Raw genomic sequence first — 57,546 nt, 5'->3', positions numbered from 1 at the left:
CGCGGCGACGGAAGAAGCGGCGCGGCGCGAGCTCACGGACCCGGCCGTCGCGGATGAGCGGGAGGGTGAGGCAGAAGCCGGAGAGGACGATGAAGATGTCGACGCCCGCGCCGCCGAAGCCCATGGCTCGCACGAGCACCCCGTCGCCCGACAGCTTGGGCGGGCGCACGTTGTCGAGCCAGTAGCCGTGGACGTGGAGCAGGAAGACCCAGAGGGCGGCGAAGCCGCGCAGGGTGTCGACGTAGGCGAGGCGGCGCGTCACGACGGGAGCGGCCGGTGCTGCCGCATGCGGTGTCGTCGGTGTCGCCGTCGGTGCCGCCGTCTGCGGCGCCGTCGCTGGCGTCGACGCGCTCGTGTCGTCCATGGTCCCCCTCGGGTGTGGCGGACCTCGGACCACGCCCCCGTGTCCTCGCCCCGGCGTCATTCTAGGAAGCGGTCGACCTCCGCGCGGATGCGTTCGCGGAAATGCGCCTCGGAGAAGTGCTCCGCGTGCGTCCGGATCGCCGCGGCGTCCCACGCGCGGTCGCGCCCGGCGACGACGGCGGCACGGACGGCCGCCGGCGTCGGCTCCTCGAAGAAGGTCCCGTTGACTTTCTCGTCGACGGTGTCGAGGTAGCCGCCGGCGTGCAGGGCCAGGGTGGGCACCCCGAAGGCCGCCGCCTCGAGCGGCGTGAGCCCGAAGTCCTCGAGGCTCGGGGCGAGCAGGGTGCGGGCGTGCGCGTAGGTCCACCGCAGCTCCGCGTCGGTCAGGTCGGTGACGATGCGGACGTTGTCGGGGGCCTGCGACCGCAGCCGGGCCTCGAGGGGCCCGGAGCCGACGACGACGAGCCGCTCGGGCAGGCCGCGCACGGCCTCCACCGCGACGTCGACGTTCTTGTAGGGCAGCAGCCGCGACACGAGCAGGAGGTAGCCGTCGTCGGCCCAGTCCTCGAGCGCGGCCAGTGGCCGCCGCGGGTCGGCCGGGTCGATGCCGTAGGGCGGGGGCAGCACGTCCGCCTCGATGCCGTAGGCCGCCGCGATGCGCTCCCGGACCACCGTCGAGTTCGCGAGGTACCGGTCGGCGGACGCCGCGGCGCGACGGTCCCAGCGGCGCAGCCATCCGCCGAGGAGTCCCAGCGCCCGCGCCTTGACGGTGCGGCCGGCGTCGTCGCCGAGGTAGGCGTCGGCCTGGTAGAGCCAGCGGGCCGGCGCGTGGCAGTAGACGAGCTTGTGGCCTGTCGTCGGCACACCGTGGGCCCAGCCCGAGCTCGACGCGACGACGACGTCGGCGTCCACGCGAAGGCGCGAGACGGCATACGGGAGCAGGGGGAGCGCCGAGCGATGGTCGCGGCGCAGCGGGCCGAGGCGGTCGATGGGGGAGACGACGACGTCGGCGTCGCGGAACTCCGGGTAGGTGCCGTCGGGGTCGTAGAGCGTCGTGTGGATCGTCGCGTCCGGGAAGGCCCGGTGCAGGGCGAGGACGACCCGCTCGGCGCCGCCGCGCTGCGTCAGGTAGTCGTGCGCGATGGCGACGCGCGGTCGATCCGTCATGGTGTCCGATCAGTTCGCGATGGGCGGCTACATTCGGGCAGGTGCCGAGAGTCAGTGTGGGCCATCGCCCCGGTCGCCGCGGGGAGATCGAGGGCCGCGGCCTCGCCGTCGACGGGCGGTTCCTGTCCCAGGCGACCACGGGGACGCAGCGCTACGCCCTCGAGCTGACGACGCGCCTCGTCACCCGGAACCCGGGGCGGGTCGTCGTCCACGTGCCGAAGGGAACCGTGGTGCCCGACGCCGTCGCCGGCGCCGCGCGGGTGCGCGAGTCGCGGGCGAGCGGGCAGGTCTTCGAGCAGCTCGTCCTGCCCTGGCTCGCCCGCCGGGACCTGCTGCTCAGTCTCGGCGGCCCGGCTCCGGTCGGGGCGCGACGGCAGGTGGCCACGCTCCACGACGTCTCGGTCTTCCGCCACCCCGAGACCTACAGCCGTGCGTTCCGCGCGTGGTACCGCTCGATGTACCGCGTCCTGGCCCGTCGGGCCACCCGGGTCCTCACGGTGTCGCACTTCAGCGCGGCGGAGCTGCGTGCCGTGCTCGGCACCGACCCCTCCCGCGTCAGCGTCGTGCCCAACGGCTGCGACCACGTCGACCGCCTCTCGGCCGAGCGCCCGCGTCTCGACCGGCCGGTCCCGGCGGACGAGCCCTGGGTGCTCTGCGTCGGCACGTTCGCCCGGCACAAGAACCTCGGGCCGGCGCTCGACGCGCTCGAGGCCGCCGGCATCCGCTCCGTCGTCGTCGGCGCCCGCGGGGACGTCCGCGTCTTCGCCGACGCGGGCACGGCCCGCTGGTCCCGGGCGACGTTCGCCGGCCGCCTCACCGACGAGGAGCTCGCCTGGCTCTACGGCCGGGCCACCGCCCTCGTCTTCCCGTCCGTCTACGAGGGCTTCGGCATCCCCGTCGTCGAGGCGCAGCGGCTCGGGTGCCCGGTCGTCGCGCTGCGCACCGGGCCGCTGCCGGAGGTGGCCGGCGACGGCGCCGTGCTGTGCGACCCTGACCGCCCGGCCGAGCTCGTCGACGCCGTCCGCGCGCTCGTCGCCGACCCGGCCCGGCGCGCGGCCCTCGTCGAGGCCGGTCGGCGCAACGCCTCCCGCTACACGTGGGACGCGTCCGCGGACCTGCTCGGGTCGGCGCTCCGCGACGCGGGCTGGAACGGCTGACGCACCCCGACGAGCGGTGCAAACAGGAGGGAACCGGGATTTCCCGGTCTCCCACGCCCGTTCCGATCCGATGCGATACTCCTGCCATGCCAGACGCCCCGTCCCCGTCGGTCGACGTCGTCGTCGCGACCTTCAACCGCCCGGACAACGTGCGGATCTGCCTCGAGCACCTCGGTCGCCAGACGCTCACGCCGGACGAGGTGGTCGTCGTCGACTCGTCGCCGCACCGCCTGACCGCTGACGTCGTCGCCGACTTCCCGGGCGTGCGCTACATCCGCAACGACGCCGGCCCGGGCACCTTGGCCACCTCGCGCGCCATCGGTGTCGCCGAGACGCGGTCCGACATCATCGCCTTCGTCGACGACGACGCCTATGCCGAGCCCGACTGGCTCGAGAACATCGTGGCCCGCTATGCCGACCCGGCCGTCGGCGCCGTGGGCGGTCGCGCGAGCAACGGCCGCCCCGGCGAGGAGCACGAGGGGCTCGACGCCGTCGGACGCCTCCTTCCCGACGGCACGCTGACCGGCAACTTCGCCGCCGACACCGGCCGCGACCTCGACGTCGACCACGTCCTCGGCGCCAACATGTCGGTGCGCCGCTCCGCGCTCGACCAGATCGGCGGCATCGTCGACCTCTTCCCCGGCACCTGCCTGCGCGAGGAGAGCGACATCATGCTGCGCCTCGGGCGGGCCGGTCATCGCATCGTCTACACGCCGACGGCCCTCGTCGAGCACGTGGCGGCGCCCTACACCCGAGGGCGCCGCTTCGACGTGCGCTACACCTTCTACGGCCACCGCAACCACGTCGTGCTCCTGTCGCACACGTTCGGCATGGGTGCCCCGATCCTGCGCCGCTTCTACGGCACCGCCCTCAAGGAGGTCGGGGGCAACGCCGTCGACGCCGCGAAGGCCGCGGTCGACGCGGACCGCACCCCGCGCGAGCGCGTCCGCACCATCGGTGGCCGCGCGCTCCACGCCTCGGCCGCCCTCGGTGGCCTCGCCGCCGGCACGACCGCGGCCGTCCGCACCCGCTTCGGCGACCGGCATACGGCCCGGGCCTGAGCGGTGCCCACGGCATACGTCGTCCTCAGCCACACCGAGGCCGACCAGGTCACCCGGCTCGTGCACGCCATCCTGCGGTCGAGCCCCGAGGCCTCGGTGTTCGTCACGCACGACGCACGACGCACGCCGGCGCCCGTCATCGACGACGATCGGGTCCACGTCCGCAGCCACGGCCGGCCCACCGACTGGGGGTCGTGGGACCTCGTCGAGGTGACGCTGGAGGCGATGCGGGAGGCCCGGGACACGGTCGACCCCGACCTGCTCGTGCTCGTCTCGGGCCAGTGCTACCCGGTGCGGCCGCTCGCGGCCTGGGAGGACGAGCTGGTCGCTGCGGGAGGGTGGCAGGGCACGGCTCGCGAGCTCGCGTACGCCCCGGCCTGGGGGAGCCGCCACGGCGCCGGTGACGACGAGCGCACCCGCTACACCCACCGGTGGTACCCCGTGGGCGCACTCGACGGCACGCTGCGCTCGGGACGTCTGCCCGGGCGGGCGCTGTGGGCCCTCGCCCACCGCACCGAGCCCCTCCTGTCCCTGCGCCTCGTCGCTCGGGGGCGCGGGGCCCACGTCGGCATCCGCGGTCGTATGCCGTCCGGTCCCTCCGCGATCCACCTCGGCTCCCAGTGGCTCGCCGTCGACCGGGAGCACCTCGACCTCGTGCTCCGCGAGCTCGAGGACGGCACCCCGCTGCGCCGTCTCTACGAGCGATCGGTCATCCCCGACGAGTCGGCGCTGCAGACGGTGCTGGCGCGGCACCGGCCGCCGACGGTCGCGAGCCCGGTGTCCTACTCCGTGTGGGTGCCGGAGGACGACGCGACGCGGACCTTCGAGCTGGGGGACCTCGACGCGATCCGGGCCTCCGGCTCACCCTTCTGCCGTAAGGTCCACACGGTGCGCAGCGCAGAGCTGATGGACGCCCTCGACCGGGTCAACGGGGTCGACCGTGGCGAGTGACCGACCCGACGAGGGCGGTGCCGACCGCCGCCCCGACGCGCGTCCCGACGGCATGTCGGCGGCCGCCGACGTGGAGGCCGACCTGCTCCTGCCCGACCGGCAGGTCGACGACCTCGAGGCTCAGCCCGCCGGGCAGATGAGCCGTGAGGGGCTGCAGGAGAGCGCCGTGCGCGGCGCCGTCTGGACCGTCATCCACACCTTCATCGCCATTCCCGTCGCCTTCCTCGTCAACCTCCTCATGGCTCGGGTGCTCGGCGCCGCCGACTACGGTCGGCTCGCCTTCCTCACCGCGCTCATGGAGGTCGTCTCGCGGATGCTGACGGCCGGGTTCGGTTCTGCCGTCATCCAGTTCGGCGCCAAGGCCCACGCGGCTGGGCGCACCGCCGCGGTGTCCAGGCTGCTGTCGCAGTCACAGGGCTTCCGGCTCCTCGTCGTCATGCCGGTGCTCTCGGTCGTCGTCCTGCTCTTCGCCGACGTGCCCCCGACCGCCATGGTCATCGCGATCGTCTTCGGCATCGTCGTCCCGGCGGCGCTCGACGGGGCGGTCGCCTGCCTGACGATCGAGAACAAGACGGCGGAGGGTGCCAAGATCGCGCTCGTCACGTCGCTGGCCACCCAGGTCGCGGTCGTCGCCGTCGTGCTCGCGGCCCGGACGCCCGACGCGGTCTGGACCGTGCGTCTCATCGTCAGTGGGGTGGCCGTGGCGCTCTGCCTCGTCCCGATCTCGGCCGTCTACCGCCGTGCGGTGCTCCGACCCGTGCTGCCCACCGGGATGCCGGTCGGCTTCTGGCGGTATGCCGTGCCCGTGGGCCTCGCCAGCGTCATCGGCGGCCTCGTCATGTCGCGCAGCGAGATCTTCTTCATGAACTGGCTCGCGGCCCCCGCCGCGGTCGGCGTCTTCGCCCTGGCCTTCGGCCTGGCCGGTCACGTCTTCGCGCCGGCCCAGGCCTTCGTCGGCCCGCTCGTGCCGGCCATCTCGGGTCTCATGGAGGTCGACGCGCACGCCGTACGGCCGGCCTTCCGGCGCGTGCTGCGCGCCGGGGCCACGGTCGTGGGGCTCGTCGAGGCGGTGGCCGTCGTGCCCCTCGCGGTCCTCGTGCCCGTGCTCTACGGGCCGGAGTTCGCCGAGGCCGGTCCGGTCGTCGTCGCGCTCGGCGTGGCCGCGGGCTTCGTCACCGTCGCCAGCCCGGTCGTAGCCTTCGTGTCGGCTCGACTGTCGGCCGGCGAGATGCTCAGGGCGACGTCGGTGGCGCTCGTCGTCGACGTCGTGCTCGCCCTCGCCCTCATCCCACCCCTCGGGGTGTGGGGCGCCGTCATCGCCAACGTCGGCGGCTCGATGACGAGCCTGCTGCTGCTCACCCGCTCGGAGCTGCGCGGTCTCGGCATCACCGTCTCGCTCGCGATGCGAGACGCCCTGCCGTGCTTCGTCGGGGCGGCGCTGGCGGGTGGGCTCATGGTCGCCGGCGACGTGGCACCCGGCAACGAGTGGCTCCGGGCCGTCGGTGTCGCCGTCGTCGGCGGGGCGCTCTACGTCGGCGTCCTCCGGGTGACCCGATCGGGCCTGACGGTGCCCGACGCCGACGCCATCATCCGGGCCCTGCCCCGCCCGGCACGGCGGGTCGGACCGTGGGTGCTGGGACTGCTCACCGGCCGCGCCGTCGACGCGCCCGCCGCTCCCTGACGGTCGATCGGGTCAGCCCCTCGCGCGGTCCGATCCGCTCGACCGGGCTTGGTGGGACGGCGCGTCCGCCGACCCCAGGACCTGCGCGTGGACCGACGCATACGCATCGGCCACCACGGGCCACGTGTAGCGGCGCGCGGAGGCCTGTCCCGCGGCGCCGAGGGCCGCCCGACGCTGCGGGTCGCGCAGCAGCGACTCGACCGCACGGGCCAAGGCCCCGGTGTTGACCGGGTCGACGACGACCCCGTCGACCCCGTCGGTGACGAACGAGGCAGGCCCTCCGAGGCTCGTCGCGACGAGTGGCGTCCCGGAGCGCCACGCCTCGAGGGCGACGATGCCGAAGGCCTCGCGGCGGCTCGGCATGACGACGACGTCGGCCCGGCGCATCCACGTGTCGACCGCGGACTCGTCGAGCGGGCCGACGAGCCGGAGCCGGTCGCCGAGCCCGACGCGGGCGCCGAGCGCCCGCAGGGCCTCGCGCTGGGACCCGTCGCCGCCGATGACGAGGGTCGGCGACAGCTCGGGACCGATGGCCGCGACCGCCTCGACGAGCAGGTCGAAGCCCTTCGTCGACTCGAGCCGACCGACCCCCAGGACGACCGGACCCGCGGGGAGGTCGAGCGCGTCGGGCAGGGCGCCGGACGCGGGCGTCGTCGGAACGGGGCCGACCCCGTTGGGCACGACCTCTCCGCCGACGAGGCCGAACCGGTCCCGCAGGTCGTCGAGCACCTGCTCGGAGCATCCCGTCGTCACGGCGGCGGCCCCGACGGTCCGGCGCAGTCCCTCGCGCATCAGCGCCGAGGTGCCGAAGGCGTCGTGGTCGTCCATGAAGGTCTCGCCGTGGCTCGAGAGCACGAGAGGGGTGCCGGTGCGACGGCCGAGCGCGGCGGCATACACCCCGTTGGGTCCGAAGCACTGGACGTGGAGCAGGTCCGGGCGGAAGGCGCGGAAGGCCGAGCGCCACGCGTACCAGGCGCGCGGAGCGGCGAGCCCGAAGCTCGCGAGGGCGCGCGCCGAGCGGGCCGGCAGGGGAGTCGGCAGGTGGCGCACGAGGGTGCCGTCGAGCTCGGTGACGCCCAGGTGCTCGCCGCGGTCGACGGTCCACACCTCGACGTCGGTGCCCCGGCTGCGGAGCTCGCGTGCGACGTGGCGCACGTGCGCCTCCACCCCACCGAGGTGCGGGTGGTACGACGAGGTGACGAGCGCGACGCGCGGCCGACCGGCACCCTCCATCGCGGCTCCTCTCGGTCGGTCCCGCGAGGTCACCGGCTCGCGTGCGGTCTCACCCTACGATGCGAGGGCGGACCCGTCCCGCAGTTGACCACCGCCCGAACAGTGAGGATGCCGCGTGCCCCGGCTCACGATCGCCACGACCGCGACCGCGGTGCCGATGGGTGCACAGGCCTACGAGCGGCACGTCGTGTCGCGCGCACCCACGGCCCTCGCCGCGCTGGCAGCGCCGGGCGAGGTCTGGCAGGTCCGGCACGTCGTGGCGCGCTCGCTGAGGTCTCCGCTCCCGGGGACACGGCGCCTGCCGATGGGCTGGCTCGGTGGCGCGACGCCGCGCGCGCGGGCGGCGGCCGGCCGTCTCGCGTACGCCGGTGGTGGGCTCGTGCACCGGATGAACCTCGAGCTGCCGCCGGCGCCCCGTGAGGTCGTGACGCTGCACGACGTCGTGGCCTGGCGCTACGCCGACGAGTCCGCGCCCGTGGCTGCCGCCGCGGAGGAGCTGCGTCGGGCGGCTGCCGTCGTCTGCGTGTCGGCCTTCACGGCGTCCGAGGCGGTCGACCTCCTCGGGCTCGTCGACCCCGTCGTCGTCCCGAACGGGGTCGAGGAGCGCTACTTCGACGCGGAGCCGCTCGGCGCCGACGGACTGTCCGCGCTCGGGGTCGACGGACCGTACGTCCTCACCGCCGGTGGCGCGTCCGAGCGCAAGAACCTCGCGGCGCTGGCCGACGCGTGGTCACGGATCCGTGCCGCGCGGCCCGACGTGACGCTGGTGCTGGCCGGGCCACCCCATCCCCGTCGGACCGAGCTCTTCGGTTCGCTGCCTGGCGTGCGACTCGTCGGCAGGGTCTCCGACGACGTGCTGCCGAGGCTGTATGCCGCCGCCTCCGTCGTCGTCGTGCCCTCCCTCGTCGAGGGCTTCGGCCTTCCGGCGCTCGAGGGCATGGCCACGGGCGTGCCCGTCGTCGCCGCCGACCGGTCGTCCCTTCCCGAGGTCGTCGGCGACGGCGGACTCCTTGTCGATCCCATCGGCGCCGGGATCGCTGCCGGTGTCCTCGACGTCCTCGCGGGCGGTGACGAGGTCGAGGCGATGGCACGCCGCGGTCTCGAGCGGTCCCGCCGGTTCACCTGGGAGGCCAGCGCCGAGGGGCACGCGCGGGTCTGGCGCTCGGTGGTCGACTGACTCAGCCGACGGGCCCCGCTGTCGCACCGGCCGTGCGGCGCGAGACCCGGACCTCCGCGGCGAGGTTGGGAGAGTCGCCCCCGACGACGGCGAAGGTCGCCGCGGCAACCGCGACGACGAGCAGCGCGCTGCCGAGGACGTCACGGGGTTGGTGCGCGTACCACGTGACGTTGCCGAGCGCGGTGCAGAACGCCGCGACGCCGAGCGCGACGAGCCCTCGCCGCGTCACGGGCCGGGGCCACACGACCGCGACCCCGACGAGCAACCCGAGACCGGCGGCGGCGTGGTTGGACGGGAAGGCGTCTCCGCCGATGCCGAAGACGTCGCGGGTGCGCAGCTCCAGGGCGACGACCGTGCTCACCGCGGGGATGACGACGCCCGCGAAGGCGCGCCGCCAGCCCCGACGGACGAGGGCGAGCAGCGCGAGGATGAGCACCGTCGGGGCGAGCACGACGATGACGAGGGGGCGCGCGAGCCGGTCCAGGCCTTGGCGCAGCGGTCCGGGCAGCTCGTTGAGCACCCAGTTGCGCACGGCCTCGTCGAGCGAGACCCCGACGCCGGTGCGGGTCGAGACGAGGGCCACGAGCACGAAGGCTGCCGCCGCGATCACGGCCGCACCGGCCCAGCGGAGCCGATCGCGATGCGACACGTGCGCCTCCTACGGGGCTGTTAGGGTGCGATCGACCAGTCCGCTTGCAGTCTATGGGGGTTCGCGCGATGGCAACCCACGAGGCGACGGCGCCCCCCGAGGTGGGGGCGACGGTGCCTCTCGAGGTTCGGATCGGGTTCGCGCACGCCTGCCTCCAGTGGGTCGCCGACCGGTGCGGCGCCGACCTGCTGCACGTCAAGGGCGCGGCCCTCGACCCGACGCTCGTGCCCGGCCGGGGCTTCTCGGACGCCGACGTGCTCGCGCGACCGGAGCACGTGCGGATGCTCCTCGACGAGCTGCGCCACCACGGCTGGGAGCTCATCAACTCGTTCGCGTACGGCTCGTCCTTCGAGCACTCGGCGACGTTGCGCCACAGCGACTTCGGCCTGCTCGACCTCCACCGGATCTATCCGGGCACCGGGCCGACGCCCGAGCTGGCCTTCGACACGCTGTGGTCGGAGCACACGACGACGGTGCTGGGCGGGGTGGAGTGCGCCGTCCCGGCGCGCGACGCCCAGGCCGCGCTCCTGCTGCTCCATGCCGCCCGTGGGGGCAGCGACCCCAAGGCCGCCCACGACGTCGAGTGGGTGTGGACCTCGGCCGACGAGACCCGGCGGGCCCGCATCCTCGAGTGGGTCGACCGGCTCGACGCCGGGCTCGGTTTCTCCGTCATCACCGGCACCCTCGACGACCACCGGGACGACCCGGCCTACGACCTCTGGCGCGTCGCGTCGCGCGGTGGCACGCGGATGGAGGAGTGGCGCGCCCGGGTGCGGGCGGCCCGGGGCCTGCGCGCGAAGCTGACCGTCGCGTCGCGCTCGGTGCTCGTCAACGTCGAGCACCTGACGATCGTGCGTGGACGCCCCGTGTCGCGCGCCGAGATCGTGGCCGAGTTCTTCGGCCGTCCGGCGCGGGGCCTGAGGGAGCAGGTCTCCCGCCGCGCCCGTGGGAGACGGAGGTGAGTGCGGCCTACCGTCCCGGACCCGACGCCGGGGTGACCGTGAGCGACGACGGGATGTCCGTCTACGTCGCACGCCTGCCCGGCGGCCCGCTCGTCGTCCTCGACGGTGCGGCCGCCCTCATCTGGGCCGAGGCCACGACGGCTCCCGCGACGGGATGGGTCGCCCGCGTCGCCGAGCTCGTCGGACAGCCCGAGGAGGCGATCGCGGCCGATGTCACCGCCTTCGTCGCCGACCTCAGCGCGCGCGAGCTGCTCGTGCCCCTGGGTGCCGACTCCGACGCGCGGCCCGGGGCCTGAGCCCTCACCGGACCGAGCGGCCGGGTGGCCGGGCGGCCGGTCCGCCCGGTGCGGCCGGTCAGGCGTGGTGCTTGGCCTGCGAGCGCCGCTCCCGACGGCTCGGCTTGGCGTCGGCGTCGCGGTTGTAGCCGTAGTAGCCGTAGCGGTGCGCGGTCGACGAGCCGGACGACACCATGTTGAGGGCGAAGCCGGCGACGGGGGCGTCGACGGTCTCGAGCGACTGGACCGCGCTCGCGAGGTCGCGCTTCTTCGTCCGCTCCGCGCCGACGACCATGATCAGCCCGTGTGTCAGCTTGTTGATGAGCACGGCGTCGATGACCGGGACGACGGGCGGGCTGTCGACGAGGATGAAGTCGTAGTCGTGGCTCAGCTTGCCGAAGAGGACCTCCATCGGCTCCGAACCGAGCAGCTCGCTGGGATTCGGCGGCACGGGGCCGGCCGGAAGCACGTGGAGGGTCGTCTCGCGCCAGCGCTGGACGACGTCCTCCGGGTCCGCCTGCCCGAGCAGCAGGGTGGTCAGACCGAAGGAGCCGTCGAGGCCCATCGTGCTGGCGACGGAGGGGTTGCGCAGGTCGCCGTCGATGAGCAGCACCTTCGAGCCGGCGTCGGCCATCGCCATCGCGAGGTTGACCGTGGTCGTCGTCTTGCCCTCGCCCGGCACCGAGGAGGTGACGACGAAGGAGTGCCCGGCCGTCGTGACGTCGACGAACAGGATGTTCGTGCGCAGCCGCCGGATCGACTCTGCGTGCCGCCCGTGCGGGTCCGTCTCGAGGGACAGCAGTCCGCTCTTGACCGACTTGACCATCGGGATGTCGCCGAGGATCGGCCGGTCGGACAGCGCCTTGATGTCGTCCTCGGTGCGCACCTTGGTGTCGAGAGTGTGCCGGAGCAGGGCCAGGCCGATGCCGAGGGCGAGGCCGAGGAGGGCACCGAGCGCGAGGTTGCGCTTGGCGTTGGGCGACGTGGGCTCACCCGGCACGTTGGCGGGGGTGATCGTCGTGGCCTCGACGGACTGGCCGTTGGCGGCGAGCAGCGGTGAGAACTTCTTCGTCGCCACCTCGGCGAGCACGGGGCCGGACTCGCTGGCGATCCGCGCGAGCAGCTCGGGATCGCCACCGGTCGCGGTGATCGTCATCATCGGTGAGGTCTGCGAGACCTCACCGGAGACGTTGATGGGCGTCCCCGGTGCGAGACCGAGGCGGTCCCGGAGCGGCTCCATGACCGACGGTGACGTGAGCACCTCGAGATACGTCGCAAGGTCGGAGGCCTGGACGGCGTACGTCGCGACCTGGTTGTTGTTGCTCGCGCTGGCCGGCTGCGTCGCCCGAAGATAGATCTTCGAGCTCGACGAGTAGACGGCAGGCGTCAGCATCGTCTGGACGGCAGCAGCCGCCACCACGGCGAGCAGGCTCACCGCGATGATGCGCCACCGTGCCCCCAGAACGCCCAGGAACTCCCGGAACGTCACTTTGCCCCCCCCGGCCCAACTCGACAGTACGTGCGGCGATCCTCCCATATCATCCAAGGGGTTGTGCCGAGTCGGAGACATCCGGGGGACGGCACGGGGAGAGGGGTGAGTGGTCATGTGGGCACTGCGCGTGTCCCACAGCGCCGTCGTCGACGCATGGCGTGAGCGGGAGCGGGCCCTGCGACGCCTCGGCCACCGCGTCGACGTCGTGTCGGCTGCGGTGTGGTCCGAGGGCGGACGCCGCGTCGCCCTGTCCGTGCGCCCCGGCGAGCCCGTCGAGCCCGCCCGGACCGTCGGCTCCCACCCCGCCCTCTTCCTCTACGACCCCCGCCCGCTGTGGCGGGCCCTCGGCCGACCCGTCGACGTCATCGACGTCCACGAGGAGCCCTTCGCCCTCGCGACCGCCGAGGTGCTGGTGCTGCGGTGGCTTCGTCGCCGACGCGCGCCGTACCTGCTCTACTCCGCCCAGAACATCGACAAGCGCCACCCCGTCCCGTTCCGCTGGATCGAGCGTGCGGCCCTGCGGCACGCGAGCGGCGTCAACGTGTGCAACGAGGCGGCCGGACGCATCGCCGAGCGCAAGGGATTCCCGGGCCGTGCCCGCACCGTCGACCTCGGCACCGACCTGACCGTCTTCACCCCGGTGGCGTATGCCGGCACGCGCCGTGAGGTGCCCGTCGTCGGGTTCGCCGGTCGCCTCGACGCCGCCAAGGGGGCGGACGTGCTGCTCCGCGCCGTCGCTCTCGAGCCCGCCGTGCGCGTACGCCTCGCCGGCGACGGACCTGAGAAGCACGCCCTCCTCGACCTCGCCGGACGGCTCGGCATCGCCGACCGTGTCGAGCTCCTCGGCGCGCTGGCGCCCGAGGGGCTCCCCGACTTCTACCGCTCGCTCGACGTGCTCGTCGTCCCGTCGCTCACGACCCGCTCGTGGGTCGAGCAGTTCGGCCGAGTCGCGCTCGAGGCGATGGCCTGCGGCATCCCGGTCGTCGTCAGCGACAGCGGCGCGCTGCCCGAGGTCGTCGGCGACGCCGCTCTCGTCGTCGCCGAGGGCGACGTCGCCGAGCTCGCCAAGGCGATCAGCGAGGTGGTGCACGACACCGACGTCGCCCGGCGGCTGCGGGCGGCCGGGCGCGAGCGCGCGGCGGCGACCTCGTGGGACCGCATCGCCGCCGAACACGACGCCCTGTACCGCGCCGCGACGAAGCAGTGGGCGCCGGCCGACCCCGAGGGTCGGCCGCTCGAGGTCGTCGTCGTCGCGTACGGCCAGCCCGACCTGCTCGCCGGGGCGCTCGCTCCGTTGCCCGGCATGCGAGTCACCGTCGTCGACAACTCCTCGTCGCCCGCGGTTCGTGCCGTGGCGGACGCTGCCGGTGCCCACTACGTCGACCCGGGTCGCAACGGGGGTTTCGGGGCCGGGGTCAACGAGGCGCTGCGTCGGGTCGACCCGCGCTCCGACGTCCTGCTCGTCAATCCCGACGCGGTGGTCCACCCCGCCGACATCGCGGCCCTGCGCACGGCACTGCTCGCCGAGCCCGATCTCGCGAGCGTCGGACCGTCCCAGGTCGACGCGACCGGCGCGCCCGCGCGGGTCGAGTGGCCCTTCCCGTCCCCGATCGCGACGTGGGTCGAGGCCGCCGGACTCGGCCGCCTGCGCCGCAACCGCTACGTCATCGGGTCGGTCCTGCTGCTGCGCCGCGAGGCCCTCGACCACGTCGGTCCCTTCGACGACGAGCGCTTCTTCCTCTACGCCGAGGAGACGGACTGGGCCCATCGCGCCGTCCTGCTCGGCTGGCGCCATGCGCTCGTGCCCGCAGCCCGGGCGACGCACGTGGGCGCAGCCACGAGCACGGATCCGACCCGGCGGGAGGGGCACTTCCACGCCGCCCAGGAGGTCTACCTCCGCAAGCACTTCGGCACCGTGGGCTGGCAGGTGGGGCGGGCCGGGCAGGTCCTCGGATCGGCCGTGCGGGGCGTCGTGCTGCGCGGTGACCGAGGCCGTGCCGCACGGGCACGGGTGCGGCTCTACGTCGCCGGGCCCGTGCGGTCCGAGATCCGGCCCGCCGACTCGACCGTGAGGGCGGTGACCTCGTGACCACCCTGCTGCCCGAGCGGTTTCGCAGCCCCGGCCGGACCGAGCTGCTCGCCAAGGTCGGGCTCGTGCTCGGCGGTGTCGTGCTCGTCGCCGTCGTCGGCCGTCTCGCCGTCACGATGCCCGAGGCCGCCGTCGTCGTCTCGGCCGCGGTCCTCGCCATCGGTCTGACGGCCGTCCAGCCCGGCCTCATCCCGCTCGCCGTCCTTCCGCTGCTGCTCGTCGTGCTGCGCGTCGGGAGCGGCGGGGTCGACCTGTCGCTGTCGGACTTCGCCCTCGCGGCGGCCGCGGTCCCGGCGCTCCTGCTCGCCCGAAGGCCGTTCTCGCCGGGGCTCCGCTCGGTCCTCTGGGCGTCCGCCGTCTACCAGTTCGCCACGCTGGTCACCGTCGTCAACAACCCGTACACCGCCAACGCCGTCGAGTGGGCCCACGCCTGGATGATGGTGGGCGGCTCCCTCGTCGTCGGCTGGGCGGTCGGGGCCAACGGCCACGGCCGCACCGGGGTCCGCCTCATCGTCGGCACGATCGCGATCCTCGCGCTCATCACCGTCGTCGAGGGAGCCCTGCTCTTCGCGCACGGCGACTTCTCACCGGTCTACCCGTCCTTCCCGTACGGGATGCACAAGAACTTCGCGGGCACCGTCTGCGCGATGGGCGTCGTCATGGTCTACGCCCGGCCCGTGTGGGTCGGCATCAACCGGCGATGGTCGGTCGTCCTCGTCACGCTCATGCTCGCCGCCGTGTTCTTCACCCAGTCACGCCAGGCCCTCGTGGGACTCGCTGCGGCTGTCTTCATCCTCGTCCTGCGCTCCAAGACCGACCGCAAACGGTCCAAGCTCGTCCTGCTCCTCGTCGCACCGCTCGTCCTCTTCGTGACGAACCTCGTGCAGGACCAGGTGAAGTCCGACAACCAGTTCAACTCGGTCTTCCAGCGGCTGACGTGGTTCCAGGACTCCATGACGGTGTGGAGCTCCGACCCGTGGTTCGGGGTCGGGCTGCGCTGGTGGTACACCGACCGGTTCCCGTTCCAGTTCCAGCCACCCAACGCCGAGATCGAGGTGCTCACCTCCGCCGGGGTCGTCGGCCTCGCCGCCTTCGTCCTGCTCATGGTGGTGGCCCTGCGCGTGGCCTGGCGGCTCGACCCGGCCTACGGCTCGCTCGCCGTCGCGGTCCTCGTGTCGCGCCTGGTCCAGGGCCAGTTCGACCTCTTTTGGGCGGCGGTCCAGGGGTCGGTGCCGTTCGTCGTCCTGGGCCTGTGCCTCGGAGCGAGCTGGCACGCCGAGCGCGAGGACGCCGAACGGGAGGCCGCGCTCGCCCGGCTCCCGCGCGTGCCGGCGGCGGCCGCATGACGACGATCGTCCAGATCACCCCCGAGATCGGTCCGGGCACGGGGGTGGGGGCCGTCGCCCACCACCTCGAGCAGGAGTGGCAGCGTCTCGGCGTCGACGTCCGACGCTTCACCCTGGCCGAGGCGGGAGGGGCGTGGCTGCCCGCTCCGCGCGGCGGCATCGGAGGACGCCTGGCTCTCATCGGTCGAGTCGTCTGGTTCTCGACCGTGGGGACGCGTCGGGCGAGGAGTCACCTGCGCCGGCACCCCGAGCTGCTCTCGATCTGCCACAACGACGCGCTGGCCGGCGACGTCTACGTCAACCACGGCATCGTCCAGGCCGCCATGAAGGCGCGGGGTCACTACCGGCTCCGGATGGCCCGCAACCCGCTGCACCTCTTCACGACGACGCGTGACCGACTGCGCTACTCGCGTCCCGCGACCCACCGGGTGGTCGTCAACCTCGTCTCTGACGAGGAGCTGCTGCTCCGACGCTTCTACCCCGGCCTCGCCATCCCGACCGTCGTCATCGGCAACGGCGTCGACATCGAGCGCTTCCGTCCGCCGAGCCCGGCGGAGCGCGATGCCGCCCGCGGCCGGCTCGGGCTCGGTACCGACGACCAGATGGTCCTGTTCATCGGCAACGAGTTCGGGCGCAAGGGGCTTCCCCTGCTCGTCGACGCCGTCGCGCGGCTGGGTCCGCAGGTCCATGTGGTCGTCGTCGGTGGCACCCCCGAGATGATCGCGTCGGAGTCGGGCAGCGAGGCGGCCGAGGCGCTCGGTGTCCGTCTGCACTTCGCCGGCGCCCACCCCGACCCGCGGCCCTGGCTCCACGCGGCCGAGGCCGTCGCGATGCCGAGCGCCTACGAGTCCTACGGGCTCGTCGTCCTCGAGGCACTCGCCTGCGGGGTTCCCGTCGTCGCCACCGCGACCGGCTGCGTGCCCGACGTCGTCACCGACGGGGTCAACGGCGCTGTCGTCTCGGCAACCCCCGACGACCTCGCGCGGGGTCTGGCGCAGGTGCTCGCGCTCGACCCGGCCACGACCGCGGCTGCAGCCCGTGAGAGTGCCGAGCAGCACTCCTGGGCGAGCGTCGCGCGGCGATACCTCGACCTGCTGACCGGCCTGAGCCAGGGAGACGCGTCGCCGGCCGGCATCGGTGGGGGAGCCACGTGAGGATCCTGCACGCCATCCGCTCCGACGCGTTCGCCGGTGTCGAGAGCCACGTCGCGCGGTTGGCCCGCGCCCAGCTCGCGGCCGGCGACGAGGTCGTCGTCGTCGGTGGCGATCCCGACCGGATGAAGACCGCCTCCGGGCAGGGCGTCCGCACCCTCCCGGCCGCAACCGTGACCGACGTGTTGACGACCGTGCGCCGCTGGGCCGCTCGAGCCGACGTCGTCCACGCCCACATGACCGCTGCCGAGATCGCCTGTGCCACGGCCCTGGTCGGGGTCGGCACGCCGTTGGTCGTGACGCGTCACTTCGCCCGGGACCGGGGAAGCAACCCGGTGTCGGCCGCTGCCGCCGCCGGGGCCGCGCGTCGCGTCGACGCCCAGATCGCCATCAGTCACTACGTCGCCGAGACGATCGACGGCGCCAGCGTCGTCATCCACCCCGGGGTCGACTCGACCACGACGAGCCGGGCGTCGTGCGACCGCGACCCCGTGGTGCTCGTCGCCCAGCGCCTCGAGCCGGAGAAGGACACCGATGTCGCCCTGCGCGCGTTCGCGGGGTCAGGCCTTGGCTCGCAGGGGTGGCGCCTCGACGTCGCCGGCGACGGAGCCGAGCGTCCGGCGCTGACGGCGCTCGCGGAGCAGCTGGGCATCGCCGACGCGACCCGCTTCCTCGGCCACCGCCGTGACGTGCCGGACCTCATGGACCGAGCCGGGCTGCTGCTCGCGCCGTGCCGCATCGAGGGTCTCGGCCTGACGGTCCTCGAGGCCATGGCGGCGGCCCTGCCGGTGGTCGCCGTGGGGGCCGGAGGCCACCTCGAGACGGTCGGGGCCGTCGAGGGCGCCGCACTGCACCCACCCGGTGACGCGGCCCGTGCAGGCGCGCTGCTCGCGGCCCTTGCGGCTGACCGTGAGCGCCGTGATGCGTACGCCGCTGCGCTGCAGGTCGTCCAGCGCGCCCTCTTCACTCCCGCGCACCAGGCGCAGGAGACCGCGAACGTCTACCGGGAGGTGGTTCGGTGGACCTCGTCGTGACCTCCCTCGAGGCCTGGGACGGCGTGTGGCGGCGCAACCAGCACCTCGTCGCCGGCCTGCTGCGTCGCGACCCCGACCTGCGCGTGCTCTTCGTCGAGCCGGCGACCGATCCGCTCCACGCGGCCCTCGGCGCCAGCCAGCCGAGGCTGGGTCGCGGGCTGCGTGCCGGCCCACCGCTCGACGGCATACGGCCGGAGGCCCTGTGGTTGCTCGAGCCCACCAAGTGGCTGCCGCGTCGGGTCGACCGCCGGGTCGACGAGCGCTGGGCCCGCCAGGTCCTCCGCACCGCCCGGTCTCTCGGCATGGCCGACCCGGTCCTCTGGGTCAACGACCCGGCGGGCTCGCTGCTCGTCGAGGCCACGACGTGGCGCTCGCTCTACGACGTCACCGACGACTGGACGCTGGCCGAGCGGTCGACCGCCGAGACCGAGCGGATCATCGCGCAGGAGCAGGTGCTGCTGGCCCGGTGCGACGAGGTGGTCGTCTGCTCTCCGGCGCTCGCGGCGAGCAAGGGAGCCCTCCGGGAGGTGACGCTCGTGCCCAACGGGGTCGACACGGCGGCCTACCTCGTCGGGCACGACCGACCGGCCGACCTGCCGGACGGCGCTGTGGCGGTCTACGTCGGCACCCTGCACGGCGACCGCCTCGACGTCGACCTCTGCGTGGCCACGGCGCGGGCTCTCCAGGGGGTCGGTCGCCTTGTGCTGGTGGGGCCGAACGCCCTTGCGACGGAGCAGCGTTCGCGTCTCGAAGGCGCGGGAGCCGTCCTGCTCGGGGCGCGCCCGAGCGCCGATGTCCCGGCCTACCTGCAGCACGCCGACGTGCTCGTCGTGCCGCACGTGGTGACGCCGTTCACCGACAGCCTCGACCCGATCAAGCTCTACGAGTACCAGGCGGCGGGCCGACCGGTGGTGGCGACGCCGGTCGCCGGCTTCCGCGACGTCGACGACGACCGTGTCACCGTCGTCGACCAGCAGGCGTTCGTGCCGGCCGTCGTCGCGGCTGCGGGCCGTGCCGGACCCGTCGAGGAGCGGCGCACCGACCCCGAGCGTGCGGCGGACGCCGACTGGTCTCGCCGGGTCGACCAGGTGGCCGAGGTGCTCCACCGGCTGCGCGACGGTGAGGCGGGAGGATGACGGCCCCGGCTGCGGGCGAAGGGCTGCTCCACGTCGAGGCGCTGGGAGCGACGGTCGCCATCGAGGTGGCCGACGACCGCCTGAGGGGACGGGTCGAGCACGCGTGGTCGGCCTGTCGCACCACGGCCGTCGTCGGGTGCCCCGTCGTCGCGGCGCCCGAGCTGTCGCCGGACGCCGGTGACGACGAGGCGGCGGCTGCCCTGCAGTCCCTCACCCAGCTCGTCACCCGGGCAGCGATCCTGGCGCGCGCCGGAGAGCTGATGATGTTCCACGCGTCGGCGCTCTGCGACCAGCGCTCGGGTGCCACGATCGCGATGGTCGCGCCGGGCGGCACGGGCAAGACGACGCTCGTCCGGACCCTCGGTCAGGGGCGGGGCTACGTCACGGACGAGACCGTCGGCATCGCCTCGGACGGCACCGTCTCGGCGTACTCCAAACCGCTGTCGGTCCGGCGCCCTGCCACCGGTCAGCCCAAGGACGAGGTCGCGCCGTCCGATCTCGGGCTCCGCCCGCCGCAGGTGCAGCCATGGCTCGCCGGGATCGTGCTGCTGCGTCGTGACCTCGAGCCCGGCGAGGCCGTCGTCGTCGAGGAGGTCGACGTGCTCGACGCCCTCGTCCTTCTGGCGCCCGAGACGTCCTCCCTCGCCTCCTTCGACCGTCCGCTCCATCGCCTCGCCGAGATCGTGCAGGCCGTCGGGGGGCTGAGGCGCGTCCGCTACCACGACGCCGCCGACGTCGAGCCCGTCGTGACCGAGGTGCTGGGGAGGCCGCGATGAGCCACCCCGTCGAGGTGGTCGCGACGGTCACGTCGTCCACCATGCTGCGGTCGGGCGACCTGCTCGACACCTACTCCACCGCCGTGGGGACCGTCGTGCTCGTCGCGGGGCCGACCGGGCACCGCGTCGTGCGGCTGTCCCCCCTCGGTGACGCCGTCCGGGCCGCCATCGGCCCGGGACGGACCCTCGCCGAGCTCGAGGTCGAGCTGGTGTCCCGGCTCGGTGACCCACCCGCCGGAGGAGTGTCGGAACTCGTCCGGTCGGCGGTGCTCGCGCTCGTCGACGAAAGGGTCATCGTCGCAGGTCAGGGTCCCAAAGGCGACATTTCGGGCGTCATCCGACCGTGATCTGGGCAGCCGGTCGCAAGGTGTGTGATTCCCGGCATCCGGGCCCTGTCGCTCGGGTATGTTGACCAGTGACTCGGGGGGGTCAGTCATCGAGTGGGGGATTCATTCATGTCACACAATCACGGCGCCGACTCGGCGCCTCCGAGCCGTCGCTCGGTCGTCAAGGGCGCGGCGTGGGCCGTGCCCGCCGTTGTGGTCGCGGGGGCTGCGCCCACGGTGGCGGCGTCCGCCGGCTTCCTGACGCTCAACGGCAATGCCTGCAAGCTGCCGGGCAACTCGCAGTCCACCTTCAAGGGCTACGTCTTCGAGGCGATCTCCAACAACGTCACCGGTCCGCTGCCGCGTGACGCGATCGTCGAGATCACGAGCATCACGGTGGCCGGCAGTCCCGACCTCGGGGCGTACAAGGTCGTCCTGCCGGGCGGGAACACGAGCTGCACGTGCTCGTGCCCGTCGCTCAACGCCAGCCACGTCTACTGCTCGCCGGACGGCGCCCTCAACCAGCGGGTGCTCATCTACACGTCGGCGGACGTGACGGGCAACAGCGCCAACTCGACGGTCACCATCTCGTACCGCATCTACGACTGTGCCGGCGGCAGCGCCTGCCCGTCGACGTTCATCTCGCAGACGAGCCAGGCATCGCTCGGCGGCACGCCGCCCGTCCAGGGCCCGTGCACCATCGTCGGTGCCCAGCAGTTCCAGCCCTGACCGACTGGGGCAGCACGACTTGATGCGCGGTCCCTCCGGGGGCCGCGCATCGGCGTCTCACGTCCGGACCTCGGTCGTTCGTGGTGTCAGACCGGCAGCCCCAGCTCGGCCCGGATGTCGCTGACGAAGTCCTTGACGTGGTCCACCCCGACGACGGGTCCCCCCGCGAGCAGCCCGTCGGCGCCGAGCAGCAGGGCGCTCGGGGTGGCGTGCACCCCGAAGCTGTCGACGAGCAGGCCGTCCCTGTCGTGGACCGTCTGTGGCTCGGCGGCCGAGGTGAGCTGCGTCTGGTCAGGGTCGTTGCGCAGCACGAGCCGGACGTCGAGGGCGGTGAGCTCCTCGCTCCAGACGGGGGCTGCCGCGATGATGGCCTCGCAGCTCCCGCACGTGTCCGAGACGTAGAGCAGCAGCTGGGCGCGGGCGCTGCTGAGGGCTCGCAGGTTGGTCGTCGAGCCGTCGCCGAGCGTGACCGGCAGGGCTGGCGTGCGGTAGCGGACGTAGTCGCCCTCGTCCTCGGCGTACGCCGTCGGGTCCTGCCGCGTCTCCGGCGCGGCTGCCCGGCCCCCGACGACGAGCACCGTCGTCACGGCCGCGGCCACCGCGGCCACGAGCCACCACCACGGCAGCCGCTCGTCGGCCACCCGAGCCGCGACCGAGGAGCCTTGTGCCGCAACGATGACGGCCAGGACCGCCAGCAGGACGAGCCACGCGTTGCGCACGACCGTGCGACGGGTGATCCGTCCGGGTGCGAACTCCCCGAAGCACGCGCAGTCGACGTCCTCGTCGAAGCCCACGGCGCGCACCACGAGCACGAGGTATGCCGTGAAGAGCAGGAGCGCTGCCACCGCGGCGACGACGCCCACCTGGCCACCGACGAGGAGCAGGGCGACCGCCAGGAGCAGCTCGCCCCACGGCAGTGCCTCGACGACGAGCCTGCCGGACAGGGGCGCCGGCACGCGGAGGTCCCGGAAGGCCTCGGCGGACGCACTCGGCGAGCGCAGCTTGCCGACCGCGCTCACGACGAGGACGACCGCGAGGATGACGGGCGCGAGGGCGAGGGCGTCGGAGGGCACGTCGCATTCTAGGCAGGGGACGGCATACCACCGGGGGTGATCGGGTGATCCCACGGGGCGGCGGGCCGGGCGCCGGTCCCCTCCTGCACAATCGGCCCATGCGCGTCGTCACGGCCAACGTCAACGGGATCCGAGCAGCCGCGAGGCGGGGCCTGGTGCCGTGGCTGGAGCAGGCCGAGCCGGACGTCCTCTGCCTCCAGGAGGTGCGCGCCGACGACGTCGAGCTCGCCAAGGTGCTCGCCGACGCCGGCCTGGCGCACTGGTCGGTGGCGCACACCGAGGGCTCGGCCAAGGGACGCGCCGGCGTCGCCGTCGTGACGCGCGAGCCCCAGACGGCGGTGCGGGTCGGCATCGACGGCGCGTTCGCCGACGAGGGCCGGTGGGTCGAGGCCGACGTCGCCACTGCCGCAGGACCGCTGACAGTCGTCTCCGCCTACGTCCACACCGGCGAGGCGGGCACCGAGCGACAGGACGTCAAGATGGCCTTCCTCGCGGCCATGACGGAGCGCATGCGACGTGCGGCCGAGGCCGACGAGCTCGTCCTCGTCACCGGTGACCTCAACGTCGCGCACCGCGAGGCCGACCTCAAGAACTGGAAGGGCAACCTCAAGAAGGCGGGCTTCCTGCCCGAGGAGCGCTCCGTGCTCGACGGGTGGTTCGCCGACGGCGGGTGGGTCGACGTCCAGCGCCGCCACGCGGGTGACGTCGCAGGCCCCTATTCGTGGTGGTCCTGGCGCGGCAAGGCCTTCGACAACGACGCCGGCTGGCGCATCGACTACCAGCTGGCGACCCGGAGGCTGGCCGCCACGGTCACCGACGTCTTCGTCGGGCGGGCGCCGACGTATGCCGAGCGCTGGAGCGACCACGCACCAGTCGTCGCCGACTACGCCCTCGAGCCCGTCTGACGACGCGTCGTCGGAGGCGGCTCGAGGCGGACCGGTTTGGGGCCCCCGGTCACCCATGGGCCAGAATGCACCCATGTCCTCGACGCCCTCCCTCCCGACCACGACGCCGCGCAGCCTCTCCGGCATGCAGCCGACGAGCGACTCGCTCCACCTCGGCAACTACATCGGTGCGCTGGTCGAGTGGGTGCGCCTGCAGGAGACGCACGACGCCTTCTACTTCGTCGCCGACCTGCACGCGCTGACGGTCGCTCCCGACCCCGAGGTGCTGCGCGAGCGCACCCGCATCACCGCGGCGCAGTTCATCGCCGGCGGCGTCGACCCCACCCGCTCGACGCTCTTCGTCCAGAGCCACATCGCCCAGCACACCGAGCTCTACTGGGTGCTCGGCACCCTGACCGGCTTCGGCGAGGCGAGCCGGATGACCCAGTTCAAGGACAAGTCGGCCAAGGGCACCAACACCAACGTCGGCCTCTTCGCCTACCCCGTGCTCCAAGCCGCCGACATCCTCATCTACGACGCGAACGTCGTCCCGGTGGGCGAGGACCAGCGTCAGCACCTCGAGCTCTCGCGTGACCTCGCCGGCCGTTTCAACCAGCGCTTCGGCGACACGCTCGTCGTCCCCGAGCCGCACATCATGAAGGCGACGGCCAAGATCCAGGACCTCCAGGAGCCGACGGCCAAGATGAGCAAGTCGGCCGCCTCCGACACCGGGCTCGTCAGCCTGCTCGACGAGCCCGCGCGCATCGCGAAGAAGATCCGCTCGGCCGTCACGGACGCCGAGCGCGAGATCCGCTTCGACGAGGAGAACAAGCCGGGCATCTCCAACCTGCTCTCGATCCACTCGGCCCTGTCGGGCACGCCGGTGGCGATCCTCGAGGAGCAGTACGCCGGCAAGGGCTACGGCGACCTCAAGAAGGACGTCGCTGAGGTCGTCGTCGAGGCGGTGACGCCGTTCCGCACCCGCACCCTCGAGCTCATGGCCGACCGGGCCGAGCTCGACCGCATCCTCGCCGACGGCGCCGAGCGGGCCCGTGCGGTCGCCGAGGCGACGGTCCGCCGCGTCTACGACAAGGTCGGCCTGCTCCCCTCGACGCTGCGCCCCTGAGACGACGGTCCGGGTCTTCACCGATCGCGACCTGGCGCCGGAGCGGCGTCACTAGGGTGGCGAGGTGCCCGAGATCGCCGTGGTCATCCCCGCCTACAACCCGGGACCTCACCTGGCCCGGAGCCTCGGGAGCGTGCTCGCCCAGGACCTGACCGACTGGGAGTGCGTCGTCGTCGACGACGGGTCGGCGCAGCCGGTGGAGCTCGCGGCCGTTCCGGGTCTCGAGGCGGCCGCCGGCGACCCGCGCGTCCGGGTGCACCGACAGGCCAACGGCGGCGTGTCCGTCGCGCGCAACGTCGGGGTGGCCCTGACCGACTCGCGCTGGGTCGCCTTCCTCGACCAGGACGACGCCTGGGAGCCGGCCAAGCTCCGGCGCCAGCTCGACCTGCTCCGCGGCGACGAGAGTGCTGCCTTCGCGCACACCGGCTTCGTCTGGCGGCTGCCGCACGCCGACCTGCCCGCCACGCCGGTGCACGCCGCCTACCGTGACGCTCTGGCCTGCCGGGCCTACGTCCTCATGAGCAGCCTCGTCGTGTCGCGGGACCACTACACCGCGGTGGGCGGCAGCGACCCGTTGCTCGCGCAGCAGCAGGACTGGGCCCTCGTGCTCGACCTGCTCCGCCGCTACGGACCACCCGCGTACCTCCCGGAACAGCTCGTGACCTACCACGTGCACGAGGCCAACGTCTCCCGGAACTACCGTCGCGCGGCGGCCGAGGCGGTGGCGGTCCTCGACGCCCACCTCGTCGCGGCGGAGTTCGACGGCGACCGTGACACGGCCTCCGCCATCCGAACGGGCCTGGCCCAGGTGCGCCGCCTGCACGGGGAGCAGGCCGTCGAGAACGCCCGCGTTGCCAAGGAGTCGGGCGACTGGGGCGCCGTCCTCGACCACCTGGGGGCGGCCGCGCGACTGTCGCCGACGGTGCTGACGCAGGCCTTCAGCCGCTTCGCCCTCGAGCAGGGACGCCAGGTCCGCCGCCGCGTCCGCGCCTGACGCCCCCGGGTGCCAACCGCCGCGGGGGTATGCCGGGTCGTGGTCTCCGCGTGCCCCTGACGTCTGCTGGAGACGACGTCAGCGAGACGCGAGGGCCCGCAGCAGGGCGTCGTGGCTCGCCGCCCACGTGAAGCCGCGGGCGCGTGCGACGGCGTCCTCCCGCCCTTCGGTGACGTCGGAGCGCGTGACACGGGTCAGCGCATCGACCCAGCCGGCCACTGTCGGCGGCACGAGCCGGCCGACCCGTCCGAGCACCTCGGGCAGGGCGCCGGCGTCGTTCGCGAGCACGAGGGCGCCGGAGGCCATGGCCTCGAGCGGCACCATCCCGAAGGGTTCGGCGCGCGAGGGGACCGCGACGACGTCGGCCCACCGGTAGAGGTCGGCCACCTGGTCCTGGGGCAGGTACGGCTCGAACGACACGGGTCCGGCGACGTGGCCGGCGAGGTCGCGCAGGTGGTTCTCGAAGTCGTTCGTGCCTGCGGTGTCGCGCAGCTCCGAGCTGCCGACGACGCGCGTCTCGAAGCGGTCGGCGTGACGCCCCATCGCGGCGAGCGCTTGGAGGAGGAGGTCGACGCCCTTGTGCGGCGCGACCTGGCCGACGTAGAGCAGCCGGAGCCGGCCCTCCGTGCCACGACGTCCGTCCGGGGCGGCCGGGTGGAAGCGCGTCGTGTCGGCGCCGTTGTGCACCCAGGTGACCTTGGCGTCGTCGACCCACGCGCGCCGGCGCACGCCGTCGGCCATGAACGCGCTCACCCCGATGACGGCATCCGCATGGCGGAGCAGGTGGCTCAGCTCGGGACGTCGCACCGAGGCCGAGATGCCGTTGTGGACGTGCAGGGCGATCCGCGTGGCGGACGGCAGCGTGCGCCGCAGCAGCGGGAGGGCGGTGACGGCGTAGTGGCCCTCGTGCAGCAGCACCCAGTCGGGGGCCACCCGGGCCAGCGCCTCGGCGGCGGGCTCGAAGAGCCGGGCGGCGTGGGGACGCTCACGCAGGAGCGCGCCGAGGGCCCAGTCCTGCCGGTACTCCGCGGGCGTGAACCACGTGCGCGGGCAGTGGCGCGTGTAGTCGACGGGCACGGTGTCGGCATCCGGGAAGGTCGCCTCGCGGTTGTCCGACGTGATGACGGTCGATCGCCCCCCGGCGAGCGTGTGCTCACGGGTCAGGGCACGCACGACGTGCGCGACCGAGCTCCCGTCCCCGGCGAGCGGCATCGGGACGTGCGCGAGGTGCGGCGGCGAGGACATCGGCGTCAGCGTAGCCGCGAGCCCGGCCGATGACGCCCGAATCGCCGGTGCACCCCGGACTGCGGGGCGAAGCCGGACGACCCACGGCACTCGCGTGCCGGTCGAGTTCGGTACGGTCGGGTCCGTGAGTGTTGCGCGCCCCACGACGATCGGCGTCTCGATCCCGATCCCGGCTCCGCACGGTGACTATCTCCAGCGTCGCCGGGCGGACTTCGGTGACCCCCAGGCCTGGCAGATCCCCGCGCACATCACCCTGCTGCCGCCCACCGAGGTCGACGCCGAGGTCTATGCCGCCTTCCGGCGCCACTGCGCCGCGGTCGCCGCCGCGCACGCCCCGTTCGACGTCGTCCTGCGTGGCACGGGCACGTTCCGTCCGCTGTCCGACGTCGTCTTCATCCAGGTGGCCCGGGGCGTCTCGAACTGCGAGGCGCTCGAGGTGTCGTTGCGCTCGGGTCCGGTGAGCCGCGACCTCGAGTTCTACTACCACCCGCACGTCACCGTGGCGCACAACGTGCCTGCCGAGTCGCTCGACCTCGCCTTCACCGACCTCGCCGACTACTCCGTCGCGTTCGAGGTCGGCGCGTACCACCTCTACGAGCTGGGCGAGGACGACGTGTGGCGTCCCGTGCACGAGTTCACCCTCACCGGGGGCTGACGGGTGCCGGCGCTGGGGCCCGTCATGGACCGGCTCAAGGCCCTGCCTCCGTACCGGGCGTGGACCCGCTTCAGCAGGTCGAGCGGCAACCTGCTCGCGGCCGGGGTCAGCTACTACGCCTTCTTCTCCATCTTCCCGGCGCTCGCGCTCGCCTTCGCGATCTTCGGCTTCGTCCTGCAGGACCGCCCCGATCTCGTCCTCGCGATCGCCGACTCGCTCAACAACGCCCTCCCCGGCATGGTCAAGACGCCGACCAACCCGGACGGCATCATCAGCATCGAGGCCCCGGCGAGCCTGACACTGACCCTGACCGGCATCATCTCGTTCGTGACGCTGCTGTTCGCCGGCATGGGGTGGGTCCGGGCCCTGCGCACCGGCATCCGGGGCGTCTTCGGCCTGGAGGTCGCGACACACGCCATGGTGCGGACCACGGCCCGTGACCTGCTCGTCCTCGTGACCGTCGGTACGGCCGTCGCGGTCTCGGCGATCCTCACGAGCAGCATCGGGGGTCTGGCCGAGCAGGTCGCCGGGTGGGTCGGTCTCGAGGGCAACGGGCTCCTCGTGGGCCTGGTCGGACTTCTCGTCGGCGTCGTCTTCGACACCTTCATCCTCGTCGTCCTGCTGCGGACCCTCTCGGGGGCACCGCTGCCGCTGCGCGACATCCGTCAGGGAGCGGTGATCGGCGCCGTCATCCTCACGCTGCTCAAGCTTTTCGGCGGCTTCCTCGTCAGCCATGCCACGGCGAACCCGCTGCTCGGGGCGGTCGCCCTGTCGGTGGGACTGCTCTTCTGGCTCGACCTCATGTCCAAGGTCATCCTGCTCTCGGCCGCGTGGGCCGCGAACGACGTCGACCTCGACGCCCTGGGCGACGACACCGGCCGCTCGACGCTGTCCAGGGCCGCTCGCCCCGTCTTCCTCTCCCCGGTCGCCTCCGGTGCCGACACGAGCCTCGTGCCGTATGCCGCAGCCCCCCTCGCGGTGGCGCCCGGGCACGCAGACGTGGCTGTACGGGACGGCGCCGGCTCCCGCGCGGTCGACCGGGTCAGCCTCGCCGCGGGTGCGGTCGTCGGTGCCGCGGTCGCAGCGGCGGTGGCCGGGGCGCGTCGGCTACGGCGCTGACGGTCAGCGGCGGAAGCGGGGCCCGACCCATTGGGGTAGGCGCGCCACGACCGTCGCCTCGAGCGTGAGGAGCGCGCGACGCTCGGCGTCGTCGCGCCACGACCTGCCGTCGCGCTCGACGACGCCCGTCGAGAGGTCGTTCGTCTCGTACCGCACCGTCGTGAGCGTGGCCCGGTGGCGACGGACGGCTCGCTGGTGGGCCTCGACGCGGTACTCGAACGTGTAGGGGTGAGGTGCGTGGCGCACGGCCGCGGCCGGTGCGAAAGCGCGCCAGATGGGCCCGACGAGGTCGGCTCGGCGGAGCAGGAAGAGCTGGTCGCTGAAGCCCCACCCGAGGGCGAAGTCACCGACGTGGTCGACGGCCTCACCGAGCGGTCCGGGCTCGCCGGGCGCCACCGACCAGCCGAGGGAGGTGTGGAAGACGCGCGGGTCGTCGCCCAGCAGCTCGAGCGACGGGGTGAGCCAGTCGGTCGGGACAGGCAGCCGGGTCTCGGCGTCCCAGCCGAGCAGCCAGCGGGTGCCGACGACGTGTGGCATGACGAGGCCGTAGTCGAGCAGGTACGGACGTCGTCGGAGCACCCGCGCCGGGAGCCGGGCGGCGCGCAGGGCCTGCGGGAGGTGGTCGGCGACGAAGGCATAGGCGCTGATCTCCCCGGCAGCACGGAGGGCCTCAGCCCGCTCCTGGGCGTCGGCACGGTCGGCGACGTTGTTGACCAGCGCCACCACCTCGTCGCTCTCGCGGCGGTTCTGGGCGGCGATGGCCGGGAAGAACCCGGGGCTGAGCACGTCGCGGTAGGTCCGCTCGTACGTGTTGACGACGAGCCCGACCGAGTCCGAGCCGCCCCGGCCGACCGGGGCGTGCGACGAGACCCCTGACATGGGGTCAGCGTCTCACGCCGTGCGACGTCGGCGGCGGGCGAACGCGAGGAGCACGACGCCGATGGTCACCACGACACCGGCCGCGGCGAGCACGACGAGCGACCTCGTGCGGTCGGATGCCGTCGTCTCGCTCGCCGGGGCCGCGACCGGCGCCGGGGTCCCGGTCCCTGCCCAGGTGCCCGGCAGGGTCCCGGAGCCGACGCCGGTGCCGGTCGCGCCGTCGCTGGGCAGCACCGGCAGCTCGGGTGCGGCGGCGGGTGCAGCGGCCTCGCCGGGCTCGACGAGGCGCCCGACGGGCGTGACCCGGTCGGCGTTGGCGAAGCCCCAGTCGAGCAGGGCCGCCGTCGGCTTCCACGAGCCGGTGATGCTGCCCATCTGCGCCACGACGAGGGTGCGACCGCCGCGGGTCGCCGCCCCGATGAAGGTGTGCTGCGCGCGGTCGGTGCGACCGGGTTTGATGCCCACGGCGCCGGGGTAGTGCCGCAGCAGCTCGTTGATGTTGTAGACGTGGAAGGCGGGCCACACCTTTCCGTGCTTGTCCTTCCCACCGGGGAAGACGCTGTCGCGCTTGGTGATCGTGGCGCGGAAGGCCGGCAGGCGCATGGCGTCGCGCCCGATGAGCGCCAGGTCGTAGGCGCTCGACCGCTGGGCGCCGTCGTCGAGACCGCTCGGGTCGACGGTGAGGGTGTCGTGGGCCCCGACCTCACGGGCCGTGACGTTCATCAGCTCCACCGTGGCCGCGTAGCCGCCTGCGGCGTCGGCGAGCGCGTAGACGGCGTCGTTGGCCGAGAACATCAGCATGGCGTCGAAGAGGCTCGAGACGGGGTAGCGGTTGCCGGCGAGGATGCCGACGCGTGACCCGGCCGCGTCCTGGGCGTCCTGGCCGGCGACGACGACCCGTCGTGGGTCGAGGCGTGGCATCAGCGTCAGGGCGGTGAGGGTCTTGAGGGTGCTGGCCGGGCGCAGCCACGCGTGCGGCGACTTGGCCGCGAGGACCTCGCCGGTGTCGAGGTCGGCCACGACGTACGAGACGTCGTAGACCTCGGGCGGCGCCGGCACGGAGGCCGGCCGGTCGACGACGACCCCGGACTCGGCCAGGCGCGAGCCGCCGACGACCGTCTCGGGCTTCCACGCGGGGTGGGCGAAGGGGGTGGGTGGTGCGTTGCGGCACACGACGCGGACCTTCGGCGGCTTGGCCGGCGTCGTCGAGCCGGTCGGTCGCGGGACCGGCACCGGAGCCTGCGCCGTCGCGGGGCTCGTCGCAGAGGTCGTCGCAGAGCTCGTCACGGAGGGTCGCGCGGTCGACGCCCGAGCAGCGGGCTCGTCGGTGGGGAAGACCCTCGGCGTCAGCGTGACCCCCACCGGGACGGCCTGACGCGTCTGCCACGGAGCACACGTCGGTGCGGCGACGGGTGCTGCCGCGGGTGCGACGCGGGGGAGGGGCGTCACGGAAGCCGGCGGGACGGCATACGCCGTCGTCAGGGCGAGCCCGAGTCCGAGCGCGCTGAGCGCCGCGCCCGCGACGGGGACCGTCCACGGGCGATGTCGGGCCGGGTCTCTGGGCGTCATCGCCGGGAAAGACTAACCCGCCCCGGATGCTCCGGGGCGGGTCGTCGGGGGTCCTGCGGTGGGCGCGTCGCGCCTCACTCGCCGCGCATCAGGGCGCCGCGCAGGTCCTTGTTGAGCTGGTTGATGACGTCGAGCGGGATCTCCTTGGGGCAGGCCGACGAGCACTCGCCGATGTTCGTGCAGCCGCCGAAGCCCTCGAGGTCGTGCTGGGTCACCATGCTGACGACACGGGCGTCGCGCTCCGGCTGGCCCTGGGGGAGCTCGCCGAGGTGGGTGATCTTGGCGCCCATGAAGAGCATGCCGGACGCGTTCGGGCAGGCCGCGACGCAGGCACCGCAGCCGATGCAGGCCGCCGCCATGAAGGCGCGGTCGGCCTTGGGCTTGGGCACCGGCACCGAGTGGGCCTCGGGGGCCGAGCCGGTGTTGGCGCTGATGAAGCCGCCGGCCTGGATGATGCGGTCGAAGCTGCCGCGGTCGACGACGAGGTCCTTGATGACCGGGAACGCGTCGGCGCGCCACGGCTCGATGGTGATCTCGTCGCCGTCGGAGAAGCTGCGCATGTGCAGCTGGCAGGTCGTCGTGACCTCGGGGCCGTGGGCCTTGCCGGAGATCATGAGGCCGCACATGCCGCAGATGCCCTCGCGGCAGTCGGAGTCGAAGGCGATCGGCTCCTCGCCGCGAGCGTTGAGCTGCTCGTTGAGCACGTCGAGCATCTCGAGGAACGACATGTCCTCGGAGATGTCGGTGACCGGGTAGGTCACCATCTCGCCCTTGGCCTTGGGCCCCGACTGGCGCCAGATCTTGAGAGTCAGATTCACTTGTAGCTCCGCTGCTTCATCTCGACGAATTCGTAGACCAGGTCTTCCTTGTGCAGGACCGGCGCGCCGTCCTGACCGCCCCACTCCCACGCGGCGACGTAGGCGTACTCGTCGTCGTGACGCAGCGCCTCGCCGTCCTCGGTCTGGGACTCGGCGCGGAAGTGGCCACCGCACGACTCGCGACGGTGCAGCGCGTCGATGCACATCAGCTCACCGAGCTCGAGGAAGTCGGCGACGCGGCCGGCCTTCTCGAGGCTCTGGTTGAGCGTGTCGGCGCTGCCGAGCACCTTGACGTTGCGCCAGAACTCGTCGCGCAGGCCGCGGATGAGGTCGATCGCCTTGAGCAGCCCCTCCTCGGAGCGCTCCATGCCGCAGAACTCCCACATGATGTTGCCGAGCTCCTTGTGGAAGGAGTCGACCGAGCGGTCGCCGTTGATCGACAGGAGCTTGGAGACGCGTGCATCGACCGAGGCCCTGGCCTCGACGACGGCCTCGTGGGACTCCTCGAGCTTGGGGAAGGGCCCCTTGGCGAGGTAGTCGCGGATCGTGTTCGGCAGGACGAAGTAGCCGTCGGCGAGGCCCTGCATGAGGGCCGAGGCGCCGAGACGGTTGGCCCCGTGGTCGGAGAAGTTCGCCTCACCGGTGACGAAGAGGCCCGGGATGCTCGACTGGAGGTCGTAGTCGACCCACAGGCCGCCCATCGTGTAGTGCACCGCCGGGTAGATGCGCATGGGCACCTCGTAGGGGTTCTCACCCGTGATCCGCTGGTACATGTCGAGCAGGTTGCCGTACTTCTCCGCGACGGCCTCGGCGCTCATGCGCTTGAGGGCGTCGGTGAAGTCGAGGTAGACGCCGCGGCGGAAGTCGCCGACCTTCGGGCCGACGCCGCGACCCTCGTCGCAGACGTTCTTGGCCTGGCGGCTCGCGATGTCGCGCGGGACGAGGTTGCCGAAGGAGGGGTAGATCCGCTCGAGGTAGTAGTCGCGGTCCTCCTCGGGGATCTCGCGCGGGTCCTTCTCGCAGTCGGCGGCGTTCTTCGGCACCCAGATGCGGCCGTCGTTGCGCAGCGACTCCGACATGAGGGTCAGCTTGCTCTGGTGCTCGCCGGCCACGGGGATGCACGTCGGGTGGATCTGCGTGTAGCAGGGGTTCGCGAAGTGCGCGCCCTTGCGGTGCGCGCGCCACGTCGCAGTGACGTTGCTGCCCATCGCGTTGGTCGAGAGGAAGAAGACGTTGCCGTAGCCGCCGGAGGCGAGCACGACGGCGTCGGCGAGGTGGGTCTCGATCTCGCCCGTGACGAGGTCGCGGGCGATGATGCCGCGCGCCTTGCCGTCGACGACGACGACCTCGAGCATCTCGTGACGGCTGAACATCTCGACCGTGCCGGCCGCGACCTGGCGCTCGAGCGCCTGGTAGGCGCCGATGAGCAGCTGCTGGCCGGTCTGGCCGCGCGCGTAGAACGTGCGCGAGACCTGCACGCCGCCGAACGAGCGGTTGTCGAGCAGGCCGCCGTACTCGCGGGCGAACGGCACGCCCTGCGCGACGCACTGGTCGATGATGTTGGCGCTGACCTCGGCCAGGCGGTAGACGTTCGACTCGCGGGAGCGGTAGTCGCCGCCCTTGACCGTGTCGTAGAAGAGACGGAACGTCGAGTCGCCGTCCTCCTTGTAGTTCTTGGCGGCGTTGATGCCACCCTGCGCGGCGATGGAGTGCGCGCGGCGCGGGGAGTCCTGGTAGCAGAAGGACTTCACGTTGTAGCCGGCCTCGCCGAGCGTGGCCGCGGCGGCGCCACCGGCCAGGCCGGTGCCGACGATGATGACGGTGAGCTTGCGACGGTTGGCCGGGTTGACGAGCGCGGCGTCGAACTTGCGCTTGTTCCAGCGGGCCTCGATGGGTCCCTGGGGGGCCTTCGTGTCGGCGATCGGCTCGCCCTCGGTGTAGAGGCCGTGCACGACGCCGGGCGCCGCCTCGCGGGCGGGAGCCGCGGGGGCTTCGGGCGCGACGGTGCTGGCTGTCTGGGTGTCGGTCATGGATCAGTTCCCCTTGACGATTCCGAACAGGATGGCGAGCGGCGGGAGCGCGAAGCCCACGGCGGTCACGAGCGCGATGACGGTGGCGGTCGCCTTGGCGGTCCGGCGCGACTTCGCGTTGTTGGTCCAGCCGAGGGTCTGCGACGCGCTCCACACGCCGTGCCACAGGTGCATGCCCAGCGCGACGAGCGCGAGCAGGTAGATGACGACGACCCACCAGACCTGGAAGCTCGAGATGACGAGCTTGCCGGCGCTGTCGCCGGCGGCGTCGGGACCGACGTTGAACTTGAGGATCGTGAACTGGAGCAGGTGCCAGACGAGGAAGAGGAGCAGCGCCACCCCACCCCAGCGCATCATCTTGCTCTTGACGGTCGCCTTCGCGGCCGCCTTGGCCACGTAGCGGTTCGTGCGGGCGCCGCGGGCCCTGCTCCACAGGTAGAACGCGGAGTACGCGTGCGCGACGAGCGCGACGACGAGCAGGGCGCGGAAGAGCCAGAGGAACCCGCCGAACGGCAGGATCGGCGTCAGCAGCGTGCGCAGGTGCAAGGCGTACTCGTCGAACGCCTCGACACCGCCGAAGATCTTGAGGTTGCCGTACATGTGCACCAGCACGTAGAACACGAAGAGCGCGCCCGAGAGGGCCATGAGCAGCTTCATGAACACGGTGGTGCGGCGTGCCGACGCAGGTCGAGGAGTTCCCGTCGCTGGGAGAGTGTTGGTGGCCACGTCCCGCACCCTATCGCCGCGGTTTCCGCACCCGAATTCCTACCCGCTGGTAAACGGCTCGGTGTGACAATCACGACAAGAACCCTCGACAGCGAGGGCGTATGCCGTCCGCTCAGGCCGCGCGCCCGGCGCGACGGTCCCGGACGACCTGGCCGTAGTGTCCGGCGAGGCTCGCGACGAGGGCGGACCACGACCGGGCCCGGACCCGCGTCCGTCCACGCCGTCCCAGGTCGGCGGCGTGGCCGGGGGAGTCGAGCACCCGACTCGCCTGCGCGCGTAGGTCGCCCGTCCGGTCCGGGTCGAAGAGGTAGCCGTTGTCGCCGTCCGTGACGAGGTCGACCGGGCCGCCCCGGCGCGGCGCGACGACGGGCAGGCCGGTCGCGCAGGCCTCCTGGATCGTCTGCCCGAACGTCTCGGCGGTCCCGGTGTGGACGAAGAGGTCGAGGCAGGCATAGGCCCGGGCGAGGTCGTCACCGTGGCGGGGCCCGAGAAGGACGGGCGTCCGGTTCGGCCGGCCCGACGAGGCGGCCACGGCCTCCGCGAGGAGGGCGCCCAGCGCGCGTCGCGAGGGACCGTCGCCCACGACGACGAGACGGGTCCTCGGGAGGTCGGCGAGCTCGGCGAGGCGCTCGACCTCCTTCTCGGGGGCGAGGCGCCCGACGTAGCCGACGAGCTGCTCGCCGGCCGGGGCGAGCTCCCGGCGCAGGGCCCGGGTCAGGGCGTCGAGTCGCCACGTGGGGTTGAAGAGGCTGGCGTCGACGCCGCGTCCCCACAAGGCGGTCCGTGGCACGGCCTGGGCCCGGAGGTCGGTCAGCGCCGCCGACGAAGGAGCGAGGGTGAGGTCGGCCCAGCCGTGGATGCGGCGGATCCAGCGCCACGTCGTCGCGGCGGCTGCCGCCCCGGCCGGCCCGGGGCTGTGCTGTCGGACGTACGCGGCCACGTCGGTCTGGAAGACGGCGACCGTCGGCAGGTCGAGCCGGCGGGCCGAGGCGAGCCCGCGCGCACCGAGGACGAACGGGCTGGCGACGTGGACGACGTCGGGCGCGAAGCCCTCGAGCACCCGTTCGATCTCCGGCGTCGGCAGACCGACGTCGAACTGGCGCACCGGGACGGAGGCGACCCGGTGGACGGGCGTCCCGCAGAAGACGTCCGGCCAGTCCTCACGGGTCCGCGGCGCGATGACGACGACGTCGTCGCCGCGGCGGCGCAGCTCCTCGACGACGCGACAGACGCTCGTCGTGACGCCGTTGACGGTCGGGAGGAAGGACTCGGTGACGATGGCGACGCGCACGGTTCCACGGTCCCGAGTGCGCGCCGGTCGCGGGCGACCTCCCGGGGTGTGTGCGGTGACACCTCGGTGACGACCTCGTGCGCGCACCTAGGGTGGGGCCATGGTGCTCCACGCAGCGGCCGCGGCCCTCGACTGGGCCATGGACAAGTCCCTGGTCCTCGGCTACACGAAGATCGGGCCCGCCGTGCGCCGTGCCTGGTGGCCCCACGACCCGGTGCCCGGGGCGCTCGTCGGGCGGCACGTCCTCGTGACCGGCGCCAGCGGTGGCCTCGGCCTGGCGACGGCCCGAGGTCTCGCGCACCTGGGCGCCGTCGTGCACATCACCGGCCGCGACGCCTCCCGTCTCGACGACGCCCGCTCGCGGCTGCTCGACGAGCAGCCCCTCGCCGAGGTGACGGCCCACGTCGCCGACGTCAGCGACCTCGCCGCCACTGCGGAGTTCGCGCGCCGCTTCGTCGCAGAGGTGCCCCGGCTGCACGCCGTCGTCCACAACGCCGGCGTCATGCCGCCGGCGCGCACCGTCACGCCGGAGGGCCACGAGCTGACCCTCGCCACCCACGTGCTCGGCCCGCACGTGCTCACCTACGGTCTCCGAGAGGCGCTCTCCGGCGGGAGGGTCGTGCTCGTGACGTCCGGTGGCGCCTACGGGCAGCGGCTCGACGTCGACGACTGGGAGTACGCCTCGGGCGACTACTCCGGTGTCACGGCGTACGCCCGGACCAAGCGCATGCAGCTGGTCCTCACCGAGCTGTGGGCGCGCGACCTCGCGTCCGACGACATCCGGGTCCACTCGATGCACCCGGGATGGGCCGACACCCCGGGAGTCACCGACTCGCTCCCTCGTTTCGCCGCGCTCACAGGGCCGTTGCTGCGTGACGCCGACGCCGGGGCCGACACCGCGGTGTGGCTCACGGCCACCGCCGACGCGATCGGCACCGGAGGGTTCTGGCACGACCGGCGACGGCGCGCGACGCACTACGCGCCGGTCGGGGTCGAGACGCCGGAGCAGGTCGAGCGGCTCTGGGAGCTCGTCCGCGAGGCGACCGGGGTGCCCGCGACGGAGGCCTGAGCGGGCCGGACGGCATACGTCCTCGCTCGACGGTCAGGGGCGCAGCCAGCAGGTCCAGCGCTCGATCCGCTGGTAGCCGAGACGCTCGTAGACGGGCTGGCCGTCGTCGCTCGCGATGAGCACGGCACCCTGCTCGGGCCATGCCGACGTCGCCGCCCACGTGAGCACAGCGCCGGCGCCCTTGCCGCGGGCGCCGGCGAGCACCGCGACGTTCTCGACGACGGTGACGCCGGCAGCCGAGTGGGCCGCGGAGGTCGCGACCGGGGTGTCGCCGTCGTAGCCGACGAAGACCTTCGTGGGCCCGGCGACGACGTCGGGCCGGTAGAGGTGACCGGGCGGCAGCCCGGCCATGTCGGGCATCGGGTACCCCTCGACGAGCACCCGCTCGGCGTCCTGCAGGTGCTGCTCGGTCGTGGCCTCACGGACGTCGAGCGAGGTCGACGCCGAGGTGTCGGTCGTGGTGGGCCGGGACATGAGCGGCGGGTGGCCGACGAGAGCCAGACCGTGGCTGGTGAGGTCGGGCGTCGGGAACGGGCTGATGACGATCGCCGAGACCCCAGCCGCGTATGCCGCCGAGATGGCTTCCACGGTCAGTGCCCAGTCGCGCGGCGGGCTCGTGACGATCGCCCAGTTGAGCAGGGCCGAGGAGCCACCGCCCCGACCGGCGCACCAGCTCGGACCCTCGGAGAAGGTCCCGCGCGCGGCTGCGGTGAGCGCGCGCGCCCACGAGACGTGCGCGAGGACCGCCTGGCGCACGAGCGAGTCGGTCGGCGGGAGGTCGTCCTCCCAGCCGGTGGTGAGGTGTTCGCCCTCCTCGGGCAGCATCGAGCTCATGCCACCACTGTCGACCCGTGGCGGCCGGTGCGGCGCGGAACCCGGGAACGGCGCTGCTCAGGGGCTGCGGCGAACGCAGACCTGGGAGCCTGTGGTCCGCACGCAGTCGTAGCCGGTGGCCACGAGGGCCCGGACGCGCGCCACGTAGGCGTTCCAGTCGGGCTCGCCCGCCTCGGGCCGCACGGTGTCGTCGACGATGACCGCGTCGGCCCGGGGGAGGCAGGCAGCGGTCAGGTCGAGGATCGCGGCCGGCTCGAGGGAGTACTGGTGGAAGCGGGGACACACGAGCTCGAGCCCGCGCAGGCCCACGGCGTGGGCGGTGGCGTCGTTGGCCCCGGCGCGGGCGTACGTCCTCACCCCGGCCAGGGAGTCGAGGACGACGCTGTCCGGGGACTCCCGTTGGAGCAGCTGGACGTTCGCGGGGACGGTGCGGGCGGTGGTGAGGCTGAAGTACGGGTGGAGAGCCCCGGCCGTGAGGTAGCCCGTGAGCAGGACGACGAGGGGCGCCCGCCAGCCCACGGCCATGCCGGAGAGACGGGTCGCCACGAGGGCGACCGCGAAACCCCCTGGGGCAGAGAGGGTCTGGGCGTGATGTGGCCACGTGGCGGTGGCCGCGATGACGACGAGGCCGAGGGTCAGCGACACCACGACGAGGTCCCAGAGGACCGCGGCGGAGATGTTCGGTGCCGGTGTGGCCGGGTCCCGGGGCGTGGTCGTGGCCGCTCCGATCACGGGGCCGTCATCCGGTCGCGGGCGTCGCCACGAGCGCGGGATCGCGAGCAGCACGACGACGAGCGTCGCGATGGTGACCGTGCCGGCTCCTCGCCCGTCCTCGGGAAAGGCGCGCAGGAGGTGGCCGATGACGGGGCCGTACTGCGACGCAGCGAGCTCGCCCTCGGCGTAGTCCGCGTTGAGCCTGAAGTTCTCGACCCATCCGGGCAGCTCGCCGCGAAGCCACATCGCGCCGAGGCCCACGGCGAGCAGCGCGCTGGCCCCGGCCGCAGCCCGGGCCAGCCCGGCTAGCCCACCCGTCGGCCTCCGGTGGAGGGCGACGACGAGCAGGGCCCCGGCGACGACCGGGGCGAGGATGAGCTTCGTGAGCAGCAGGAGGCCGACGAGCACCCCGGCTGCGACCCAGCGGGACCGTACGGCGCACGCGACGGACGCGAGGAGGAGTGCGAGGCCGGGGAGGTGCGTCATCCCGCTCTCGTAGGGGGGCCCGGTCAGCAGCAGCGGTGTCGCGCCGAGACCTGCGACGAGAGCGAGGCCACGGTTCGCGCCCGCCGAGCGGGCGAGCACGAGCACCGAGAGGCCCGCGCCCAGGACCCAGAGCACCTCGAGCGCCACGTCGGCGAGCGGTGACACGAGGCGACCGAGGGCGAGGGCGTAGTAGAAGAGGGGGTCCTTGTTGTCCCAGACGTCGACGTAGAGACGGTCGCCGGCGAGGAGTCGCTCGGCCACCGAGACGTAGGTGCCGTGGTCGCCGAACGTGCTTGGCACCAGTCGCGGCAGCGTGACGACCCACGCGAGCACGATCGCCACGACGGTGACGACGCGCACCGAGGCCGCCGAGGCCGCGGAGGTGGGGGAGCCCTCCCTCCCGGACGCGGCCGGCGCCGTGACGGACGTCTGCGGGGCGCTCGTCACGGCTCGGCCGATCTCAGAGCAGCTCGGTGCGGCCCCGGGCGGCCAGGGTCTCGACGACCTTCTTGACCTCCTGGGCGCGGTCCGGTCGGGTGATGAGCAGGGCGTCCTGCGTGTCGATGACGACGATGTCGTCGACGCCGATGAGCGCGACGATCCGTCCCCCTGCCGCCACCGTGGCGGTCGAGTCGATGCTGATGATGTCGTCGGCCGGGCCGATGGCGGTGATGCCCGGCATGTCGCTCGACTCGGCGACGAGCTTAGTGAGCGAGTTGAAGTCGCCCACGTCGTCCCAGCCGAGGGCCGCGGGCACGACGGCGACGCGGCCCGCGGCGGCGGCAGGCTCGGCGACGGCGTGGTCGATGGCGATCTTCTGGAGCGACGGCCACAGGTCCCGCATGCGGCGGGGGTCCGCGGCGATGGTGCGCAGGTGGTCGACCATCTCGGCGTGGTTCTCCGCGAGCAGCTCGAGCAGGGTGGTCGCGCCGACGACGAACATGCCTGCGTTCCAGCGGTACTCGCCGCTCTCGAGGTAGCGGGTCGCGGTCTCGAGGTTCGGCTTCTCGACGAATTCGTCGACGCGGTGTGCGCTCGGGGCGCCGACGACGTCGAGCGGCGCGCCGAGCCGGATGTAGCCGAAGCCGGTGGCCGGCTCGGTCGGCTCGATGCCGATGGTGACGAGCTCGCCGCGCCGGGCGAGGACGACCGCCTCGGCGACGGCCCGCTGGAAGTTGTCGGGCTCGGTGATGACGTGGTCGGCGGCGAACGAGCCGAGCACTGCCTCGGGGTCGCGTCGCTCGAGGACGGCGGCGGCGAGGCCGATGGCGGGCATCGAGTCCCGGGGCGACGGCTCGCCGATGACGGCGTCGTAGCCGAGCATCGGGAGCTGGCGACGCACAGCCTCCTCGTGGGCGACCCCGGTGACGACGAGGATCCGGTCGTCGACGAGCGGCTCGAGGCGGTCCCACGTGGCCCGCAGGAGCGACTGCCCGGACCCGGTCAGGTCGTGCAGGAACTTCGGCGAGCTGCGGCGCGAGATGGGCCACAGCCGGGTGCCCGAGCCGCCGGCGGGGATCACGGCCCAGAAGCCGGGGATGCCTGTCATGGGGGACACCGTACCGACCCGTCCGTCGATGCCCGAACCCGTCCGGAGCCACCGGCGCCCGGGTCGACTACCGGTGGGCGGGTCAGCCGATGTCGCGACGCCGCAGGGCCGCGACCCCTGCGGCGCCGAGGGCGGCTGCGACGAGGGTGAGCCCGACGAGGGGGGCGGCCGCGAACGTGCCGCCCGGCAGCGCCGGCAGGTGCGTGAACGGTGAGAGGTCGATGAGCCAGCCCGGCAGGTCGAGCAGGTCTCCGAACTCACCCAGCAGCAGGAAGACGATGAGTGCGGCCCAGGCCAGGCCGGTGAAACGGGGGACCGCTCCGTAGAGCAGCATCGCGACAGCCAGGACCACCCACACGGCGGGAAGGGTCGAGAGGGCGGCTCCGACGAGGCGCGCCACGGTCCCGCCGACATCGCCCACGTCGGCTCCGTGGACGAGTCCGGCCACGACGACGCTGACGAGCATGACGACGGCCGAGGCCACGACGGCGATCACGATGTGTCCGAGCGCCCACCCGGTACGCCGCACCGGCGTCGCGAGGAGGGACTCGAGGCGCGTCGTCGTCTCCTCGGTGTGCATCCGCGTGACGAGGGCGATGGCCAGGGCCGCCGCGCCGACGGCCGCGAAGTGCAGCTCGGTGGCGAAGTAGATGTCGGTGATGGAGCCGGCGTCGCCGCCCATCGCCCGCAGCATGTCGGCGACCTCGGGCGAGTCGACGAACGTCTCGACGCTGCCGGCGATCGACCCGAGGACGATGCCGAGCACGGCGTAGGCGACGACCCAGCCGACGAGCGTGCCGCGGGCCAGGCGTCGGGTCAGGGCTCCGGCGGTGCGGACGGGGCTGCGGTCGTGGCCGGCTCGGCTCGGGAGCACCCCGGACCCGAGGTCGCGCCGCTCGAGCAGCACGAACGCCGCGGCTACGAGGGCGGCGTAGAGCGCGAGCCCGAGCACGACGATCCAGTAGCGGTTCTCCCCGTAGGGCGAGACCTTGACGCCCCAGCCGAGCGGCGACAGCCAGGACAGGAAGCGGGCCGGGCTGTCGGCTCCCGCGGTGTCGCCGACGGCCCGGACGAGGAAGGCGACGGCCAGTGCGCCGAGCGACCACGCCGCAGTGCCGCGGGTGCTCGAGGTCAGCTGCGCGGCGACCGCGGTGACGCCGACCCATGACAGCCCCATGACGAGCCACGAGACGCCGAGGGCGACCGAGCCGGCGGGGTCGAGTCCGACGGCGGTCGACCAGACCACCGTGAGGACGACGGTGAGCAGGACGGCACCCGTGCCGAGCAGCACGGCGGCCGTCAGCGCCGCCCGGCGCCCCACGACGCCGGCTCCGAGCAGCTCGAGGCGCCCGGCCTCCTCCTCCGTCCGCGTGTGGCGCCGGACGACGACGTAGGCGAGCAGCGCGAGGAAGACACCGCCGAGCAGCACCGACTTGAGCGTCGCGATCGAGTCGATGCTGAGGCTCGAGATCGGGCCGTACATCGCGACGAGTGCCGGGTTGGCGAGCGTCGAGGCCATTCCCTGCTGCGCCGACTTCAGATCGGGGAAGAGCGCGAACGTCGCCTGGGCCGACAGGGCGACGAAGGCGGCGAGGCCGAAGGCGCTCACCGGCACGAGCACCCGGTCGCGCCGGGCGGCGAGCCTCAGCAGCGAGGTGGTCCCCGTCAGGCCTGCGCCGGACTGACGAGCGGGGACGGCGAGGGCGGTCACGACGTCGCCGTCGAGGTCGTGCGGTACTGGTCCATGAAGAGCTCCTCGAGCGTCGGCGGGGCGCTCGTCAGGGCCGTGATGCCGTGCGTGCCGAGCACCTCGAGCAGGCGCCCCAGGTCGTCGCTCCCGACGGTGCACGACACCCGGTCGCCGGCCACGAGGACGTCGCCGACGCCCGGGAGCCCGGAGAGCTGTGCCGGGTCGACCGGGCGTGCGAGGGTGGCCCGGACGGTGGTGCGGGACAGGTGGCGCAGGTCGGTCAGGGTGCCCGACTCGACGTTGACGCCGGCGCGGATGATGCTGACGCGGTCACACACCTGCTCCACCTCGGACAGGATGTGGCTCGACAGGAGCACCGTGCCGCCGCCGTCCCGGAACTCGCGCACGACGTCGCGGAACACCGCCTCCATGAGCGGGTCGAGACCCGACGTCGGCTCGTCGAGCAGCAGCAGCTCGACGTCGGAGCTGAGGGCCGCGACGAGGGCCACCTTCTGCCGGTTGCCCTTCGAGTAGGAGCGACCCTTCTTCGTGGGGTCGAGGTCGAACCGTTCGAGCATCGACGCGCGCCGCTTCTCGTCCACGCCCCCTCGCAGCCGGGCGAGGATGTCGATGACCTCACCCCCGGTGAGGTTGGGCCAGAGGGCGACGTCGCCGGGGACGTAGGCGAGGCGGCGGTGCAGCGTCTCGACGTCGTGCCACGGGTCGCCGCCGAGCAGCGTCGCGCTGCCGCCGTCGGCGCGGATCAGGCCGAGCAGGATGCGGATCGTCGTGGACTTGCCGGCGCCGTTGGGACCCAGGAAGCCGTGGATCTCACCGGTGGCCACGTCGAGGTCGAGCCCGTCGAGGGCGACGGTGTGCCCGAAGGTCTTGCGCAGGTCGTGGACCTGGATGGCGGAGGTCATGCATCGACGGTACACAATGTTCACGGTTTACTGAATGCTATGAGAGTTGAGTTAGGGTCGGTCCACGCGACGGAGGAGGAACGGTGACGTCAGTGCGACAGCGGTCGAACCGCGACGAGCGGGCGGTCTCGGCCTACGTCGAGCGTCTCGGCGACACCCTGACCGACGCCGGCATGCCGCGCCTGGCCTCCCGCGTCTTCGCCCAGCTGCTCGCCGACGACGACGGCCGGATGACCGCCGCGGAGCTGACGGAGTCTCTCGACGTGAGCCCGGCCGCGGTGTCCGGTGCCGTGCGCTACCTGACCCAGACCTACCTCATCGGCAAGGAGCGCGAGCGCGGGTCCCGCCGCGACGTCTATGTCGTGCAGGCCGACGCCTGGCACGGCGCGATGCTCTCGCGCGACCGGATGCTGGCCCAGATCGAGACGAGCCTGCGTGCAGGGGTGCCCGCCGTCGGTGGCCTCGACACCGACGCCGGTCGGCGACTGCAGCTCTCCGTGGCCTTCCTCGAGTTCCTCGGCGAGCGGCTCGGTGAGCTCGAGGGGGAGTGGGCCGCCCGCAAGGCCGAGATCACCCGTACCTGGCCCGCCACCTCCTGACCCTCGCTCGTCGCGAGGCCACGATCCGCGGGTCCCCACCCGTCGCGAGGCCACGTGCCGTCGGGACCGGGCCCGACGGCATACGCCAGCGGTGACGTGAGATCGGCAACGTTCGGCCGGCGGGCGGCAGCGGCGGACCGCCGCGCCGATACGCTCGGCAGCATGGCTGACAGCACTGGTGCGCGCTCCGAGTCCGACCTGCCCATCGAGCCCGTCTACGACGCGTCGGCCCTCGCCGGCTTCGACGCCGACGCCAAGCTCGGCGCGCCCGGCCGCTACCCCTTCACCCGGGGCGTCTACCCGTCGATGTACACCGGACGTCCGTGGACGATGCGGCAGTACGCCGGCTTCGGCACCGCGAAGGAGAGCAACCAGCGCTACCACCAGCTCGTCAAGGCCGGGACCGGCGGGCTCTCCGTCGCCTTCGACCTGCCGACGCAGATGGGCTACGACTCCGACGAGGCCATCGCGCACGGCGAGGTCGGCAAGGTCGGCGTCGCCGTCGACAGCCTCGACGACATGCGCACGCTCTTCGACGGCCTGCCGCTCGACAAGATCTCGACGTCGATGACGATCAACGCGCCCGGTTCGACGCTGCTCCTGCTCTACCAGCTCGTCGCCGAGGAGCAGGGCGTCGCCGGTGACCAGCTGACCGGCACGATCCAGAACGACGTGCTCAAGGAGTACATCGCGCGCGGCACCTACATCTACCCGCCGCGCGAGTCCCTGCGCCTCATCGCCGACATCTTCGCCTACTGCCACAAGGAGATGCCGCGCTGGAACACCATCTCCATCTCCGGCTACCACATGGCCGAGGCCGGGGCGACGCCCGTGCAGGAGATCGCCTTCACGATCGCCAACGCCATCGAGTACGTCCGCGCCGCGCAGGCCGCCGGGCTGCACGTCGACGACTTCGCCCCGCGCCTCTCCTTCTTCTTCGTCGCGCGCACGACCCTCATCGAGGAGGTCGCGAAGTTCCGCGCCGCCCGCCGCATCTGGGCGCGGATCATGAAGGAGGAGTTCGGTGCCCAGAACCCGAAGTCGATGATGCTGCGCTTCCACACCCAGACCGCCGGCGTGCAGCTGACCGCGCAGCAGCCCGAGGTCAACCTCGTCCGCGTCGCGCTCCAGGGTCTCGGCGCGGTGCTCGGTGGCACGCAGTCGCTCCACACCAACTCCTTCGACGAGGCCATCGCGCTGCCGACGGAGAAGGCCGCGCGGCTCGCGCTGCGCACCCAGCAGGTCATCGCCTACGAGACCGACGTGACGAAGACCGTTGACCCGTTTGCCGGTTCGTACGTCGTCGAGTCGATGACCGACGAGATCGAAGCCGCGGCGCTCGCGCTCATCCAGGCGGTCGAGGACAAGGGCGGGGCGGTCGCGGCCATCGAGCAGGGCTTCCAGAAGGGCGAGATCGAGCGATCGGCGTACCGCGTCCAGCTCGAGATCGACAACGGAGAGCGCACCGTGGTCGGCGTGAACCGCTTCGTCCTCGACCAGGAGGACCGCTACGAGCCGCTCCGTGTGGACCCGACGATCGAGGCCGACCAGCGCGCCCGCCTCGAGGCCCTGCGCGCCGATCGCGACAACGACGCCGTGGCAGCGGCGCTCGCGAAGCTGCAGGACGCCGCCCGGGGCACCGACAACGTCCTCTACCCGATGAAGGAGGCGCTCGCGGCGCGCGCCACGGGCGGCGAGGTCGCGCACGCCCTCCGCGCCGTCTGGGGCACCTACCAGCCCCGCGAGACCTTCTGACACCGAAGGTTCACGGCACCGCACGCCGTCGACCCCGGGCCGGGGTCAACCAACCGGCCGCAACCCGAAAACCCCGGCCTCAGCGGGCTTTTCGGCGGTTCGGACCGGTTACCTGACCCGTGCGGAGGCGACGCAGTCCCTGAGAGCGACGCAGCGCGACGACGTCCTCGATGGCACGCCGCACGACGTCGGGCTCGAACATCACCTGCTCCCACGTGAACCGGAGCACGAGCCAGTCGCGGGTGACGAGGCCGTTGTAGCGGCGGCAGTCCCGGTCGAACGCCTTCCGCTCGGAGTGGAACTCGTGGCTGTCCGCCTCCAGGACGATCCGCAGGTCCTCGTCCGCCAGGTCGACCCGGGCGTAGAAGCCGTCGTAGCGGATGCGTGTCTGCGGCGCGACGACGAGGCCGGCCACGTCCAGGGCGATGGCGCGCAGCACGCTCTCGAAGGGGTTGGCCGCACGCCGGTCCGCTGCCTCCATGACCCGAGCCACCCGACGGCGCTGCCGCGGACCCAACCATCCCGCGCGCTCGGCAACGGCGCCTCGTCCGAGACCGGAGCGCAGAGCCGAGTCGGCGACCGCGAGCGCCTCGTCGAAGGGCAGGTCGAGGCAGCAGTCGATGACGGTGCGCACCGGCGACGTGACCCAGCCCTCGATGACGTCCTCGTGGTCGAGGTCGCGCCAGTGCACCGCTGCTGCGGCTTGGGCATCCCGGGTCAGGTGACGCTTGCGCCGGACCGTGACATGAGGCCGTTCCGGGACGGTCTTGACCTTCCAGCCCCAGTGGTTGGCCGCGGTGGTGTGTGAGGCCGTCCCGGTGAGTCGCAGGGCCTCCCGGCGACCGCCCTGCGCGAGCGGCAGGCTGTACCACCCGTGCGCCACCCGCACGACGCCCCCTTCGGCGAGCGCCGCGTCGATCCGTCGCCAGTGGGTCAGCGCGCGGAGTCGGTCGCGGCGGGCGATGCCTCCCAGTCGAGCGAGGGCTGTCTCGGGACGCAGCTGCGGCATACCTCAGCGTGTCGGGCCTGCTGACGCGCGTGGGCCGTCCGTCCACAGGGTCGACCGACAGGACGTCGGGCGACCGGCGGGTCGGTGCAGCCCGTGTGCCGCCTGCTGCCTGTTGGTTGACCCGGCAACGCACCGAGGGCGTATGCCGTTCAGCCGGGCCGGGCGCCCACGCGGGCTGCCGCGGCGCTGCCGGCCGCGACCCCCGCACGCAACGCGGTCGACCGGTTCTGACCGGCGAGCCAGGCCGACAGGAGGCCGGCGTTGAAGGCGTCACCGCACCCGGTTGCGTCGACGTTCTCGACGACCGGCGCCTCGGCCGACTCGTCCACGCCGTCGGCACCGACCCACCGGGCCCCGGCCGCGCCGTACGTCGCGACGACCTCGCTCGTGTGCGCCAGGATCGCGGCCAGTCCGCCGAGCGCGGCGACCTCGTTCTCGTTGGGCAGCAGCAGGTCCACGCCGGTGACCCAACCGAGGAAGGTGTCGACGCCTTCCCGCTCGATGAGGGCCGGCGACTGCGGGTCGACCGACGTCGTCCACCCGAGCGACCGCGCCTGGCGCAGCGACTCGAGACCGGCCGCGCGCGATCCGGCGTCGAAGAGCACGTAGCCCGACAGGTGCAGGTGCGGCCGGGGTTCGGCCGCGAGCCCCAGCGAGGCGAGGTCGACGTCCGGGACCGCGAAGGCCTTGTTGGCGCCTCGGTCGGGAAACATCGTCCGGTCGCCATGGGCGTCGAGCAGGATGACGACCATGCACGTCGGCAGGGTGGCGTCGACGGCGAAGGCGCAGGTGACGCCCGCCGACTCGAGCTCGCGACGGCACGTCGTGCCTGCTGCGTCGTCGCCGATGCGGGCCACGAGGGTCACGTCGGCGCCGAGACCGGCGAGCCACGAGGCGGAGTTCGCGCCCGCGCCCCCGGGCACGAGGGCCACGGCTGAGGGGGTGTCGGAGTGCCAGCGGATGTCGCCGGACGGACGGGTGATGACGTCGAGCCCGACGTCACCGACGACGACGACCGGCCGCGTCGTCATGCCGACCGGGTCGCGAGCTGGGACGCGACCTCGGCCGCCACCTCTCCCGCGAGGCGCGCGTTCGACAGGACGAGCTCGACGTTGGCGCGAAGCGACTCGCCGCCGGAGTGGTCGTGGAAGTACTCAAGCAGCCGCGGCGTGACGTCCTTGCCGTGCACGCCCTCGCGCTCGAGGAGCGCGAGCCCCTCCTCGACGAGACGGTCGTGCAGCCCCCGCTCGACCTGGCGGTCGGCGGGCAGCGGGTTGGCGAGCACGACACCGGCGGCGTCGGTCCCGAGGCGATCCCGGGCGACGACGACCCGTGCAGCCTCGGCCGCCGACTCGACCCGCCACGGCACCGGCTGCCCGGAGTCCGACAGGTAGAAGCCGGGGAACGCGTCCGTCCGGTAGCCCAGCACCGGCACCGACAGCGTCTCGAGCGTCTCGAGCGTGCCGGCCACGTCGAGGATGGACTTGACCCCGGCGCACACGACGAGCACCGGGGTGGACGCGATGACCCCGAGGTCGGCGGAGACGTCGAAGGTCTCGGAGGCCCCGCGGTGCACGCCCCCGAGGCCGCCGGTGGCGAACACGCGGATGCCCGCGAGGTGCGCGAGCGCGGACGTCGAGGCGACCGTCGTCGCGCCCGAGAACCCAAGTGCCGCAGCGACGCCCACGTCACGGACCGAGAGCTTGGCGATGTCCGGGTCGGTGCACACCCGCTCGACCTCGGCAGCCCCGAGCCCGATGTGCACGACGCCGTCGAGCAGGGCGATCGTCGCCGGCACGGATCCGCCCGCGCGCACGGCGCCCTCGATCTGCCCACCGATCTCGATGTTGTCGGGGTGGGGGAGGCCGTGGGCGAGGATGGTGCTCTCGAGGGCGACGACGCCGGTGCCGGCATCGAGGGCCTCGCGCACCTCCTCGTGGACGACGAGCAGGTCGGAACCCGGAAGGTGCTGCGGCATGGCGCAGAGCCTAGTTCGGCGCCGTCCGGGGACCCGGGTGGCCCCGTCCGCTGCGGGGGCACGCGGCGCACTCGCGCATCCCGGGGATGGCGTAGATGAAGCAGCACGAGACCCGGGTCGGCTCGGGCCCCACGCTCTCCCCGGCCGCGCCCCGGGCGAGCCGCACGGCCGTCTCCCACATGTCGCCGACGACGCCCCAGCGCTGCCGTGAGCCCATGCGCACGTCGGGGGCGTAGGCCGTCACGACCTCCGAGACGAGCGCGAGGTATGCCGTCCGGGCCCGTTCCAGACGCCGCGCGGGGTCGTCGTCAGCCTCCACGGTGGTCCGCTCGGGGACGACGACGATGCGGAACGGGTCGAGGCCCGGCGCGAGCTCGAAACCGAGCCCTGCGCCCGACGGCACGAGGAGCCAGGGACCGAGCACGGCGGCATACGCCATCGGGGAGGCGGCCACCTCGCACCACCACTGGAGGACGAAGGCAGCGGGCACGTGCGGGCGCACCGTCGTCGCGTTGCGCTGCTCCATCTGCGCGTGGAGCGCCGAGCGCCACGGCGCGAGCGGGTCCGCGCCGGCCCGCACGTGCGCCACGACGTCCGCGGTCCAGACGGTTGCGGGGGAGACACGGCTCGTCACGGTGGTGAAGGGCATGGCCCGGTCGACCAGCCCGATGACGTGCCGGACGGCGTCGGTCCCGAGGGACGTCCCCGTGGGTGCCTCCGACTCCACGCGTGACCTCTCCCTCCGTGCTTCCACCGGTCCCGGCGACCCCGGCCTGCGGGGGTCGACCCCATCCTCTCGCTAGACTCCCGTGATCGTGACCCACCGCCCCGCTTCGCTGCCCTTCGAGGCCATCGCCCGAACCGTCGAGCAGCATGCCGCGGAGCTGGTCGAGATCCGCCGCGACCTGCACGCCCACCCGGAGCTCGGACGTGGCGAGGTGCGCACGACGGCCCTCGTCGCCGAGCGCCTCGAGCGGGCCGGCATCGGCGTCCGGCGGCTGCGCGGCACCGGCCTCGTCGCCGACCTCGGCGCCGCGAACCCCTCACACCGGATCGCGCTGCGGGCCGACATCGACGCCCTGCCGATCCGCGAGCAGACCGGCCTGGAGTTCGCCTCCCGGACCGACGGCGTCAGCCACTCGTGCGGTCACGACGTCCACACGACCGCGCTCATCGGCGCGGCGCTCGCCCTCAGGCAGGTCGAGGAGCGGCTCGTCGCGGCCGGCGTCGGCGCGCGGCTGATCTTCCAGCCCGCCGAGGAGCTCATGCCCGGCGGCGCCGAGGACGTCGTGTCCCAGGACGGCCTCGTCGGGGTGGACCAGATCTTCGCGCTCCACTGCGACCCCAACCTCGACGCGGGCCAGGTCGGGCTGCGCGTCGGCGCCATCACGGCGGCCGCCGACCAGATCGAGGTCACGCTCTCCGGTCGGGGCGGCCACACCTCGCGCCCGCACCTGACCCAGGACCTCACGTACGCCCTCGCCAAGGTCGTCACCGACGTGCCGGCCATCCTGTCACGCCGACTCGACCCGCGCGCGGGCGCGGCTCTCGTGTGGGGCTCGATCCACTCCGGCGGGGCGCACAACGTCATCCCGTCGTCGGGCAAGGTCGGCGGCACGCTGCGCATGCTCGACGCCGGCATCTGGGAGGGCGTCGAGCGCCTCCTCGAAGCCGTCGTCCACGAGGTCGTCAAGCCGTATGCCGTCGAGGCGGACGTGCTCATCACCAAGGGCGTGCCCCCGGTCGTCAACGACGCCGGCTGCATCGACGCCTTCACGGCTTCCGTGACCGGCACCGGGTCGTTCGTGGCGCCGACGCCGCAGTCGCTCGGCGGCGAGGACTTCGCGTGGTACCTCACGCACGTGCCCGGCGCCATGGCCCGGCTCGGCACCCGCTCACCCGGCGGCCCGACGTACGACCTGCACCGGGGCGACCTCGTCGTGGACGAGGGCGCGATCGTCGTCGGGGCCCGGACGCTGGCCGGTGTCGTCTTCGCGGCGGCGGCCCGTCTGGCCGGCACACCGGCCCTCGGAGGCGTCTCTCCTCTGAGCGCGGTCGCGGATCGGTAACACTTCCTGCGACTTCCCCCGAGCCGTTCAGATCTTGTCGTGCCGGGGTCTACAGTTCCGTGCTATCTGGGCCGATGTCGTCGTCGGCCCCGCGGAATCTAAGGAGCACCTCTTGCGTCACGCAACCAAGGTCGCGGCCGTCGTCGCCGCCGCCGCGCTGGGCCTCGCGGCCTGCGGCAGCAGCAGCGACAACACGCCCGCGGGCAGCAACACCTCGGCCGGCAGCACCGGCACGCAGGCCGCCGGCAAGAAGATCGTCGTCGGTATCGCCTACGGCGTCGGCGGTCGTGGTGACCAGTCCTTCAACGCGTCGGCGGCCGTGGGCCTCGACAAGGCGAAGGCCGACCTCGGTGTCGAGTTCAAGGAGGCCACGCAGGTCAACGGTGAGAGCGAGGCTGCCACCGAGGAGCGCCTTCAGCAGTTCATCGACGCGGGTGCGACCCACGTCATCGGTGTCGGCTTCGCGTACGCCAAGGCCATCGGCACGGTCGCCAAGGCCAACCCCGACGTCAAGTTCGCGATCATCGACGACGCGTCCGCCGACTCCGCCGGCGCCAACGTCGCCCAGCTGACCTTCGCCGAGGAGCAGGGCTCCTTCCTCGTCGGCGCGGCCGCCGCCCTGAAGTCGAAGACCAACACGGTCGGCTTCGTCGGTGGTGTCGGTGTCGACCTCATCAAGAAGTTCGAGGCTGGCTACGTCGCCGGCGCCAAGGCGGCCAAGCCCTCGATCGTCGTCAAGAGCCAGTACCTCTCGCAGCCGCCGGACTTCTCGGGCTTCAACGACCCGGCCAAGGGCAAGACGGCCGCCGAGGGCCTCTACCAGGGCGGCGCCGACGTGGTCTACCACGCCGCGGGTGGCTCGGGCAGCGGTGTCTTCACGGCCGCCAAGGCTGCCGGCAAGCTCGCCATCGGTGTCGACTCCGACCAGGCCCTGACGGCCACGCCCGACGTGCGTGACGTCATCCTCACCTCGATGATCAAGAAGGTCGACGTCGCGGTCTACGACTTCCTCAAGTCGGCCTCCGCGGGCACCGACATCACGGGCAACAAGGTCTACGACCTCAAGGCCAACGGTGTCGACTACGCGACGACCGGTGGCAAGGTCGACGACATCAAGAGCCAGCTCGACGGGTTCAAGGCGAAGATCATCTCCGGCGAGATCACGGTTCCGACCAAGCCGTAGTCAGCCACACCCAGCACCACCTTCAGCACCATCATCTGCAGCACACCCTGATGGGGAGACACGGCCCGTGCGGCGCGGTAGCGTCGTCGCGGGCCGTGTCCGTCCCCAGCACCGCCGGTCGGTCCGACCGGACCTGGGGTCGGTCCCGATACGGCCGGCCCGGTGCCCTGACCACCTGCTGCCCGGAGCCCGAACTCCGGGCCCGGACGAGGAGTTGTCGCCATCACTGCATCCGCACCCGAGCGACCGGCCGCCCCCGCTGGGGCCGACTACGCAGTCGAGCTGGAAGGCATCACCAAGCGCTTCCCGGGAGTCGTGGCCAACAAGGACATCGGCTTCAAGGTCCGCAAGGGCACGGTCCACGCGATCGTCGGTGAGAACGGCGCCGGCAAGTCGACGCTGATGAAGATCCTCTACGGCGTCCAGCGCCCGGACGAGGGGACGATCCAGATCGACGGCCGCGAGGTGCACCTGCACTCGCCGTCCGACGCGATCGCCGAGGGCATCGGCATGGTCTTCCAGCACTTCCAGCTCGCCGACAACTTCACGGTCCTCGAGAACGTCGTCCTCGGTGCCGAGAAGCTGCACGGCATCGGTGAGGACGCCCGCGCCGAGATCCGCCGCATCTCCGATGACTACGGCCTCGACATCGAGCCCGACGCGCTCGTCGCCGACCTCGGGGTCGGCGCCCGCCAGCGCATCGAGATCCTCAAGGTCCTCTACCGCGGCGCCAAGATCATCATCCTCGACGAGCCCACAGCGGTCCTCGTGCCGCAGGAGGTCGACGAGCTCTTCGACAACCTCCGGGAGCTCAAGTCCGAGGGACTGACCGTCCTGTTCATCTCGCACAAGCTCGACGAGGTCCTCTCGGTCGCCGACTCCATCACGGTGATCCGGCGCGGCACGACCGTCGACACCGTCGACCCGTCGTCGGTCAACGCGCGCCAGCTCGCCGAGCTCATGGTCGGCGCCGAGCTGCCCACCCCGCAGACCGAGGAGTCCACGGTCACCGACCGTGTCGTCCTGCGCACCGAGGACATCGTGCTCGCGGGCGTCGGAACCGGCCGCAACGTGCTCGACGGCATCTCGCTGACCATCCACGCGGGTGAGGTGCTCGGCATCGCGGGCGTCGAGGGCAACGGCCAGGCCGAGCTCGTCGAGGTCATCATGGGGATGCGCGAGCCCACCTCGGGCCTCGTCTTCCTCGGCGACACGGACATCTCCGACTGGCGCACGCGCGAGATCCGTGAGGCCGGTGTCGCCTACATCCCCGAGGACCGGCAGCGGCACGCGCTGCTCCTCGAGGCCCCGCTCTGGGAGAACCGCATCCTCGGCCACCAGACCGAGGAGCCGAACGTCCGCGGTTTCATCATCAACGCCGCGGGGGCCAAGGCCGACACCGAGCGGATCGTCAAGGAGTACGACGTCCGCACGCCCTCGATCAACGTCAAGGCGGGGTCGCTCTCCGGCGGCAACCAGCAGAAGCTCATCGTCGGCCGCGAGATGAGTCACCAGCCCAAGGTGCTCGTCGCCGCACACCCGACGCGCGGCGTCGACGTCGGCGCCCAGTCGAGCATCTGGGACATCATCCGCCAGGCCCGGCGCGACGGCCTCGCCGTCCTGCTCATCTCGGCCGACCTCGAGGAGCTGATCGGCCTCTCCGACACCATCGAGGTGATCCTGCGCGGGCGGCTCACCGGCACCTTCGACCCCGACACCGTCACCGCCGAGGACCTCGGCGCGGCCATGACCGGAGCGGCTTCCGGCCCGGAGGAGACCCGATGAGCACGTTCAGCCCCCGCAAGCTCCTCCTCGCCGTCGCGGCGCCGGTGCTCGCGCTCGTCGTCGCGTTCCTCGTGACGTCGGCCATCCTGCTGCTCCTCGGCGACCCGGTCGTCGAGGTCTGGCAGACGATCCTCAGCTGGCCCAAGCCGCGCCAGCTCGTCCAGATCGTCAACGGCGCCACGGTCTACTACCTCTCGGCCGTCGCGGTCGCCGTCGGTTTCCGGATGAACCTCTTCAACATCGGCGTCGACGGCCAGTACCGCGTCGCCGTCTTCGCCGGCGCGGCCTTCGCGGGCCAGGCCTGGTTCCCCGGTCCGCTCAACGTCCTCCTGACCATCGTCGTCGCGATGGTCGCGGGAGGCCTCTGGGCGAGCATCGCCGCCTACCTCAAGATCCGCCGCGGCATCTCCGAGGTGATCAGCACGATCATGCTCAACGCCATCGCGACCGGCGTCGTGCAGTGGCTGCTGCTCAAGGTCGCGGTCAAGCAGCAGGGCAGCAACACGATCTCGACGAAGCCCATCCCCGAGTCCTCGCAGCTCTCGGGCCTCGGCCTCATCCCCGGCGCGACCAACAAGGTCTACACGCTCATCCTGCTCGCCGTCCTCGTCGGCGTTCTCTACTGGTTCGTCATCAACAAGACCCGGTTCGGCTTCGACCTGCGGGCGACGGGTCGCTCCGAGAGCGCGGCGGTGGCCAGCGGCGTCAAGGTGCCGCGCATGGTCGTCACGACGATGATCGCCTCGGGTGCGCTCGCCGGCCTCATCGGCATGCCACTGCTCTTCGGCCAGGACCACAGCTACGGCACGACGTTCCAGGCCGGTCTCGGCTTCGCCGGCATCGGCATCGCGCTGCTCGGTCGCAACCACCCGCTCGGCATCGCGGCCGCGGCCCTGCTGTGGTCGTTCCTCGACGTGCAGAGCAACGCGCTCCAGATCCGTGCCGGGGTCGCCTCCGAGGTCGTCTTCATCATCCAGGGCGTCATCCTCTTCGCCGTCGTCATCGCCTACGAGCTGATCCGTCGCGCCGACGTGCGCCTCGAGCAGCAGCGGGTGGCGAGGGAGCTGTCCGCGACGAGATCCGATGCCCCCACCCCGGAAGGAGCGACGGCATGAGTGTCACTGGTCTGGACGCCGGCGTCGAGAAGGTCACCGCCACCCCGCGCCGGCTCCGCCTGAGCCCGCTCCAGTGGGTCGGGGTCGGCCTCGGTGCCGTGCTCGTGCTCTCGGTCCTCCGTGTCGTCACCGGCGCCAACGACGTCGACTCGTCCGGTCTGCTCATCGCGGCCTTCGGACTCGCCGTGCCCATCGCCCTCGCCGGTCTCGGTGGTCTCTGGTCCGAGCGCGCGGGCGTCGTCAACATCGGCCTCGAGGGCATGATGATCCTCGGCACGTGGGGAGCCGGCTTCCTCGGCTACCACCTCGGCCCGTGGTGGGGTCTCGTCGGGGCGGTCATCGGCGGCGCGGTCGGGGGACTCATCCACGCCATCGCGACGGTGACCTTCGGTGTCGACCACATCGTCTCGGGTGTGGCGCTCAACATCGTGGCGCTCGGCTTCGCGAAGTACCTCTCGGTGCGCTTCTTCAGCACCCTCCCGGGTGGCGGCCCGACGCAGTCGCCGCCGCTCGAGGAGCTGCCGACGATCAGCATCCCGGGTCTGTCCGACGCCCTCGGCGAGCTGGAGCAGAAGCACATCTTCTTCATCTCCGACCTTGCCGGCGTGCTCCGTGCCTTCTGCACGAACGTGTCGGTCGTGACGATCCTCGCCGTCCTGCTCTTCATCGCGACGGCCTACATCCTCTGGCGCTCGACCTTCGGCCTGCGGCTGCGCTCCGTCGGCGAGTCCCCGGTGGCGGCCGAGTCGCTCGGTGTCAACGTGCTGCGCTACAAGTTCCTGGCTGTCCTCGTCTCGGGCGGCCTGGCCGGTCTCGGAGGTGGCTTCCTCGCGCTCGTGGCGGCCAACGTCTTCCGGGACGGGCAGACGGGTGGTCGTGGCTACATCGGCCTCGCAGCCATGATCTTCGGCAACTGGCGACCCGGCGGTCTGATGGCCGGCTCGGTGCTGTTCGGCTACACCGACGCGGCCCAGCTGCGCGGTGGAGGCACGACCGTCCACGCCTTCCTCCTGCTGCTCGCCGTGCTGCTCATCGGCATCGGGATCTGGCAGATCGTCCGCAAGGGCCGCGTGGTGCAGGGCGTCATCGCCCTCGTCGTGGGCGTCATCGTCGGTGTCTGGTACGCCCTGACCGACATCGTGCCGCCCGAGCTGTCCAGCACGCTGCCCTACGTGACGACCCTGCTCGTGCTCGCGTTCGCCTCGCAGCGCCTGCGCATGCCGGCGGCCGACGGGCAGATCTACCGCAAGGGCGAGGGGCACTAGTGGCCGAGACGACGAGTCCGCGGCCCGGCGCCTCCGACGCCGCCGACGCGGTCGACGCGGTCGACTGGGAGTCGCTGCGCCTGCGCGCGGTCGAGCTCATGGAGCGGGCGTACGCGCCCTACTCCCGGTTCCGCGTCGGTGTCGCCGGCCTCGTCGACGACGGGCGGGTCGTGGCCGGCTGCAACGTCGAGAACGCCGCCTACGGCGTGGCCCTCTGCGCGGAGTGCGGCATGGTGTCCGACCTGCACGCCTCCGGCGGCGGGCGCCTCACGGCAGTGTTCTGCGTCGGTGGTGACGGCCAGGCCCTCATGCCGTGCGGCCGCTGCCGACAGCTCCTCTGGGAGAACGGCGGGCCCCAGTGCCTGCTCATGACCCCTGAGGGAGTGCTGCCGATGTCGGCGGTCCTGCCGCAGGCGTTCGGGGCCGAGGACCTCCGTCACGCCGAGGGCTGAACGCCTCCGCACCCGGTCGTGCTCCGGCACCGACGGCGCTGGGACATGATGGTCCCGTGAGTGAAGCCTTCGATGCCGTAGACGTCATTTCCGCCAAGCGCGACCGGGCCGAGCTGTCCGACGCCCAGATCGACTGGGTCATCGACGCCTACACGAGGGGCGCCGTCGCCGAGGAGCAGATGTCCGCCCTGGCGATGGCGATCTACCTCAACGGGATGAACCCGCGCGAGATCGCCCGGTGGGCGGACGCGATGATCCGCTCGGGTGAGCGGCTCGACTTCTCGGGGCTGTCCCGCCCCACGAGCGACAAGCACTCGACCGGGGGAGTGGGCGACAAGATCACCCTGCCCCTGGCGCCGATCGTCGCTGCCTGCGGCGTCGCGGTCCCCCAGCTGTCGGGGCGCGGGCTCGGGCACACGGGCGGCACGCTCGACAAGCTCGAGTCGATCCCCGGGTGGAGGGCCGACCTGAGCACCGAGCAGATGATGCACCAGCTCGAGGACGTCGGCGCCGTCATCTGCGCGGCCGGCACGGGCCTCGCCCCGGCCGACAAGAAGCTGTATGCGTTGCGCGACGTCACCGGAACCGTCTCCTGCGTGCCCCTCATCGCGACCTCCATCATGAGCAAGAAGATCGCCGAGGGGACCGGGTCGCTCGTCCTCGACGTCAAGGTCGGGTCGGGCGCGTTCATGAAGGAGCTGGGGCAGGCCCGCGAGCTCGCGGAGACCATGGTCCGCCTCGGCGCCGACGCAGGCGTGCACACGGTCGCCCTGCTGACGAACATGGAGACCCCGCTCGGGCTGACGGCAGGCAACGCGCTCGAGGTGCGGGAGTCCGTCGAGGTGCTCGCGGGCGGCGGCCCGGGTGACGTCGTCGAGCTCACCCTCGCGCTCGCGCGCGAGATGGTGGCAGGCGCCGGACGCTCGGACGTGGACCCGGCCGACGTGCTCGCGGACGGCCGAGCGATGGACGTCTGGAGAAGGATGATCCGTGCCCAGGGGGGAGACCCCGACGCGCAGCTGCCGACGGCGAAGGAGACCCACCACGTGCTCGCGCCGGCCGACGGGGTCCTCGTCCAGCTGGACGCCCTCGCGGTCGGGGTCGCCGCGTGGCGCCTCGGCGCCGGGCGCGCGCGCAAGGAGGACCCGGTCCAGGCCGGGGCGGGTGTCGAGCTGCACCACAAGCCCGGCGCGAGCGTGCGTGGGGGAGAACCGCTCATGACCCTCCACACCGACGAGCCGGAGCGGTTCACCCGCGCCCTCGAGGCGCTCGAGGGCGGCTTCACGATCGCCCCCGAGGGATCGCGGCCGGACCTGCCCCCGATCGTCATCGACCGGGTCTCCTGACCGTCGCGCGCGGGGCCCCGGGGGGTTCGGCCGAGGCTCCGACCGACCGGCCACCCTCGCTCCGTGGTGCTGCGAGGACAGCGATTTGGGGAATCCCGCGGGACCGGGCTACTGTTCTCTTCGTCAGCCCGACAGGGAGGAACGGACGCCACCGCGGCGGTGAGAGATCACCGAGCGAAGCTGGCCGGTCCCGGGGTCTGACGAGTGTCCGGAGTGACCGACCGAGTCGGGTCCGCTCCGGAGTGCAGGTTCCGCCCCCGTCAGCGTGGTTTGACTCGGTGGGGTGCGGCGGGTAAGTTTGAAGGGTTGCCCCGGAGGTCTCCTCGTTGAGGTGGTTGATGGTGTGTGTCCGATTCTTGAGAACTCAACAGCGTGTCAAAAATCGATGCCAATTACCTCGTCCCGAGGCCTGGCCGGTTGATCTTCGTCCTCTAGTGGCGTGGTGACGGTTTGGTCTGTGGATGAATTATCCTTTGGTTGAAACTGAACTTCTAGCTTTTTGAGCTGGTTGTTCGACTTCAGTCAGGTTTTCGAGCCCTTCATCGGGTTCAAAGTTTGCTC

The 57,546-nt window shown here is 72.7% G+C and carries 52 protein-coding genes (1 of these 52 only partly in view); 30 read left to right on the top strand and 22 right to left on the bottom strand.

The genetic code is table 11. The features are described from left to right. A protein-coding gene (locus H283_RS0117160; RefSeq protein WP_020144760.1) for an acyltransferase crosses the window boundary here: on the bottom strand, window positions 1-364 show its 5' portion. It extends 893 nt beyond the left edge of the window; 364 of the gene's 1,257 nt are visible here — the first part of the coding sequence; its start codon is at window positions 362-364; its stop codon lies beyond the left edge, outside the window. A 56-nt stretch (window positions 365-420) separates the two neighbouring features. Further along, window positions 421-1,530 (bottom strand): glycosyltransferase, encoded by a 1,110-nt coding sequence (locus H283_RS0117155; RefSeq protein WP_020144759.1) that lies wholly within the window; start codon window positions 1,528-1,530, stop codon window positions 421-423. Window positions 1,531-1,571: 41 nt separating this feature from the next. Between H283_RS0117155 and H283_RS0117150 the strand changes: the two genes are divergently transcribed. From H283_RS0117150 to H283_RS0117135, 4 genes are all read left to right on the top strand, one after another. Then, entirely contained in the window at window positions 1,572-2,687 is a 1,116-nt protein-coding gene (locus H283_RS0117150) for a glycosyltransferase family 1 protein (RefSeq protein WP_156023278.1), read from the top strand. A gap of 86 nt (window positions 2,688-2,773) precedes the next feature. Beyond that, window positions 2,774-3,748, top strand: coding sequence for a glycosyltransferase family 2 protein (locus tag H283_RS0117145; protein ID WP_020144757.1), 975 nt, complete (start codon window positions 2,774-2,776; stop codon window positions 3,746-3,748). Between the two features lie 3 nt (window positions 3,749-3,751). Continuing rightward, entirely contained in the window at window positions 3,752-4,699 is a 948-nt protein-coding gene (locus H283_RS0117140) for a hypothetical protein (protein WP_020144756.1), read from the top strand. Then, on the top strand, window positions 4,689-6,380 hold the full coding sequence (locus H283_RS0117135; protein ID WP_020144755.1) for a lipopolysaccharide biosynthesis protein: 1,692 nt from the start codon (window positions 4,689-4,691) through the stop codon (window positions 6,378-6,380). Before H283_RS0117140 ends, H283_RS0117135 begins: the two co-directional genes overlap by 11 nt. A gap of 12 nt (window positions 6,381-6,392) precedes the next feature. On the opposite strand, the gene H283_RS0117130 is transcribed toward H283_RS0117135, so the two are convergent. After that, window positions 6,393-7,613, bottom strand: coding sequence for a glycosyltransferase family 4 protein (locus tag H283_RS0117130; RefSeq protein ID WP_020144754.1), 1,221 nt, complete (start codon window positions 7,611-7,613; stop codon window positions 6,393-6,395). 115 nt (window positions 7,614-7,728) lie between these two features. Between H283_RS0117130 and H283_RS0117125 the strand changes: the two genes are divergently transcribed. Then, window positions 7,729-8,790, top strand: a complete 1,062-nt coding sequence (locus H283_RS0117125; protein WP_020144753.1) for a glycosyltransferase family 1 protein — start codon at window positions 7,729-7,731, stop codon at window positions 8,788-8,790. 1 nt (window position 8,791) lies between these two features. On the opposite strand, the gene H283_RS26840 is transcribed toward H283_RS0117125, so the two are convergent. Next, window positions 8,792-9,439 carry a phosphatase PAP2 family protein gene (locus H283_RS26840; RefSeq protein WP_020144752.1) on the bottom strand — a complete coding sequence of 216 codons (648 nt, stop codon included), beginning with the start codon at window positions 9,437-9,439 and terminating at the stop codon, window positions 8,792-8,794. 68 nt (window positions 9,440-9,507) lie between these two features. Between H283_RS26840 and H283_RS25555 the strand changes: the two genes are divergently transcribed. Both H283_RS25555 and H283_RS0117110 read left to right on the top strand, forming a co-directional pair. Next, the gene (locus tag H283_RS25555) at window positions 9,508-10,401 is read left to right on the top strand and encodes a nucleotidyltransferase family protein (protein ID WP_020144751.1); all 894 of its coding nucleotides are present in this window, start codon (window positions 9,508-9,510) and stop codon (window positions 10,399-10,401) included. After that, on the top strand, window positions 10,398-10,697 hold the full coding sequence (locus H283_RS0117110; protein WP_020144750.1) for a PqqD family peptide modification chaperone: 300 nt from the start codon (window positions 10,398-10,400) through the stop codon (window positions 10,695-10,697). The genes H283_RS25555 and H283_RS0117110 overlap by 4 nt, the downstream gene beginning before the upstream one ends. A gap of 58 nt (window positions 10,698-10,755) precedes the next feature. Here H283_RS0117110 and H283_RS0117105 read toward each other — a convergent pair whose 3' ends face one another. Continuing rightward, the gene (locus H283_RS0117105) at window positions 10,756-12,165 is read right to left on the bottom strand and encodes a polysaccharide biosynthesis tyrosine autokinase (protein ID WP_020144749.1); all 1,410 of its coding nucleotides are present in this window, start codon (window positions 12,163-12,165) and stop codon (window positions 10,756-10,758) included. A 115-nt stretch (window positions 12,166-12,280) separates the two neighbouring features. On the opposite strand from H283_RS0117105, the gene H283_RS0117100 reads away from it, so the two are divergent. The 8 genes from H283_RS0117100 (at window position 12,281) to H283_RS0117065 (ending at window position 20,755) form a co-directional block, all read left to right on the top strand. Then, window positions 12,281-14,257, top strand: coding sequence for a glycosyltransferase (locus H283_RS0117100; RefSeq protein ID WP_231372313.1), 1,977 nt, complete (start codon window positions 12,281-12,283; stop codon window positions 14,255-14,257). Beyond that, window positions 14,254-15,603 carry an O-antigen ligase gene (locus tag H283_RS0117095; RefSeq protein ID WP_020144747.1) on the top strand — a complete coding sequence of 450 codons (1,350 nt, stop codon included), beginning with the start codon at window positions 14,254-14,256 and terminating at the stop codon, window positions 15,601-15,603. The genes H283_RS0117100 and H283_RS0117095 overlap by 4 nt, the downstream gene beginning before the upstream one ends. After that, the gene (locus tag H283_RS0117090) at window positions 15,600-16,757 is read left to right on the top strand and encodes a glycosyltransferase family 4 protein (protein WP_020144746.1); all 1,158 of its coding nucleotides are present in this window, start codon (window positions 15,600-15,602) and stop codon (window positions 16,755-16,757) included. Before H283_RS0117095 ends, H283_RS0117090 begins: the two co-directional genes overlap by 4 nt. Next, on the top strand, window positions 16,754-17,788 hold the full coding sequence (locus tag H283_RS0117085) for a glycosyltransferase family 4 protein (protein ID WP_020144745.1): 1,035 nt from the start codon (window positions 16,754-16,756) through the stop codon (window positions 17,786-17,788). The genes H283_RS0117090 and H283_RS0117085 overlap by 4 nt, the downstream gene beginning before the upstream one ends. After that, window positions 17,773-18,924: a glycosyltransferase gene (locus tag H283_RS0117080; RefSeq protein ID WP_020144744.1), complete on the top strand. Its 1,152-nt coding sequence runs from the start codon at window positions 17,773-17,775 to the stop codon at window positions 18,922-18,924. Before H283_RS0117085 ends, H283_RS0117080 begins: the two co-directional genes overlap by 16 nt. Then, on the top strand, window positions 18,921-19,700 hold the full coding sequence (locus H283_RS25550) for a hypothetical protein (protein ID WP_020144743.1): 780 nt from the start codon (window positions 18,921-18,923) through the stop codon (window positions 19,698-19,700). Before H283_RS0117080 ends, H283_RS25550 begins: the two co-directional genes overlap by 4 nt. Continuing rightward, on the top strand, window positions 19,697-20,047 hold the full coding sequence (locus tag H283_RS0117070) for a hypothetical protein (RefSeq protein WP_020144742.1): 351 nt from the start codon (window positions 19,697-19,699) through the stop codon (window positions 20,045-20,047). Before H283_RS25550 ends, H283_RS0117070 begins: the two co-directional genes overlap by 4 nt. A gap of 108 nt (window positions 20,048-20,155) precedes the next feature. Then, the gene (locus H283_RS0117065) at window positions 20,156-20,755 is read left to right on the top strand and encodes a hypothetical protein (protein WP_020144741.1); all 600 of its coding nucleotides are present in this window, start codon (window positions 20,156-20,158) and stop codon (window positions 20,753-20,755) included. 86 nt (window positions 20,756-20,841) lie between these two features. Here H283_RS0117065 and H283_RS0117060 read toward each other — a convergent pair whose 3' ends face one another. Continuing rightward, window positions 20,842-21,828: a MauE/DoxX family redox-associated membrane protein gene (locus H283_RS0117060; protein ID WP_020144740.1), complete on the bottom strand. Its 987-nt coding sequence runs from the start codon at window positions 21,826-21,828 to the stop codon at window positions 20,842-20,844. 98 nt (window positions 21,829-21,926) lie between these two features. On the opposite strand from H283_RS0117060, the gene H283_RS0117055 reads away from it, so the two are divergent. From H283_RS0117055 to H283_RS26835, 3 genes are all read left to right on the top strand, one after another. Next, the gene (locus tag H283_RS0117055) at window positions 21,927-22,733 is read left to right on the top strand and encodes an exodeoxyribonuclease III (protein ID WP_020144739.1); all 807 of its coding nucleotides are present in this window, start codon (window positions 21,927-21,929) and stop codon (window positions 22,731-22,733) included. A 55-nt stretch (window positions 22,734-22,788) separates the two neighbouring features. Further along, window positions 22,789-23,838: a tryptophan--tRNA ligase gene (gene trpS, locus H283_RS0117050; protein ID WP_020144738.1), complete on the top strand. Its 1,050-nt coding sequence runs from the start codon at window positions 22,789-22,791 to the stop codon at window positions 23,836-23,838. A 64-nt stretch (window positions 23,839-23,902) separates the two neighbouring features. Further along, complete coding sequence (locus tag H283_RS26835; RefSeq protein ID WP_020144737.1) at window positions 23,903-24,832, top strand: glycosyltransferase family A protein; 930 nt, start codon at window positions 23,903-23,905, stop codon at window positions 24,830-24,832. A gap of 78 nt (window positions 24,833-24,910) precedes the next feature. On the opposite strand, the gene H283_RS26830 is transcribed toward H283_RS26835, so the two are convergent. Continuing rightward, complete coding sequence (locus H283_RS26830) at window positions 24,911-26,077, bottom strand: glycosyltransferase family 4 protein (RefSeq protein ID WP_020144736.1); 1,167 nt, start codon at window positions 26,075-26,077, stop codon at window positions 24,911-24,913. 124 nt (window positions 26,078-26,201) lie between these two features. Here H283_RS26830 and H283_RS0117035 point away from each other — a divergent pair, with 124 nt between their 5' ends. Both H283_RS0117035 and H283_RS0117030 read left to right on the top strand, forming a co-directional pair. Beyond that, a complete protein-coding gene (locus H283_RS0117035; protein ID WP_028785688.1) occupies window positions 26,202-26,732 on the top strand; it encodes a 2'-5' RNA ligase family protein in 531 nt (176 codons plus the stop codon). Window positions 26,733-26,756: 24 nt separating this feature from the next. Then, the gene (locus tag H283_RS0117030) at window positions 26,757-27,851 is read left to right on the top strand and encodes a YihY/virulence factor BrkB family protein (RefSeq protein WP_043650020.1); all 1,095 of its coding nucleotides are present in this window, start codon (window positions 26,757-26,759) and stop codon (window positions 27,849-27,851) included. Window positions 27,852-27,854: 3 nt separating this feature from the next. Here the strand turns inward: H283_RS0117030 and H283_RS0117025 are convergent, their stop codons facing one another. The 6 genes from H283_RS0117025 to H283_RS0116995 form a co-directional block, all read right to left on the bottom strand. Further along, a complete protein-coding gene (locus H283_RS0117025; protein ID WP_020144734.1) occupies window positions 27,855-28,730 on the bottom strand; it encodes a hypothetical protein in 876 nt (291 codons plus the stop codon). Window positions 28,731-28,742: 12 nt separating this feature from the next. Next, window positions 28,743-30,299 (bottom strand): D-alanyl-D-alanine carboxypeptidase family protein, encoded by a 1,557-nt coding sequence (locus H283_RS0117020; protein ID WP_081633914.1) that lies wholly within the window; start codon window positions 30,297-30,299, stop codon window positions 28,743-28,745. A gap of 74 nt (window positions 30,300-30,373) precedes the next feature. Then, window positions 30,374-31,117, bottom strand: coding sequence for a succinate dehydrogenase/fumarate reductase iron-sulfur subunit (locus H283_RS0117010; RefSeq protein WP_020144731.1), 744 nt, complete (start codon window positions 31,115-31,117; stop codon window positions 30,374-30,376). After that, the gene (locus H283_RS0117005; protein ID WP_020144730.1) at window positions 31,114-33,147 is read right to left on the bottom strand and encodes a fumarate reductase/succinate dehydrogenase flavoprotein subunit; all 2,034 of its coding nucleotides are present in this window, start codon (window positions 33,145-33,147) and stop codon (window positions 31,114-31,116) included. Before H283_RS0117005 ends, H283_RS0117010 begins: the two co-directional genes overlap by 4 nt. 3 nt (window positions 33,148-33,150) lie before the next feature. Then, window positions 33,151-33,873, bottom strand: a complete 723-nt coding sequence (locus H283_RS0117000; RefSeq protein WP_043649981.1) for a succinate dehydrogenase cytochrome b subunit — start codon at window positions 33,871-33,873, stop codon at window positions 33,151-33,153. Between the two features lie 112 nt (window positions 33,874-33,985). Then, window positions 33,986-35,164, bottom strand: coding sequence for a glycosyltransferase family 1 protein (locus H283_RS0116995; RefSeq protein WP_020144728.1), 1,179 nt, complete (start codon window positions 35,162-35,164; stop codon window positions 33,986-33,988). A 100-nt stretch (window positions 35,165-35,264) separates the two neighbouring features. Here H283_RS0116995 and H283_RS0116990 point away from each other — a divergent pair, with 100 nt between their 5' ends. Continuing rightward, window positions 35,265-36,233 (top strand): SDR family NAD(P)-dependent oxidoreductase, encoded by a 969-nt coding sequence (locus H283_RS0116990; protein ID WP_020144727.1) that lies wholly within the window; start codon window positions 35,265-35,267, stop codon window positions 36,231-36,233. Between the two features lie 33 nt (window positions 36,234-36,266). Here H283_RS0116990 and H283_RS26825 read toward each other — a convergent pair whose 3' ends face one another. The 5 genes from H283_RS26825 to H283_RS0116965 form a co-directional block, all read right to left on the bottom strand. After that, window positions 36,267-37,067, bottom strand: coding sequence for a GNAT family N-acetyltransferase (locus H283_RS26825; RefSeq protein ID WP_020144726.1), 801 nt, complete (start codon window positions 37,065-37,067; stop codon window positions 36,267-36,269). A 57-nt stretch (window positions 37,068-37,124) separates the two neighbouring features. Continuing rightward, entirely contained in the window at window positions 37,125-38,714 is a 1,590-nt protein-coding gene (locus H283_RS0116980; RefSeq protein WP_028785683.1) for a hypothetical protein, read from the bottom strand. A 13-nt stretch (window positions 38,715-38,727) separates the two neighbouring features. Next, window positions 38,728-39,816, bottom strand: a complete 1,089-nt coding sequence (locus H283_RS0116975; protein WP_020144725.1) for a mannose-1-phosphate guanylyltransferase — start codon at window positions 39,814-39,816, stop codon at window positions 38,728-38,730. A gap of 82 nt (window positions 39,817-39,898) precedes the next feature. Beyond that, window positions 39,899-41,527, bottom strand: a complete 1,629-nt coding sequence (locus H283_RS0116970) for an ABC transporter permease (protein ID WP_020144724.1) — start codon at window positions 41,525-41,527, stop codon at window positions 39,899-39,901. Beyond that, window positions 41,524-42,429: an ABC transporter ATP-binding protein gene (locus tag H283_RS0116965; RefSeq protein WP_020144723.1), complete on the bottom strand. Its 906-nt coding sequence runs from the start codon at window positions 42,427-42,429 to the stop codon at window positions 41,524-41,526. Before H283_RS0116965 ends, H283_RS0116970 begins: the two co-directional genes overlap by 4 nt. An 83-nt stretch (window positions 42,430-42,512) precedes the next feature. Between H283_RS0116965 and H283_RS0116960 the strand changes: the two genes are divergently transcribed. Together H283_RS0116960 and H283_RS0116955 are read left to right on the top strand one after the other, a co-directional pair. Beyond that, entirely contained in the window at window positions 42,513-43,028 is a 516-nt protein-coding gene (locus H283_RS0116960; protein WP_231372311.1) for a GbsR/MarR family transcriptional regulator, read from the top strand. A gap of 162 nt (window positions 43,029-43,190) precedes the next feature. Further along, window positions 43,191-44,783 carry a methylmalonyl-CoA mutase gene (locus tag H283_RS0116955; protein ID WP_020144721.1) on the top strand — a complete coding sequence of 531 codons (1,593 nt, stop codon included), beginning with the start codon at window positions 43,191-43,193 and terminating at the stop codon, window positions 44,781-44,783. 79 nt (window positions 44,784-44,862) lie between these two features. Here the strand turns inward: H283_RS0116955 and H283_RS26820 are convergent, their stop codons facing one another. The 4 genes from H283_RS26820 to H283_RS0116935 form a co-directional block, all read right to left on the bottom strand. Beyond that, window positions 44,863-45,792 carry a DUF559 domain-containing protein gene (locus tag H283_RS26820; RefSeq protein WP_020144720.1) on the bottom strand — a complete coding sequence of 310 codons (930 nt, stop codon included), beginning with the start codon at window positions 45,790-45,792 and terminating at the stop codon, window positions 44,863-44,865. A gap of 149 nt (window positions 45,793-45,941) precedes the next feature. Beyond that, window positions 45,942-46,823: a carbohydrate kinase family protein gene (locus H283_RS0116945; RefSeq protein ID WP_020144719.1), complete on the bottom strand. Its 882-nt coding sequence runs from the start codon at window positions 46,821-46,823 to the stop codon at window positions 45,942-45,944. Further along, entirely contained in the window at window positions 46,820-47,770 is a 951-nt protein-coding gene (locus H283_RS0116940) for a pseudouridine-5'-phosphate glycosidase (RefSeq protein WP_020144718.1), read from the bottom strand. The genes H283_RS0116945 and H283_RS0116940 overlap by 4 nt, the downstream gene beginning before the upstream one ends. Window positions 47,771-47,780: 10 nt before the next feature. Then, window positions 47,781-48,497 carry a (2Fe-2S)-binding protein gene (locus H283_RS0116935; protein ID WP_020144717.1) on the bottom strand — a complete coding sequence of 239 codons (717 nt, stop codon included), beginning with the start codon at window positions 48,495-48,497 and terminating at the stop codon, window positions 47,781-47,783. An 82-nt stretch (window positions 48,498-48,579) separates the two neighbouring features. Here H283_RS0116935 and H283_RS0116930 point away from each other — a divergent pair, with 82 nt between their 5' ends. The 7 genes from H283_RS0116930 to H283_RS0116900 all read left to right on the top strand — a co-directional run bounded on the left by H283_RS0116930 (window position 48,580) and on the right by H283_RS0116900 (window position 56,985). Beyond that, entirely contained in the window at window positions 48,580-49,839 is a 1,260-nt protein-coding gene (locus H283_RS0116930; RefSeq protein WP_020144716.1) for an amidohydrolase, read from the top strand. Between the two features lie 112 nt (window positions 49,840-49,951). Beyond that, window positions 49,952-51,022: a BMP family protein gene (locus H283_RS0116925; protein WP_020144715.1), complete on the top strand. Its 1,071-nt coding sequence runs from the start codon at window positions 49,952-49,954 to the stop codon at window positions 51,020-51,022. Between the two features lie 315 nt (window positions 51,023-51,337). Then, on the top strand, window positions 51,338-52,807 hold the full coding sequence (locus tag H283_RS0116920; RefSeq protein WP_020144714.1) for an ABC transporter ATP-binding protein: 1,470 nt from the start codon (window positions 51,338-51,340) through the stop codon (window positions 52,805-52,807). Then, window positions 52,804-53,922, top strand: a complete 1,119-nt coding sequence (locus H283_RS0116915) for an ABC transporter permease (RefSeq protein WP_020144713.1) — start codon at window positions 52,804-52,806, stop codon at window positions 53,920-53,922. Before H283_RS0116920 ends, H283_RS0116915 begins: the two co-directional genes overlap by 4 nt. Then, on the top strand, window positions 53,919-55,187 hold the full coding sequence (locus H283_RS0116910; RefSeq protein ID WP_020144712.1) for an ABC transporter permease: 1,269 nt from the start codon (window positions 53,919-53,921) through the stop codon (window positions 55,185-55,187). Before H283_RS0116915 ends, H283_RS0116910 begins: the two co-directional genes overlap by 4 nt. After that, window positions 55,187-55,639 carry a cytidine deaminase gene (locus H283_RS0116905; RefSeq protein WP_020144711.1) on the top strand — a complete coding sequence of 151 codons (453 nt, stop codon included), beginning with the start codon at window positions 55,187-55,189 and terminating at the stop codon, window positions 55,637-55,639. The genes H283_RS0116910 and H283_RS0116905 overlap by 1 nt, the downstream gene beginning before the upstream one ends. 56 nt (window positions 55,640-55,695) lie before the next feature. Beyond that, entirely contained in the window at window positions 55,696-56,985 is a 1,290-nt protein-coding gene (locus H283_RS0116900) for a thymidine phosphorylase (protein ID WP_020144710.1), read from the top strand. Window positions 56,986-57,546: the final 561 nt, after the last annotated feature.

The sequence above is a fragment of the Terracoccus sp. 273MFTsu3.1 genome (genome assembly GCF_000383675.1).
Taxonomy (GTDB): Bacteria; Actinomycetota; Actinomycetes; order Actinomycetales; family Dermatophilaceae; genus Terrabacter.
The sequence above is the reverse complement of the archived record's forward strand: the minus strand, read 5'-3'. Positions and strand labels throughout refer to the sequence as shown.

Bases quoted from the DNA above. Each gene is read 5' to 3' on its own strand.
- H283_RS0117155 (WP_020144759.1), bottom strand. From the start codon at position 1,530: ATGACGGATCGACCGCGCGTCGCCATCGCGCACGACTACCTGACGCAG.
- H283_RS0117145 (WP_020144757.1), top strand. From the start codon at position 2,774: ATGCCAGACGCCCCGTCCCCGTCGGTCGACGTCGTCGTCGCGACCTTC.
- H283_RS0117130 (WP_020144754.1), bottom strand. From the start codon at position 7,613: ATGGAGGGTGCCGGTCGGCCGCGCGTCGCGCTCGTCACCTCGTCGTAC.
- H283_RS25555 (WP_020144751.1), top strand. From the start codon at position 9,508: ATGGCAACCCACGAGGCGACGGCGCCCCCCGAGGTGGGGGCGACGGTG.
- H283_RS0117100 (WP_231372313.1), top strand. From the start codon at position 12,281: ATGTGGGCACTGCGCGTGTCCCACAGCGCCGTCGTCGACGCATGGCGT.
- H283_RS0117090 (WP_020144746.1), top strand. From the start codon at position 15,600: ATGACGACGATCGTCCAGATCACCCCCGAGATCGGTCCGGGCACGGGG.
- H283_RS25550 (WP_020144743.1), top strand. From the start codon at position 18,921: ATGACGGCCCCGGCTGCGGGCGAAGGGCTGCTCCACGTCGAGGCGCTG.
- H283_RS0117070 (WP_020144742.1), top strand. From the start codon at position 19,697: ATGAGCCACCCCGTCGAGGTGGTCGCGACGGTCACGTCGTCCACCATG.
- H283_RS0117065 (WP_020144741.1), top strand. From the start codon at position 20,156: ATGTCACACAATCACGGCGCCGACTCGGCGCCTCCGAGCCGTCGCTCG.
- H283_RS0117055 (WP_020144739.1), top strand. From the start codon at position 21,927: ATGCGCGTCGTCACGGCCAACGTCAACGGGATCCGAGCAGCCGCGAGG.
- trpS (WP_020144738.1), top strand. From the start codon at position 22,789: ATGGGCCAGAATGCACCCATGTCCTCGACGCCCTCCCTCCCGACCACG.
- H283_RS26830 (WP_020144736.1), bottom strand. From the start codon at position 26,077: ATGTCCTCGCCGCCGCACCTCGCGCACGTCCCGATGCCGCTCGCCGGG.
- H283_RS0117030 (WP_043650020.1), top strand. From the start codon at position 26,757: ATGGACCGGCTCAAGGCCCTGCCTCCGTACCGGGCGTGGACCCGCTTC.
- H283_RS0117025 (WP_020144734.1), bottom strand. From the start codon at position 28,730: ATGTCAGGGGTCTCGTCGCACGCCCCGGTCGGCCGGGGCGGCTCGGAC.
- H283_RS0117020 (WP_081633914.1), bottom strand. From the start codon at position 30,299: ATGACGCCCAGAGACCCGGCCCGACATCGCCCGTGGACGGTCCCCGTC.
- H283_RS0117005 (WP_020144730.1), bottom strand. From the start codon at position 33,147: ATGACCGACACCCAGACAGCCAGCACCGTCGCGCCCGAAGCCCCCGCG.
- H283_RS0116990 (WP_020144727.1), top strand. From the start codon at position 35,265: ATGGTGCTCCACGCAGCGGCCGCGGCCCTCGACTGGGCCATGGACAAG.
- H283_RS26825 (WP_020144726.1), bottom strand. From the start codon at position 37,067: ATGAGCTCGATGCTGCCCGAGGAGGGCGAACACCTCACCACCGGCTGG.
- H283_RS0116975 (WP_020144725.1), bottom strand. From the start codon at position 39,816: ATGACAGGCATCCCCGGCTTCTGGGCCGTGATCCCCGCCGGCGGCTCG.
- H283_RS0116965 (WP_020144723.1), bottom strand. From the start codon at position 42,429: ATGACCTCCGCCATCCAGGTCCACGACCTGCGCAAGACCTTCGGGCAC.
- H283_RS0116955 (WP_020144721.1), top strand. From the start codon at position 43,191: ATGGCTGACAGCACTGGTGCGCGCTCCGAGTCCGACCTGCCCATCGAG.
- H283_RS26820 (WP_020144720.1), bottom strand. From the start codon at position 45,792: ATGCCGCAGCTGCGTCCCGAGACAGCCCTCGCTCGACTGGGAGGCATC.
- H283_RS0116945 (WP_020144719.1), bottom strand. From the start codon at position 46,823: ATGACGACGCGGCCGGTCGTCGTCGTCGGTGACGTCGGGCTCGACGTC.
- H283_RS0116940 (WP_020144718.1), bottom strand. From the start codon at position 47,770: ATGCCGCAGCACCTTCCGGGTTCCGACCTGCTCGTCGTCCACGAGGAG.
- H283_RS0116915 (WP_020144713.1), top strand. From the start codon at position 52,804: ATGAGCACGTTCAGCCCCCGCAAGCTCCTCCTCGCCGTCGCGGCGCCG.
- H283_RS0116910 (WP_020144712.1), top strand. From the start codon at position 53,919: ATGAGTGTCACTGGTCTGGACGCCGGCGTCGAGAAGGTCACCGCCACC.